Source organism: Leptospira chreensis (assembly GCF_016919165.1).
Taxonomy (GTDB): Bacteria; Spirochaetota; Leptospiria; order Leptospirales; family Leptospiraceae; genus Leptospira_A; species Leptospira_A chreensis.
This window is the reverse complement of sequence record NZ_JAFFPS010000077.1, coordinates 1-57,671: the sequence shown is the minus strand read 5'-3', so window position 1 is coordinate 57,671 and position 57,671 is coordinate 1. Positions and strand designations below refer to the sequence as shown.

The 57,671-nt window shown below is 40.5% G+C and carries 56 protein-coding genes and 1 tRNA gene (1 of these 57 running past the window's edge); 35 read left to right on the top strand and 22 right to left on the bottom strand.

The genetic code is table 11. The features are described from left to right. Positions 1-510 carry the 5' portion of a hypothetical protein gene (locus JWG41_RS20720; protein ID WP_205271536.1) on the bottom strand. It extends 96 nt beyond the left edge of the window, so 510 of the gene's 606 nt are visible here — the first part of the coding sequence; its start codon is at positions 508-510; the stop codon falls past the left edge of the window. Then, positions 510-2,054, bottom strand: coding sequence for a tetratricopeptide repeat protein (locus tag JWG41_RS20715; protein ID WP_205271535.1), 1,545 nt, complete (start codon positions 2,052-2,054; stop codon positions 510-512). Before JWG41_RS20715 ends, JWG41_RS20720 begins: the two co-directional genes overlap by 1 nt. Between JWG41_RS20715 and JWG41_RS20710 the strand changes: the two genes are divergently transcribed. From JWG41_RS20710 to JWG41_RS20685, 6 genes are all read left to right on the top strand, one after another. After that, positions 2,048-2,656, top strand: coding sequence for an ABC transporter permease (locus JWG41_RS20710; protein WP_205271534.1), 609 nt, complete (start codon positions 2,048-2,050; stop codon positions 2,654-2,656). The genes JWG41_RS20715 and JWG41_RS20710 overlap by 7 nt on opposite strands. After that, on the top strand, positions 2,656-3,327 hold the full coding sequence (locus tag JWG41_RS20705) for an ABC transporter ATP-binding protein (RefSeq protein ID WP_205271533.1): 672 nt from the start codon (positions 2,656-2,658) through the stop codon (positions 3,325-3,327). The genes JWG41_RS20710 and JWG41_RS20705 overlap by 1 nt, the downstream gene beginning before the upstream one ends. 3 nt (positions 3,328-3,330) lie before the next feature. Continuing rightward, entirely contained in the window at positions 3,331-4,227 is an 897-nt protein-coding gene (locus JWG41_RS20700) for an ROK family protein (RefSeq protein WP_205271532.1), read from the top strand. Between the two features lies 1 nt (position 4,228). Then, positions 4,229-4,573, top strand: a complete 345-nt coding sequence (locus JWG41_RS20695) for a histidine triad nucleotide-binding protein (RefSeq protein WP_205271531.1) — start codon at positions 4,229-4,231, stop codon at positions 4,571-4,573. 10 nt (positions 4,574-4,583) lie between these two features. Next, entirely contained in the window at positions 4,584-5,540 is a 957-nt protein-coding gene (locus tag JWG41_RS20690; protein WP_205271530.1) for a lysylphosphatidylglycerol synthase transmembrane domain-containing protein, read from the top strand. A gap of 87 nt (positions 5,541-5,627) precedes the next feature. Next, complete coding sequence (locus JWG41_RS20685) at positions 5,628-6,089, top strand: VOC family protein (RefSeq protein WP_004788496.1); 462 nt, start codon at positions 5,628-5,630, stop codon at positions 6,087-6,089. A 142-nt stretch (positions 6,090-6,231) separates the two neighbouring features. Here JWG41_RS20685 and JWG41_RS20680 read toward each other — a convergent pair whose 3' ends face one another. Continuing rightward, positions 6,232-7,674, bottom strand: a complete 1,443-nt coding sequence (locus tag JWG41_RS20680; protein ID WP_205271529.1) for an adenylate/guanylate cyclase domain-containing protein — start codon at positions 7,672-7,674, stop codon at positions 6,232-6,234. A gap of 84 nt (positions 7,675-7,758) precedes the next feature. On the opposite strand from JWG41_RS20680, the gene JWG41_RS20675 reads away from it, so the two are divergent. Then, on the top strand, positions 7,759-8,079 hold the full coding sequence (locus JWG41_RS20675) for a YkvA family protein (protein ID WP_205271528.1): 321 nt from the start codon (positions 7,759-7,761) through the stop codon (positions 8,077-8,079). On the opposite strand, the gene JWG41_RS20670 is transcribed toward JWG41_RS20675, so the two are convergent. Together JWG41_RS20670 and JWG41_RS20665 are read right to left on the bottom strand one after the other, a co-directional pair. Further along, on the bottom strand, positions 8,076-11,237 hold the full coding sequence (locus JWG41_RS20670; protein WP_205271527.1) for an efflux RND transporter permease subunit: 3,162 nt from the start codon (positions 11,235-11,237) through the stop codon (positions 8,076-8,078). The genes JWG41_RS20675 and JWG41_RS20670 overlap by 4 nt on opposite strands. 114 nt (positions 11,238-11,351) lie before the next feature. After that, on the bottom strand, positions 11,352-13,391 hold the full coding sequence (locus JWG41_RS20665; RefSeq protein ID WP_205271526.1) for a methyl-accepting chemotaxis protein: 2,040 nt from the start codon (positions 13,389-13,391) through the stop codon (positions 11,352-11,354). Positions 13,392-13,528: 137 nt separating this feature from the next. Here JWG41_RS20665 and JWG41_RS20660 point away from each other — a divergent pair, with 137 nt between their 5' ends. Further along, positions 13,529-15,088: a hypothetical protein gene (locus JWG41_RS20660; protein ID WP_232374139.1), complete on the top strand. Its 1,560-nt coding sequence runs from the start codon at positions 13,529-13,531 to the stop codon at positions 15,086-15,088. Between the two features lie 6 nt (positions 15,089-15,094). On the opposite strand, the gene JWG41_RS20655 is transcribed toward JWG41_RS20660, so the two are convergent. Both JWG41_RS20655 and JWG41_RS20650 read right to left on the bottom strand, forming a co-directional pair. Beyond that, a complete protein-coding gene (locus tag JWG41_RS20655; RefSeq protein ID WP_205271524.1) occupies positions 15,095-17,812 on the bottom strand; it encodes a PAS domain S-box protein in 2,718 nt (905 codons plus the stop codon). A gap of 140 nt (positions 17,813-17,952) precedes the next feature. Beyond that, positions 17,953-19,542 (bottom strand): sensor histidine kinase, encoded by a 1,590-nt coding sequence (locus tag JWG41_RS20650; RefSeq protein WP_205271523.1) that lies wholly within the window; start codon positions 19,540-19,542, stop codon positions 17,953-17,955. A gap of 109 nt (positions 19,543-19,651) precedes the next feature. Between JWG41_RS20650 and argC the strand changes: the two genes are divergently transcribed. Together argC and JWG41_RS20640 are read left to right on the top strand one after the other, a co-directional pair. Then, positions 19,652-20,674, top strand: coding sequence for an N-acetyl-gamma-glutamyl-phosphate reductase (argC, locus tag JWG41_RS20645; RefSeq protein ID WP_205271522.1), 1,023 nt, complete (start codon positions 19,652-19,654; stop codon positions 20,672-20,674). Next, positions 20,661-21,284, top strand: coding sequence for a phosphorylase (locus JWG41_RS20640; protein ID WP_205271521.1), 624 nt, complete (start codon positions 20,661-20,663; stop codon positions 21,282-21,284). Before argC ends, JWG41_RS20640 begins: the two co-directional genes overlap by 14 nt. Before the next feature lie 17 nt (positions 21,285-21,301). On the opposite strand, the gene JWG41_RS20635 is transcribed toward JWG41_RS20640, so the two are convergent. Beyond that, positions 21,302-21,916: a glutathione S-transferase family protein gene (locus JWG41_RS20635; RefSeq protein WP_205271520.1), complete on the bottom strand. Its 615-nt coding sequence runs from the start codon at positions 21,914-21,916 to the stop codon at positions 21,302-21,304. Between the two features lie 53 nt (positions 21,917-21,969). After that, complete coding sequence (locus JWG41_RS20630) at positions 21,970-23,130, bottom strand: deoxyguanosinetriphosphate triphosphohydrolase (protein WP_205271519.1); 1,161 nt, start codon at positions 23,128-23,130, stop codon at positions 21,970-21,972. Positions 23,131-23,179: 49 nt separating this feature from the next. Here JWG41_RS20630 and JWG41_RS20625 point away from each other — a divergent pair, with 49 nt between their 5' ends. From JWG41_RS20625 to JWG41_RS20600, 6 genes are all read left to right on the top strand, one after another. Continuing rightward, the gene (locus JWG41_RS20625) at positions 23,180-23,800 is read left to right on the top strand and encodes a DedA family protein (RefSeq protein WP_205271518.1); all 621 of its coding nucleotides are present in this window, start codon (positions 23,180-23,182) and stop codon (positions 23,798-23,800) included. Beyond that, the gene (locus JWG41_RS20620) at positions 23,797-24,279 is read left to right on the top strand and encodes an LIC11661 family lipoprotein (protein ID WP_205271517.1); all 483 of its coding nucleotides are present in this window, start codon (positions 23,797-23,799) and stop codon (positions 24,277-24,279) included. Before JWG41_RS20625 ends, JWG41_RS20620 begins: the two co-directional genes overlap by 4 nt. Before the next feature lie 169 nt (positions 24,280-24,448). Further along, positions 24,449-25,351: a TRAP transporter TatT component family protein gene (locus tag JWG41_RS20615; RefSeq protein WP_205271516.1), complete on the top strand. Its 903-nt coding sequence runs from the start codon at positions 24,449-24,451 to the stop codon at positions 25,349-25,351. Between the two features lie 19 nt (positions 25,352-25,370). Beyond that, positions 25,371-26,378, top strand: coding sequence for a TRAP transporter substrate-binding protein DctP (gene dctP, locus JWG41_RS20610; protein WP_205271515.1), 1,008 nt, complete (start codon positions 25,371-25,373; stop codon positions 26,376-26,378). A gap of 21 nt (positions 26,379-26,399) precedes the next feature. Continuing rightward, positions 26,400-27,095, top strand: coding sequence for a TRAP transporter small permease (locus tag JWG41_RS20605; RefSeq protein ID WP_205271514.1), 696 nt, complete (start codon positions 26,400-26,402; stop codon positions 27,093-27,095). Beyond that, a complete protein-coding gene (locus tag JWG41_RS20600) occupies positions 27,095-28,399 on the top strand; it encodes a TRAP transporter large permease (protein WP_205271513.1) in 1,305 nt (434 codons plus the stop codon). The genes JWG41_RS20605 and JWG41_RS20600 overlap by 1 nt, the downstream gene beginning before the upstream one ends. A 111-nt stretch (positions 28,400-28,510) precedes the next feature. On the opposite strand, the gene JWG41_RS20595 is transcribed toward JWG41_RS20600, so the two are convergent. Genes JWG41_RS20595 through fliS form a run of 3 tightly spaced genes read right to left on the bottom strand, consistent with a single transcriptional unit; the run spans position 28,511 to position 29,892 of the window. Next, entirely contained in the window at positions 28,511-29,035 is a 525-nt protein-coding gene (locus tag JWG41_RS20595) for a J domain-containing protein (protein ID WP_205271512.1), read from the bottom strand. Next, a complete protein-coding gene (locus JWG41_RS20590; RefSeq protein WP_205271511.1) occupies positions 29,014-29,427 on the bottom strand; it encodes a flagellar protein FlgN in 414 nt (137 codons plus the stop codon). Before JWG41_RS20590 ends, JWG41_RS20595 begins: the two co-directional genes overlap by 22 nt. Positions 29,428-29,445: 18 nt before the next feature. Then, on the bottom strand, positions 29,446-29,892 hold the full coding sequence (gene fliS, locus JWG41_RS20585; RefSeq protein WP_205271510.1) for a flagellar export chaperone FliS: 447 nt from the start codon (positions 29,890-29,892) through the stop codon (positions 29,446-29,448). Between the two features lie 77 nt (positions 29,893-29,969). On the opposite strand from fliS, the gene purN reads away from it, so the two are divergent. From purN to fsa, 5 genes are read left to right on the top strand one after another with little or no spacing between them, the layout of a single operon-like run. After that, on the top strand, positions 29,970-30,584 hold the full coding sequence (gene purN, locus JWG41_RS20580) for a phosphoribosylglycinamide formyltransferase (protein WP_205271509.1): 615 nt from the start codon (positions 29,970-29,972) through the stop codon (positions 30,582-30,584). Then, entirely contained in the window at positions 30,581-32,122 is a 1,542-nt protein-coding gene (gene purH / locus JWG41_RS20575; RefSeq protein WP_205271508.1) for a bifunctional phosphoribosylaminoimidazolecarboxamide formyltransferase/IMP cyclohydrolase, read from the top strand. Before purN ends, purH begins: the two co-directional genes overlap by 4 nt. Next, positions 32,122-32,838: a hypothetical protein gene (locus tag JWG41_RS20570; RefSeq protein ID WP_205271507.1), complete on the top strand. Its 717-nt coding sequence runs from the start codon at positions 32,122-32,124 to the stop codon at positions 32,836-32,838. Before purH ends, JWG41_RS20570 begins: the two co-directional genes overlap by 1 nt. Positions 32,839-32,881: 43 nt before the next feature. Next, positions 32,882-33,553, top strand: a complete 672-nt coding sequence (locus JWG41_RS20565) for a hypothetical protein (RefSeq protein ID WP_205271506.1) — start codon at positions 32,882-32,884, stop codon at positions 33,551-33,553. A 51-nt stretch (positions 33,554-33,604) separates the two neighbouring features. Further along, positions 33,605-34,249, top strand: coding sequence for a fructose-6-phosphate aldolase (fsa, locus tag JWG41_RS20560; protein WP_205271505.1), 645 nt, complete (start codon positions 33,605-33,607; stop codon positions 34,247-34,249). A 4-nt stretch (positions 34,250-34,253) separates the two neighbouring features. Here the strand turns inward: fsa and JWG41_RS20555 are convergent, their stop codons facing one another. The 3 genes from JWG41_RS20555 to JWG41_RS20545 are packed head-to-tail and all read right to left on the bottom strand — an operon-like array spanning position 34,254 to position 36,593. Next, the gene (locus tag JWG41_RS20555) at positions 34,254-34,745 is read right to left on the bottom strand and encodes an HPP family protein (RefSeq protein WP_456298546.1); all 492 of its coding nucleotides are present in this window, start codon (positions 34,743-34,745) and stop codon (positions 34,254-34,256) included. A gap of 22 nt (positions 34,746-34,767) precedes the next feature. Continuing rightward, positions 34,768-35,793, bottom strand: a complete 1,026-nt coding sequence (locus JWG41_RS20550) for a DUF1574 domain-containing protein (protein ID WP_205271503.1) — start codon at positions 35,791-35,793, stop codon at positions 34,768-34,770. A 56-nt stretch (positions 35,794-35,849) separates the two neighbouring features. After that, entirely contained in the window at positions 35,850-36,593 is a 744-nt protein-coding gene (locus tag JWG41_RS20545) for a pseudouridine synthase (RefSeq protein ID WP_205271502.1), read from the bottom strand. A 49-nt stretch (positions 36,594-36,642) separates the two neighbouring features. Here JWG41_RS20545 and lipA point away from each other — a divergent pair, with 49 nt between their 5' ends. Together lipA and JWG41_RS20535 are read left to right on the top strand one after the other, a co-directional pair. Next, positions 36,643-37,551, top strand: coding sequence for a lipoyl synthase (gene lipA, locus JWG41_RS20540; RefSeq protein WP_205271501.1), 909 nt, complete (start codon positions 36,643-36,645; stop codon positions 37,549-37,551). A 15-nt stretch (positions 37,552-37,566) separates the two neighbouring features. Continuing rightward, complete coding sequence (locus JWG41_RS20535) at positions 37,567-37,863, top strand: hypothetical protein (RefSeq protein ID WP_205271500.1); 297 nt, start codon at positions 37,567-37,569, stop codon at positions 37,861-37,863. Positions 37,864-38,035: 172 nt separating this feature from the next. Here the strand turns inward: JWG41_RS20535 and JWG41_RS20530 are convergent, their stop codons facing one another. Then, positions 38,036-39,217, bottom strand: coding sequence for a lipoprotein LipL45 (locus tag JWG41_RS20530; RefSeq protein WP_205271499.1), 1,182 nt, complete (start codon positions 39,215-39,217; stop codon positions 38,036-38,038). A gap of 256 nt (positions 39,218-39,473) precedes the next feature. On the opposite strand from JWG41_RS20530, the gene JWG41_RS20525 reads away from it, so the two are divergent. Both JWG41_RS20525 and JWG41_RS20520 read left to right on the top strand, forming a co-directional pair. Further along, positions 39,474-40,796: a radical SAM protein gene (locus tag JWG41_RS20525; protein WP_205271498.1), complete on the top strand. Its 1,323-nt coding sequence runs from the start codon at positions 39,474-39,476 to the stop codon at positions 40,794-40,796. 37 nt (positions 40,797-40,833) lie between these two features. Further along, complete coding sequence (locus JWG41_RS20520; RefSeq protein WP_205271497.1) at positions 40,834-42,909, top strand: PP2C family protein-serine/threonine phosphatase; 2,076 nt, start codon at positions 40,834-40,836, stop codon at positions 42,907-42,909. A gap of 21 nt (positions 42,910-42,930) precedes the next feature. Here JWG41_RS20520 and JWG41_RS20515 read toward each other — a convergent pair whose 3' ends face one another. Genes JWG41_RS20515 through JWG41_RS20505 form a run of 3 tightly spaced genes read right to left on the bottom strand, consistent with a single transcriptional unit; the run spans position 42,931 to position 44,813 of the window. Continuing rightward, positions 42,931-43,359: a hypothetical protein gene (locus JWG41_RS20515; protein WP_205271496.1), complete on the bottom strand. Its 429-nt coding sequence runs from the start codon at positions 43,357-43,359 to the stop codon at positions 42,931-42,933. A gap of 49 nt (positions 43,360-43,408) precedes the next feature. Then, entirely contained in the window at positions 43,409-43,564 is a 156-nt protein-coding gene (locus JWG41_RS20510; RefSeq protein WP_002973927.1) for a hypothetical protein, read from the bottom strand. A gap of 55 nt (positions 43,565-43,619) precedes the next feature. Beyond that, positions 43,620-44,813, bottom strand: a complete 1,194-nt coding sequence (locus JWG41_RS20505) for an aminotransferase-like domain-containing protein (RefSeq protein ID WP_205271495.1) — start codon at positions 44,811-44,813, stop codon at positions 43,620-43,622. 75 nt (positions 44,814-44,888) lie between these two features. Here JWG41_RS20505 and JWG41_RS20500 point away from each other — a divergent pair, with 75 nt between their 5' ends. Together JWG41_RS20500 and JWG41_RS20495 are read left to right on the top strand one after the other, a co-directional pair. Then, positions 44,889-46,295, top strand: coding sequence for an aminotransferase-like domain-containing protein (locus JWG41_RS20500; RefSeq protein ID WP_205271494.1), 1,407 nt, complete (start codon positions 44,889-44,891; stop codon positions 46,293-46,295). Between the two features lie 53 nt (positions 46,296-46,348). Then, positions 46,349-46,606 (top strand): hypothetical protein, encoded by a 258-nt coding sequence (locus JWG41_RS20495; RefSeq protein WP_039937811.1) that lies wholly within the window; start codon positions 46,349-46,351, stop codon positions 46,604-46,606. A gap of 7 nt (positions 46,607-46,613) precedes the next feature. Here the strand turns inward: JWG41_RS20495 and JWG41_RS20490 are convergent. After that, positions 46,614-46,686, bottom strand: a tRNA-Phe gene (locus JWG41_RS20490). A gap of 70 nt (positions 46,687-46,756) precedes the next feature. Here JWG41_RS20490 and JWG41_RS20485 point away from each other — a divergent pair. The 5 genes from JWG41_RS20485 to JWG41_RS20465 all read left to right on the top strand — a co-directional run bounded on the left by JWG41_RS20485 (position 46,757) and on the right by JWG41_RS20465 (position 51,435). Next, complete coding sequence (locus tag JWG41_RS20485; protein ID WP_205271493.1) at positions 46,757-47,695, top strand: alpha/beta fold hydrolase; 939 nt, start codon at positions 46,757-46,759, stop codon at positions 47,693-47,695. An 83-nt stretch (positions 47,696-47,778) separates the two neighbouring features. Continuing rightward, entirely contained in the window at positions 47,779-48,399 is a 621-nt protein-coding gene (coaE, locus tag JWG41_RS20480; protein ID WP_205271492.1) for a dephospho-CoA kinase, read from the top strand. Beyond that, entirely contained in the window at positions 48,396-49,187 is a 792-nt protein-coding gene (locus tag JWG41_RS20475) for an SPOR domain-containing protein (RefSeq protein ID WP_205271491.1), read from the top strand. Before coaE ends, JWG41_RS20475 begins: the two co-directional genes overlap by 4 nt. 87 nt (positions 49,188-49,274) lie before the next feature. Continuing rightward, entirely contained in the window at positions 49,275-49,985 is a 711-nt protein-coding gene (locus JWG41_RS20470; RefSeq protein ID WP_205271490.1) for a VanW family protein, read from the top strand. Continuing rightward, a complete protein-coding gene (locus tag JWG41_RS20465; protein ID WP_205271489.1) occupies positions 49,942-51,435 on the top strand; it encodes a hypothetical protein in 1,494 nt (497 codons plus the stop codon). The genes JWG41_RS20470 and JWG41_RS20465 overlap by 44 nt, the downstream gene beginning before the upstream one ends. On the opposite strand, the gene JWG41_RS20460 is transcribed toward JWG41_RS20465, so the two are convergent. After that, positions 51,410-52,168, bottom strand: a complete 759-nt coding sequence (locus JWG41_RS20460; protein WP_205271542.1) for an SH3 domain-containing protein — start codon at positions 52,166-52,168, stop codon at positions 51,410-51,412. The genes JWG41_RS20465 and JWG41_RS20460 overlap by 26 nt on opposite strands. Positions 52,169-52,279: 111 nt before the next feature. Beyond that, complete coding sequence (locus JWG41_RS20455; RefSeq protein WP_205271488.1) at positions 52,280-52,681, bottom strand: YidB family protein; 402 nt, start codon at positions 52,679-52,681, stop codon at positions 52,280-52,282. A gap of 254 nt (positions 52,682-52,935) precedes the next feature. Between JWG41_RS20455 and JWG41_RS20450 the strand changes: the two genes are divergently transcribed. The 3 genes from JWG41_RS20450 (at position 52,936) to JWG41_RS20440 (ending at position 57,539) form a co-directional block, all read left to right on the top strand. Next, a complete protein-coding gene (locus JWG41_RS20450; RefSeq protein WP_205271487.1) occupies positions 52,936-53,502 on the top strand; it encodes a dihydrofolate reductase family protein in 567 nt (188 codons plus the stop codon). 254 nt (positions 53,503-53,756) lie between these two features. After that, positions 53,757-55,655: an FG-GAP-like repeat-containing protein gene (locus JWG41_RS20445; protein ID WP_205271486.1), complete on the top strand. Its 1,899-nt coding sequence runs from the start codon at positions 53,757-53,759 to the stop codon at positions 55,653-55,655. Positions 55,656-56,609: 954 nt separating this feature from the next. Continuing rightward, complete coding sequence (locus tag JWG41_RS20440) at positions 56,610-57,539, top strand: hypothetical protein (protein WP_205271485.1); 930 nt, start codon at positions 56,610-56,612, stop codon at positions 57,537-57,539. The last annotated feature ends 132 nt before the right edge of the window (positions 57,540-57,671 follow it).

The window sequence follows — 57,671 nt, the reverse complement described above, 5'->3', positions numbered from 1 at the left end:
CCGCACTTCCACTTCTTCACTCGAGCCCGCATAAAAATCCACCCAGACTTGTTTTGCTGAAAGGAAAACATCGCGAACGGTTAGGTTCCCCACACTTCCCTTCTTCTCATCTAATTTCTTAGAATCAAAGTAGTAAACTTGGAAGTATCCATTGGGATCGCCTAAGTCTTTTTTGACTTCTGCATAAGTCCAATACCCTTTGGCATCCACATACAAACCCTTTTCCGGATGGATGAGGCTTGGCAGGTGAGAAAAGGAACGCGCGCAAAGATCCGCTAGTAATACTTTTAATTCCGCAAGCAGATAGGTTTCATCGAATTTAGAAAGAGAAGTTCCATACACAACTCCCTTTGTCAAAGGAATGGGACAACCAACATCTTTAACATTGGCATCAGAAGGAGAGTTAGATTCACCAGATGGTGATTTTTCATTCGTGAGTTGGCAAGCGAAACTAAAACCAGATAAAAAACAAATTATAAAAAAACTAAAGAATTTATAAAGAGAGTACATCACATCGTTTTGTTGAGAAGGTCCTCAAACAAATCCCCACTGTACATCTCCAAAGCTCCGTTACTCGCCGCGATGATTTTTTTTCCCGCTTCGGTAACATCAAAGTTACCAATCACATAACCCCTAGTCGCACCTAACTCTTCCATTTGATTTGTCATCTCTCGTAAGAATACATCGGAGACTTTGGCATCCTTCCATTTACGAACTCGGAATAATGCTCGTTTGTTGACATCTTCTTTGGAGGAAGCCAGTAAATTCACACCATCGGCTTCTGGATTGGACATTTCTTTGGTCACCCGGTAACCCATACTCATCACCATACGAGTGGCTTGGTTTTTGAAATTGGTCCCAGGAAGGCTGATAAACTTTTCAAATTTATCGAGTCCGAGCATATCCAGTTTGGAAGTTAGTTTTTTTCCCCCATCATCCACCATACCTTTGATATTGAATGGTTTGGAAGAACGCATCCCACTCAGTTCAAAGTATCTAGAGTTGGGAAATAAATTCACAGAAAGTAAATTTAGTTCGCGAGTGAGATCATATTCATGGGTTAAAGATTCCACAGTTCCCGTTTGGCGTTCCAATCGGTATTTTAAATTGGCAAGAGCCACAACATCAGGATCATCGAGTCTCTCTGCTTCCGCTTCAATCAAATATTCAGAAGCATCATCGAGCCTACCCATATACACGGTGATCATTGCAAAGTGAATGCTACATTCAATGATTTCGCTTTGCCATGCGTTGAGTCTTGCCATCTCCAAACACAACCTTCCATACTTCAATGCTTCTGGAAAATTTTGCATGAGGATTGCTTCTGTCATTAAAAACTGAAAGAGAGTGAACCGAACAAACTCGTCTTCGATCTGTTCGCTGATAGCCACAGCGGTTTTCACAGCATCTTTGTGTTTGTTTTCACGAGAGAGAGAAAGGGCGTATAAAAAACCAGAGACAGGAGACTTTTCTAATTTGTATGCCTTTTCAAAATAATCTCTTTCCTTTCCTCCACCCGTCACACCGGAGATCACCCCACGAGCGATAAAGTAAGAAGAGAGGTTGATTTTTTCTTCTGGGACTCTCGAGAAGAAGTGTTCGGCAATTTTGAATTCTTTTTGTCCGAGGGCCATAAATCCCAACCGGAGGCAGGCGATCGGATTGGAACGATCCGCCTGGAGGGTGTCCAAATAGTGAAAGAAGGCCTCTTCAAAAAAATCTTTGTTATAATAAATATCTGCAATTCGGTTCGAAACCGTTACGGAATCGATTTCTTTTGTGTACCGATTGTTCTTTTTAATGATTTCGAGGTGTTTGGCTTCGTTTAGGGGGTCATTCTCCATGGCGTAGATCTTGGCCATGACATAGTGCCCATAGGGGTTTTGGTGGTCTTCTTCGAGTTTTTCACGCACCAAAGCCCGAGCATCCAGGAAGTTCCCTAAAGTGGCGAGGCTTAGCGCCTTAGCATAACTATCCCGTCTCTGCCCGACAATGAAGGTCAAGAGAAACCCGAGCATAATGACTGCTGCTCCCACAAAGATAAAAAATGCCAAATTCGATTACTTCCTATTTTCCTATTTTAGTTGGTAAAAAAGAGTCTTACGTCAATTCTGTCCTGGAAGTGATACAACTCACCTACATTTCGTTTGCTCTTCGCCTTCTCTTCCGGGATCGACTCTATTCGGTGGCCTATGGCCTCGTCGGAGCCCTGGTTTTTACATTCTTCTTACTCGCGATCAGAATTCACTTCCATTTGTATTCGGGAGTGTCCCTTACTAGTATCGTTTCCTTTGACCAATCTCCGCAGATTCTTTTTTATTCAACAAGCTTTGCGCTCATGGCTCTCTTTTTCTTCCATTGCCTACACGGGCTTGGTGACATTGGTGTGATGATGGCCATTGGGGGAAACCGACTCGGTTGTATTTGGCTACATTCCTTGTCCTTATTTTTCCTATTTCTTCCCAGTTTCCTACTGGCTATCATTATCAACTTAGGAAACCTAAATCCACCGGCAGACTTTGGTTTTCTCCAAGAACTCAAATCCATTTTTTCTTGTTTGGTTCTCTTTATTGCCCTCGGACTTTCGGTATCGGTTCCCACCATTGGAATCAGTTCTTACATTGATCCTTACAAATCAATCCGGAGACAAAAATAATGTTACTCCGAGTACACAACCTCACCAAACGATTTGGAAAAGACGAAGCAGTGAGTTCGGTCAGCTTCGATGTGAACCAAGGGGACTATGTTGCCATCATTGGTCCTTCCGGATCAGGCAAAACCACTTTACTTTCGATGCTCACAGGAATGCTTTCTCCGTCTGAAGGGGACATCCTTTATGACCAAACCAAACTTTCCCAAATTTCCAAACAAGAACTTGCGGAAATTCGAGCCCGGGACTTAGGCCTGGTATTTCAGTTTTCCGAACTTGTGGGAAACCTGACCATCAAAGAAAATATCCTTCTTCCGGCCCTATTCACTCGTAAGTTCTCGAATGATGACTACATTCGGAAATGCGATTATTTGATCGAACATTTAAAGTTAGGTGACATACAAAATTCACTTCCGAGAACTTTATCTGGGGGCCAAATCCAAAAGGCCGCTATCGCAAGATCCCTTATCAACGATCCGGCCATCCTTTTTGCGGACGAACCGTCCGGAGACCTAGATCCCGAAAATAGTTATCTGGTCCAACTCCTTCTCAATGAGTATAACAAACGAAACCATTCCATTATTCTTGTCACACACGATATGAAACTTGCCTTCGATGCCCAAACCGTTTATGAAATGAAAAACGGGAAATTCGACCAAGTCATCAAGGGAGAATGAGTTTTGCGTAAGGCAATTGGCGTGGATATCGGTGGAGGAAGCATTCGTGCGAGCCTTTTCGATGAAACTGGGAAAGAACTCGAATCCTTTGTTTCCCCCACCCCGGAACACCTAGACAACCAAAGTTTTCTTAAGATCCTACAAGATACCATTCGTCCCCTCGCCAAATCTGGGATCGGAATTGGTGTGGGCTCGCCTGGTCCCTTGGACAATGAACGCGGGGTGATGATCTCGAGCGCCAATCTCCAAGGGTTAAAAAACCTTCCGATCAAAAAGTCACTCGTTGACGAATTCTCTCTTCCCGTTTGGTATGAGAATGATGCCAACTGCGCTGCCTTAGGCGAAGCCTATTTTGGAACTTATAAAGATACGGAATCACAACTCACCATCACCTTAGGAACTGGTGTGGGTGGCGGATTTGTAAACCAGGGCATTTTGTATTCAGGATACCTCGGCAATGCCATTGAAATTGGTCACACCACGTCTGTGATTGGGGGAGCCCTTTGCGGATGCGGAGTTCGGGGATGTGTAGAAAGTTACTTTTCCACTCGCGGCTTTCTTGGTCGTTACGAGGAAAAATCAAACCGAAGGCTAAGCCATGCGGAAGAATTTTTCCAATTGGTGCGAGAAAAGGATGCGGTTGCCATGGAAATTTTAGAATTTGGAACCTTGGCATTGGCCCATGCGGTTCGTGGTGCGGTTCATTTACTCAATCCGGAAGCTGTAGTCTTTGTCGGTGGGATCACAAAATCCTATGACCTCTTTGGTAAAACCCTGGAAACGGAAATCCGATCCACCATATTCCCCGTGTTAAACGAAAGATTAAAAATTGGTTCGGGGGCCAGTCTCTCTGGCGCCTTAGGTGCTGCATCCCTTGTATTTTCTAAGGAGAAAGTATAAAATGGAAAATTGTCTTTTCTGTAAAATTGCGAGTGGAGAAATCCAAAGTAAAAAAGCATATGAATCCAAAAACATATTAGCGTTTCATGATATTACTCCCCAAGCCCCCTTTCATGTCCTCATCATTCCCAAAGTCCATATTTCTAGTATGAACCAAATTGGAGATCTGGACCCTGAGATCTTAAAAGAGATTTTGCAAACCATTCCCCAAATTGCGGAACAAAATGGAATCGCAGAAAAAGGATACCGGGTTGTAAACAACTGTGGAAATTTTGGCGGACAAACGGTAAACCACATCCACTTTCATCTGCTAGGTGGTCGCCATATGCAGTGGCCACCAGGTTAAAAAGGACAATATGAGAAAATTAATATTTGGAATTTTTGTTTCAGGAATTGCGATTTATTTCCTTTCCAAAAACTTTGATCTTGCTGAATTCGAACGATTGGAAGGGAAAATCAATTGGTGGATTTTCCCCTTACTCTTTTTATCTAACCTCTGGGCTTTTGTTCCCTTTTCCATTCGTTGGTATTATCTTTTAGAAAAAAAAATAAGTTTTTCTAAAGCATTCACAACTTCCATTATCGGTGTGGGCCTCAATATGGTTCTCCCGGCAAGAGGAGGCGATTTGGTGCGTCTTATCATGAACAAACGGGATACAGAACTCCCACTCACCCATCTTTTCAGTCGGATCTTTTTAGAAAAGGTAATGGATTTGGGTTCTGTTGTCATCATTGGTGCAACCGCCCTATTTTATATGGGACTAGGGCAATCCAAAAATTTAAACCTTCTCCTCATCTCCACTCTTGTGATTTTCGGAATGATAGTGGGACTCGTTCTTGTTCGTTATTTTTTAGAACCCTTACGCGGACTTGCCAAAAAACTATTTGGAATCATCGGCAAACATAGTTTATATGAAGATAAGTTAGACCACCATTTAGTAGAGTTTTCTTCCTTTTTAAAAGGTGATAAATTACTGAGGCCCGTTCTCTATTCCATTCCTACCTGGATCCTCGGTTATGCGGTTTCGTATTACTTGGCAGGCAAACTCATTGGTATGCCCATTCAATTTCCAGAAGCCCTACTCTTTATGTTTCTCGGTGGGATGGGTGTTGCGATTCCTTCCGCACCTTCTGGGATTGGTGTGTTTCATGCAGCCATCATCTCTGGATTTATTATCGTAGGTCGAGATCCCGGCGAAGGTCTTGTGTATGCCACGGTTGTCCACCTAACACAGTTTATCATCACAACAAGCCTTGCTCTTGTTGCTTATTTGTATTGGAGATGGACCCACGAAAACCCAAAACCCGAATGAAAAACAATTTTCGTCTGAGGTCCTTTGGAAAAATGTGGTGAAGGTAACATTATATTTTTGTAAAAATAAAATACAGGAGAGTGATTCATGTCACGCCCATTTAAAGTTTTAGGAATCCAACAAGTTGCAATCGGTGGTGAGTCCAAAGAAAAGTTATCCAAGTTTTGGGTAGATGTTATGGGCCTCACAAAAGTTTCAGATTATAAAAGTGAAAAAGAAAACGTAGATGAGGACATTTTGTCCATGGGCAATGGCCCTTTCAAAGTTGAAATTGACCTTATGCAACCCATTGATCCCAACAAAAGCCCCAAAGTTCACGATCCCAAACTCAACCACATTGGGCTTTGGATTGATAAACTAGAAGAATGTGTGGACTACCTAACCAAACAAGGAGTTCGTTTCACACCAGGTGGGATCAGAAAGGGTGCTGCAGGCTATAACGTTTGTTTCATCCATCCCAAAGGCAATGAAGAGTTTCCTCTTTGTAGCGAAGGTGTACTTGTGGAACTCGTACAAGCTCCCGAAGATGTGATCAAAGCCCTAGGGTAGATTGCATAACAATAGTTCAATGGGCGTTCCCAATGAGTAGGTAAATCCGAATCCTTTAATCAAAGGGTCGGGCTACTCTGGGGTGCGCTTTTCGCTCCCGTCCTTCGGACCTTACGCCCGCCGTATCCCTAACGCAAAAAACTTAAGGAGTTACGGCAAAACTGCCATCCCAGTTTTTTTCGGGAGGATTTTTTAGAAATTCTTTGCACCGATCCCTATAAAATTCACTCAGAGGATCTTTTTTGATACGGTCAAATGCAAACATAGCTTTCTCAAACTCTCTCTGTTTGTAAAATGCAAGTGCATTTTCAAAATCCTGTTTCCATTGAAGTTTTAAACTCTTTTCTTCTTCATTTAAGAAACACATCACCTCATAGATTTTGATACTACTGGTTTTTCCTTTAACAATGACTGTGTCAACTTCCCTTGCCAAAATTTGATTTGTTGAAATTTCTGTATGTAATTCATCGTACGTCGCACTAGAAATTAAAATAGGGCATTTATAAATTTTTGTTAAACTTTCGATTCGTGAAGAGAGATTGACATTATCACCGATGACAGTATAGTCGATTCGCTTTTCAGATCCTATATTCCCTGCAACCACCTCACCTGTATGAATCCCAATACCAATTTCAATGGGTTCATTTAACTCAGAATGGCTTAGATTGAAAGACTTCATGGCCTCTTGCATGAAGATTGCTGTTTTTACAGCACGTATGGCATCATCATCATTTTGAATGGGAGCTCCAAACACTGTCATGATCGCATCTCCAATAAATTTATCAATGGTTCCTTTGAAACGAAAGATGATCTCAGTCATCACGGATAAATAGGCATTCAAAATGGAAACCACTGAATTTGCATCTAATCGTTCCGAAATTGTTGTAAAGGAACGAATGTCAGAAAAAAGGATGGTTACCTTTCTTACCACTCCACCTGGCTCAATGTTTACATTTTTTTTATACAACTCATCCACCAGTTGGGGAGGAAGGTATCTTTCCATCATTCTTTTTGTATTCGCTTCCTCCATCATCTTTCGGCTAGCAGCGGTAATGGAATATCCAATGAGCAAGAGCAACACTAGATTCAAAAGCATGGGAATAATATTTTCTGCATCCCCATTGTTATAATAAGTAGTTACCCCAATAAACAAAGAAACGGAAAGAACAGAGGAATAAATGACACCCGATTTAGAGTAACGCAATAGATTTAATAAAAAAGGAAATATAGAAGCAACGAGGGCAACCCAATAAATCAATTGGCCACCTTTGGGAATCGTCGGTTCAAAAACCAACATAACGGCAATAATAGAGTAATCAAATGTAATCGCCAAAAACTTGATGGAATCGTGATAGAATTTATTGATTAGTAAAATAACAAAGATTCCAGAAACCAAAAACACAAAACAATCCATTAGGACAGTGCGTAATTCTGGTCTAATTTCAGTATACTCGATCAATCCAAGGTAAGCAAAAGTATCAATGAACAAATGGAATGAAAAAATTCCTAACCTGACAATCGCGACCGTCCTTTCATTTTTAAAAGCACGTTCCCGCAAAATATTGTCAATGACTGAGTTTTTCATAGTTTATTTTTTGCTGCTGTTTAGTTCCCACTCAAGCAAAAAAATGATAGATTTGGATTAGGAAAATCATCTAAACTAGAATGTATGGAAGAGAACCAAAAACTTAAATTTATCAAAACCAATTTTTGGAAAAAGGTCAAAGAAACAGGTAAAAAAATTCCCTTCTTAAAAGATGTGGTGGCGATGTATTACTGTTTAATGGATGAAAACACATCCCTATCGGCCAAAACATCAATCGCTTTGGCTTTAGTTTATTTCATTTCCCCGATCGATGCTATCCCCGACGTGATTTTAGCTTTGGGTTTTACAGATGATGCGGGTGTGATTGCCACAACCCTACTCATCATCAAATCCCAATTAAAACCAGAACACTACACAAAAGCCAATGAATCCCTTTCGACCTAACCCTTTCGCAAAAGTTTAGAAAAGGAAATCTTGGAAAACATATGTTTGAAATCCTCTTTAATCCTGTATAAAACGGGAACAAAGATAAGAGTCACACCGGTAGCAAAAAACAATCCCCAACCAAAAGCGAGTGATAGCGGTTGCACAAACGGATCCAATGTCGGAATCCCATATGCACTCGGCACAAGGCCAATCACCGTACTGATGGTAGTTAGAAAGATCGGTCGCAAACGAATGGCACCACCGTTGATGATGGCTTCTTCAATCGACATCCCTTGCATTCGTAATTCCTCAATAAAAGTAATGAGAATGAGAGTGTTTGCCACAATGGAACCACTGAGAGCCACAATGGCAAGAGTACTCATAAAACTAAGAGGCATTCCATGGGTCATGAGGGCAAAAAGAACTCCCACAATTCCGAAGGGAATGGATCCAATGATGACAGTGGTGGTTCCTACCGAGTTAAAAAACACGATAAAAATTCCAAAGATCACAGCAACGGCAAGTAACATAGAGATTCCTAAGTCACGAAACGACTTACCCGCATCCTCTTGTTCTCCACCAAAGATCACCGAATACGCGTTTGCTGCATATTTATCGACGTTCACTAGATTTTTCAATTGTCGGTTCACAAAAAGAGATGTTGTTTTATCTGTGTCGACAGAGGCTTCCAGACGCACGACACGTTGCAAATCTTGGCGGTTGATCATCGAGTAGTCCCTATCTTTTTCAAAATAAGCAACTTGGTTTAAAGGGATCAACCTTCTATTTTTATTTTCTACTTTTACTAAATTCAAACTAGATACAGAATGTCTTTCTGCTTCAGGAAAACGAACGAGGATATTGATTTTATCTTCGCCTTTGCTGATCGTCGAAGCTACCTCACCGTTAAAGGCAGTCCGCACCGAACGGGCAATGTCTCTGGCACTCACATCCGTTCTACCAGCAATTTCATCTTTGACAAAGAATCGGTATTCTTCCTTACCAAGCTCCAAATCAATACGAATGTCAGAAACTCCATCCATTTTTTTTAGTTCTTTGATATAAAGGTCAGCAATCTCTTGGATCACATCAAAGTCAGCACCACGGATTTCTAAACTCACAGGTTTTCCTACAGGTGGCCCTTTAATCCTTGCATTCACATCATAAATCATTTCTTTGGGAAAATTTCCTGAGGCTTTGTTTTCCGCAATGTACTCACGAATTTTTTTCACAAGAACTCTTGCATCTTCCCATTCTTTTCTGTCCGCTGCTGTCACTAGCTTCATCGTTAGGTGAGACCGGTGAACCTCTTGTCCTGGTTTCGGATCGGTAATCGGATTTTCATGAATCCCGATCCGACTGCGTAAATGGATAAAGTCTTTCCCTGCCATTTTAGTCACAACAGGTTCCATTTTTTCAATGATCTCTAAATTCTTTTGAAGAGTGGTTCCAATCGGCATCCAAACTTTGATTTCGATATCTTCTTCACTTCCTGAAGGAAACATCACAAAAGGTAAAAATCTACCCGCAAGGAATAAGGTGAAGAAAAAGATAAATGTAAAAATCGAAAGAACAAAAATCCTATGTTTTAGAGCGAAAGTCATGGTTCGTTTGTAACCAGAAATAACGTATCCGAATGCCCCTTCTTTCTCTTCGATGGATTCGTTCTTTTTAATTTTCCCTTGGAAGGTTTTTGGTAAAAACTTGTTCAACCAGTTTGGTAAAAACACAAGAGCAAACAAAAGAGAACTCGCAAGAGTAATGAGCACCACTGCCGGAATTCCCAAAATGAATTTTCCAATCACCCCACTCATAAACAAAAGAGGGAAAAATGCTGCGGAAATCACAAGAAAGGATACAAGGAGGGGAACCAAAACATCTTTAAATGTTTGTAAGATGGCATCCCTTCTCTCCATCCCTTCCTGCATCAACCGGTAGGTATTCTCAGCCACAACGATGGAGTTATCCACCATCATACCAAGAACCATAACCATTCCAAAAATTGTAATGGTGTTGATGGTAAATCCAAACTGTTTCAAAAAGATAAAGGAGATAAGAAAGATAAATATGATGGCAACGCTAATCATAATACTCAGTCTCATACCCAAAATAAAGATAAGAGAAAGTAATACTAAAACGAGGCCCGTTTCAAAATTCAAAATTAAGTCACCGAGTTGGCGACGAACATCCTTACTTTTATCATCATAGATTTTGGTTTTCACTTCCGGGAAGTTTCCTTCCATGGAAGTTACTAAAGTTTTCACCGTATCTGCTGTGGTGATGATATCGGCTTGGTCGGTTTTCCAAACTCTTAAGATGATACTGTTTTCACCATTTAACTTTTCGTAGGTTTTTTCTTCTTCAAAACCATCCACCACTTTTGCGATGTCTTTTAACACGGTCGCAAAACCAAACTCATTTCCAAGAATAGGAACAAGAAGCATATCCTTTGCTTCTTCAAAATCTCCACGAGTCCGTAAAAGATATTCTGTTCCATTCACCTTCAACCTTCCCGAAGGAATGTTGATATTTCTAGAACCAAGGGCGTTGAGGACGGAATTGAGTCCCACTTCCTTTGTATTTAAGGCATGAGGATTGACTTCCACAAGAAACTCACGGTTTCGATAACCAATCTTTTCAATCTCTGCAATTTCTTTGATTTGGAAAAACCGATCTTCAAATGCTTTCGCTGTATCACGTAACTTACGATAGTCGGAAATCGCATCTTTAGAATCTTCTTTTAAGGAAAGTGCAAGACTGATCACCTCTTGTTTTTCCGTGGTAATTTCTCTTACCTTTGGTTTTTGTGCATTGTCAGGAAGGCGAACCGAATCCACAGCATCTTTGATATCATCCAAAACTTTTTTTGTATTTTTGGTTCCTTCCACAATGAAGACCATAATTACACTGACGTTTTCTAAATTATAACTTCGGATTTTATCAATTTTTGCGACCGCTCTGAGTTTCTTTTCAATCGGTATGGCAACCAAACGTTCAATCTCTTCGGGAGTGGCACCAGGTAATGGTGCTTCAATGACAATTTTATCGAGGGCCACGTTTGGGAAAGCTTCCCTATGCATAGAAAGCAAACGGGAAAGTCCAATCAAAACGAATAGGACTAAAATGAACTGAATGATAAGTGTTTTATCGGTTATAAATTTGGCAATGTTCTGCATCCGCTACTTCCCAAAAAGTGAATCTAAAGACAAAAAAGTTGACTAACTGGTCAGTTTTTATTCCGACATAGGGAAGACAACAGATTTTGCCCGGGAAAAGCGGATTTCTAAGTGTTATAGTTTGAACTGATAGGCAATTTCCTTCATATCCTCTGCGGCCTGGGTCAATTCCTGGGAACTATCGGCTGTTTGGACAGAGGCATCACTGATTTGGTTGGTTCCTGAGTTAATTTCCCCTAGAGCTAAGGCATTTTGATTCATGGCGTCCGAAACGGAAAGGATGGCCTGGTGGACTTCTGTGATGCTAGAGCTAATCTCCCGAGAAAGAGTGAAGGTTCGTTTGGCGAGTTTGTTGATTTCCTCGGATTGGGCCCGGTACTGTCTACCGGAGGATGCCACTTCTTCGTAGTCAGGAATGACTTTTTCTGTAATCATACCGAGGAGTTCTTTGACTGAGTCTACCATTTCCATCATTGCTTTTTCGAGTTTTTTATTTAGCTCCACAATCTTCTTTACTGTATCTTGGGACTTTCCAGCCAAATTGGACACTTCTGTTGCCACAACAGCAAACCCACGACCATGTTCCCCTGCCCTTGCCGCTTCGATCGCTGCATTTAACGAGAGCAAATTGGTCTGATCTCCAATTTCAGAAATCATACTGGCAAGTTCGCGGATTTCTTTAATGGCTTCTGCATCCTTCACTGCATTTTGGATTTTTGTATTGATGGTTTCAAATAAAGATCTGGCTTCGCTCAGTGATTTCCCTGCGAAGGTTTCCAACTGACCTGCTTTTAACTCAATGTTTTCTGCACCCTTAGAAACAAGTTCCATTTCATCACCGAGTAAACTCAATGTTTCCATCATCGAATTTGATTGGGAGGATATCTCTTCTGCTGATGCCGAAACATTTTCCGCACTGGCTGACAACTCTTGTACAGAGGATGCAATTTCTTCCATAGTGGCAGAAGAATCAGATGCCAAAGAAGAAAGATGACCACTTTTTACTGTCAGTGACTCAGACAAAGATTGGATTTTTTTTACGATCGAAATTAGATTCTTTCGCATCTTTTCCAAACTATTGGCCATCCCACCAATTTCGTCTTTTCTCTCCAATTGGTTTTTGGGAACTTCCACCGTCAGTTCGTTATGCGAAATCCGAGTCATGAGAACTGATGCTTCCCTTAAAGCATTGGTTACTTTTGTAAGGATATAACCCATACCAAAAGAAACAAAAACAACAGAGAATACAATACTCAAAATGGTAAAAAAGGAAATGGAGTCAAGGGACTTGGTCATAGCCGCAACAGGAACTCTGTAGATCACACGCCAAGGTACAGAATGTAACTTGTACACACCATAAAGGCAATCATTACCTAAATGGTTCTTACCTCGGAAAATAAAAACATCTTCCTTGGACTCGGCTATTTTTCCGGCAATCCCTTCTGGAAAGGCAATTTTTATATCTTTATTTAACAAATTAATATCGGCTGCGAGTTTGATTTCTCCACCACCGTCAATAAGCCAACTTTCTCCGCTGAATTGGTCCATTTGTGTGAACTGTTTGGAGGCATTGGACACATCAATCCCGATAGAGCTAATGAAAACGGGTTTCCCATTTTCAATCGCAACCCCATTCAAAAAAATGGCATAGGACTTATATTCAGCCGTATAATCCATGTTAATGACCATTTCTTTACCGGAAGCGACTAGATCAAAAAACCAAGAGTCGTCAGGATCATTGGCACGTAAGGTATCAATTTTATCTGCTTTTTGATTGAAGTAGTTTTTTGTGAGTGGGTTGATCACGCCTAAGTACGTAATGTAACTTAGTTTTTCCTTGTAGGCAGTGAGACTTTTGAACAAATTGTCCGACCTTTCCCCCTTCGGTTCTCCTGACTTTGCCCAAATTTTACTATTCTCGTCTGAAACAATTAAGGTGGCGGTTTCTTTCGCACGCTCCAAGATAGAATCAATGGATGAGGACTTGGATTCTAAAATTTTTAGAATATCAAAACTTTCTAATTTGGAAATGATCGTACTTCTACCAACGTAATAACTTAAGAAACCAGTCAAACTGGCCGAGAGCGCGACAGATAATACGGTAAGCAGTAATAATTTTGTACGTAATGAATCTGGTTCCCATTTCAATTTCATTGAAGTTCTTTCCTTATTAAAACAAAAATCCGAATCTTGTTTGCAAATCTGCTACAAGAGTATAGAGTGTCATAACATTTATGACCCCTACACCTCAAGGAAAAAAGCGTATCTCCTGGAAAGTTTATACTCTCTTCATGATGAGTCTCTTCCTCCTGCCTGTCCTTGGTTTGGTGGCGGCGCCCAAAAAGAAACCTCTCCCAAGGTCTACTGAAATCCCTAAGGAAATACAAACTCCCGACGCGAAACCAACGGAGGGAGAACCAAAAGAATCAACTCCCCCTAGCGCCCTGGAATACAAAATCACAGGTATGTTTAAAACAGACTTTGCTTATGCGAACAACTCCGTTCTTTCCTTCGGATTTGATAACTTAGTGGCTCCCACAATGGCCAAACGCCAAGTGCAAGCCCGCGACTCAGAATCACGTTCAGGAATTTATCCTACGAGTTCCTTACTCGGAGCAGAAATTTCTTACGGAGCCAAACTCAAAGGAGTTTTTGAAGCCGACTTTGTGGACGTATCCAAAAGTTCAGCTGGTCCAGAAACCAAACCCCGAGTCCGCCAAATCTATTTTAAGTACACTCCGAACCCTTCGTTTGAAATCTTTTTAGGTAGAACTTGGGATATGTTTGCCGGTGTTTTTCCCCACTCCTTTAACTCCAGTGCCTTTATGTCGGCAACAGGAAACGTAGGATGGCAAAGAGAACAATTGGGGGCTTGGTATAAATTAGGAAAGTTTAAATTCGGAACTGCGATCGGAACCACTGGGTTTCACAATGACCCCCAAGTCAAAATCAATGTAGAACGAAATTCCATGCCAACGATTGCCGTTAGAATCGATTGGTTTCCCACAACAAATCTAATGTTCACTACATCCGCCCTTGGTGCCAAACTAAAAGTAAGCGATCCTTATACGGATGGTACTCGGGATGGAAGTTATTTACATTATGATCCCAGTCGCCAGGATCCGAATGCCACCCCCATATCGGGACTTTTACAAAAAGAATCCAACCAAAGAACGAACCTTGCCGCTGGTGGTGTTTCCTTTGGATTCACTTGGAAATGGGGACCCCTCGAATCCAAAGGAGAAATCACTTACGGAGCCAATTTAAATTCAGTAACGGCTTCTGGAATTTCTCCATTCCAATCCACAACTTATGGAAATGAAATCACTGACAGCCAATGGGGTTTTTTATCGGGAGGATATTTCACCGATGCCAAAGCCAGCACAAGAACCAAATACAATTCCCCGAGAGAGGTCACCGGTTTCTTAAGTTTCAACTACGAAGTCACCAAACAATTTGGAATCGGAATTCATGGGGGTGTCTCCCGAGTGATCAATCCCGAAGTACTTGTGGGAGCCGACTACAACCAACTCACCATAAGTCGGTCCGATAGTTTCCAATGGACATCTAACCCCCGTGTGATGGGAGCCCTGCGAGAAAACCATGATTATGGATTTAGAATGTATTATGATCCTGACGAAAGGGTTCGTTTTTTCATCCAAACCGATTTGTTCCGAACCTTTTATAAAGATGTAGACCGGTATTCCGGACAATCTGCACAGATTGCCAGTTACGATCCTGTGACTGGTGCCGGCGAACTTCGAGATCCGGGAAATAAATATGTGCGGGCTTCCGCTTTGGGTGAGGCCTATTCGGTTCGGCTCGGTGGCCTATTCCGATTTGATCCTTAAAGGTTTTTAAGGTTCCAACCATTTAAGAAGTGTTTGTTTTAAATTCTCTTTTTGGACTGGTTTACTGATATAATCATTCATTCCAATTTCGAGGCATTTTTCTTTTTCTCCTGCAATGATCCCGGCCGTCACCGCAATGATGGGTAGGGTTTTTCCATGGGGAAGTTTTCGGATTTCTTTTGTGGCATCATAACCATTCATAATCGGCATTTGAATGTCCATAAGGATGAGAGAAGGTGTTTCTTCTTGGAATACCAAAATGGCCTCTTCCCCATTTTGAGCTTCCAAAATCTTCACTTCCGGGAGGATTCGTTTGATAAAGTTCTTCATAAGCCCAAGGTTTACTGGATTGTCTTCCACCACTAAAATTTTGGAAGTCTCACCCAGAGAAGAACGACTCTGGTCTCCCTCCTTCAATCCTTTAGCCTCCGACTCCACCGGTTTTAATTCAGGGTCAAATTCAGGAATCCTCAGTTGGATATCAAAATAGAATTCACTTCCCTCATTCAATTTACTTTTTAATTGTAAATCGGATTTCATAAGTGCGAGAAGTTGTTTACAAATGGCAAGACCAAGTCCTGTTCCACCAAACTTCCGTGTGGTGGAAAAATCTTCCTGAGTAAAGGAATCAAATATTTTTTCCTGGCTATCTTTTGCGATTCCAATCCCTGTATCCTTAACAGTAATCCTGACCTTTACTTGTTTTGGATCCTCTAGTTCCAGTCGTTTTACGTTACATTCTACATAACCAGACTCAGTAAATTTGATCGAGTTCCCAAGTAAGTTCAAAATCACTTGGCGTAACCGATTGGAATCAAACATAAGAAGTGTAGGGATGTTTTCATCAATATGAAATTGAATGTCGAGGCCTTTGATGATGGCTTGGATATTCATAATTTTGATAGCTTCCAATACCAATTTTTTAAGATTGTATGGTTCTTCCGCCAATTGTAACTTCCCCGCTTCTGCTTTAGAAAAATCTAATATATCATTTACAATGTTAAGAAGTGCATGAGCTGACTGTTTGACAATTTGTGCGTATTCACTATAGGAAGAATTTTCCAATGTTTCCGCCAGTAAGTCCGAATAACCAATGATACCGTTTAAGGGAGTACGAATTTCATGACTCATATTCGCTAAAAATTCCGACTTGGCACTGTATGCTTTTTCTGCAAATTCTTTGGCGATTTTAAGTTCCAACCTGGTCTCATAGGCATCTGAAATATCACGAGTGAACATAAGTATCCCACCAATCCCACCACCCAGTTGGTTCCAAGGACGAATTTCCCATTGGAGCACTTGGTCTTTGTTCCAACCCGGGGGTCTCCATACATCCTCATCTCGTTTTAAAACTTCACCACGTAACCCTCGTGCATGGATGTCTTTCCATTCAGGACCAATATTTGGAAATATTTCATAATGGCCTTTTCCAATGATTTCTTCCTTGGTAAATGGAATTTTATAATCTTCAATCCAACGTTGGCTAAGAGCCACATACCGCATCTCTTGGTCTAACATGGCAACGGCGGCCGGGGCATGTTCCACAAAAGACCACAAAATCGAAGTTTGTGCGGCAAGGGCCATTTCCCATTTTTTACGTTCATTGATATCTTGGATGATTCCGTAGATTTTTACAACTTTACCATCTTCATACTCAGCACGTCCAATGGTTCGAACCCAAGTTTGGTTTCCTTTGGCAGTGACCATTTCCAGTTCTAAATCGTATTCCTTTCCTTCTTTTAAAAGTAAAGCGACGGCACTGGAGATCCTACGTTTACTTTCTTCCGAATGGTAAAATTCAATTCCCCCTTCCACACTAGGAATAAAATCATCTTCTACTTCATGGATTCTTTTGGTGACATTGGTCCAACTGGCTTTGTTGGTTTTGAGATCCAAATCCCAACCACCAATTTTTGCAAGCCCTGCCACTTGGTCGAGGAGTCGGGATATGTTTTGTAACTCCAGCTCTGCTTGTAAAGATTCAGAGATATCTAAGATTTGAGAGAGGTAATAGACAGGGTTTCCTAAATGGTCTCGAATGATGGACTTGTTTAACAAAGCCCAAATCAATCGTTTGTCTTTTGTGATATAACGTTTTTTTATTTGAAAACTTTGGATCGAACCTCGATTGAGTTTTTCCAAAAAAGAAAGTTCTAATTTTAAATCTTCTGGATGGGTAATATCCGATATGGATTTCGTTTTTAATTCGCTCGCTGAAAATCCAAGCCACTGGCAAAAGATAGGATTGACCTCAATCACTTCTCCATGAGGATTTTCAATCTCCATTCCAATACTAGAACTACGAAAGGATGAGGAAAATAAATCACGAGAAAGTTCTGTCGATTGTAGAATATGGGGATTTGTATTGTTTGGAGATTCCATAGTGGTATCCAAAACAATCAGAATGAAGTTTTTACCAGACTCTGTAAAATCCTTCAAATGCATCCGAAAGGGAAATCCTGCGCTATTACTCGGATCAAAACAAATACGACCAAGAATGGACCCTGAGCTACCAAGATCCGTATCCAAACGAATCCCTGAGTTAGTAAGAATGCATTCTGCCGGAAAGGATTGGTCTTCAACCATTCCCATCGACTTGGACGCAACGGGACTTGGGTATACGATTCCTATCGATGTATCCCATACCAAAAATCCATGTAGGCCTGTGGACAATATAAGATCACATAACTCTCGTTTGCCTGAAATCAATGAAATTGGATTCATTCCGATATTATAGACCTTTCATTCACTGCCTAAATTCGACGAAAGAAAAGAAACAAAATTGATTAGAGTCAATGAAAACTAATCAAATTTAAATTCGAGACATCTCTTTGTTAAAAGAACGTAATTTTGTTTTCCTTAATTCATTTGGCAAGCGGTAAATAAACTGAGAAAACTGTATTTCCTGGAACACTTTGAAATTCAAGTCTTCCTTTTTGTTTTTCCACAATATCCTTTGATATAGGTAACCCAAGTCCACTTCCTTCTCCTTTGTCTCTCGTTGTAAAAAAGGGCATAAAAATACTCTCTTTTTGATCATCGGGAATTCCTTTCCCATTATCTGTGACTGAGACTTGGATTTCCTCCTCGCTGAACTTTGTTACTTTTACATGGACGATCCCCTTCCCCGGTTTGGCTGCTTGGATAGCATTTAAAATCAAATGAGTCCAAACTAGTTTCATGGCAGATTCGGATACTTTCGATTCTAAAGAATCATCAATTTCTGTTTTGAGGATTAGGCCTTCTGAAAAGAACTGGTTGTATAATAATAACACATCACGAATGTTTTCTCCCACCCGTACCTTTTCATTCAGTCGGTCTAAATACGGCTCTGATATTTGTTGGAAGGTCGAGATGATTTTTTCAGTGCGATTGATTCCATTGGAGATTAATAAATTTGCTTTTTCCATGGTTTTATATTTCAACCAAAGAAAAACAAATTCCCACTCCGCGTTGAGTTCTAATGCCAATCCTTCAAAACTTTTATGATCGATTCCTAAATCGATACACCTTTCGGCTAAAAAATCCAATTCCTCTTTGGGTAAAAAATGAAACAATGTATAGATAACATCATAGTCATCGCGTTTTTGTTTTCTATTACGCTCGATAAAAAGAAATTCAGTTTCTTTTTCTTTCCAAAGGGGCTCCTTACGCTTTAAAAAAGTAAACTCTTCCGAAAACAAATATTCGTTCATGGCTTTTATCCCTGCCAGAGGATTGTTTATTTCATGGGCCACATTGGATGCAAGAGTTCCTAAAGTAACCAATCGATCATTCTTAAGTAAAGTTGTTTCTCTTAAATTAATTTCTTCAGCTAACCGTTGGTTGTTGTTTTCTAATATATCTAAAAGAAATGATACAAGCCTCACTAAACAGTATGTGATAGCCATCAACAAAATGATTTTTAATATTTCTATGGTGAGGACAATTTTTCCCGGTGTTTGAGCTTCCAACCTGTATTGTGTGAACACGGCAGTTCCTTTCGCGATTGCAATCCCAAGCCCACCTATATAACTCAAAATGACTAAAATTCCCATTAGTGTGGAAAACCGACGGTTCAAATAAAAAGCAATGTAGAGTTGGTAGAAAAAAAAGATGGTAAAAAAAACAGAATTTTGGATGGGAATGGCCGCAAATTCTTTTGGATAACTATGGATGGCTAAATAAAATCCAGCGACAATGGCCAAAAAATCAAAAGACAAAAAGAAGGTAAACAACCCATTGCCAGAATCAAAACTTTCTTTTTTTTTCACATAAAGATACCCAAAGAGGGAAGTCAGTAAAAAATAAAAAGATAAAACTCCTGCTACCAAAAAGGTGGGTTTTCCAAAATTCAGCATCGTTGCTATGAACGCAATCCACCCAATGACCATCCGAATGGAGATCAATATCCTGAGTCCCTGTGACTTCATCTGGACAGTAAATTCTTTGAGTAGTGTTACGGAGGTGATCATAGAACAGTCCAATCATTACAAAGAAAGATTTTAGAAAATCAACTCAATTCTATATTAGAGCCGTTTGACAGCTTGCCCCAATCCGCAAATCTTGACCTTGGTTCCTACTATGAAACAAACAAAAATAGCAATCATTGGTGCAGGTGGTCTCACCGGCAAAGAACTCACAAAACTCATCGCCCACCATCCGGGTTTTGAGTTAGTTCATGTCACATCCAACCAAGTAGATGGAAAACATATCCGTGAAGTTTTTCCTGATCTAAGCCATCTACCGGATTTAAAGTTTCAAAAACACGAGGCTCCGGTTCCCAAAGATGCCGGCATTGTTCTTGCCACTCCGAATGAAGTCTCCCTCGAGAAAGCCCCGCAATTTTTAAAAGAAGGTCGCAAGGTCATTGATCTTTCAGGAACCTTTAGGCTTCACAACCAAACCAAATTTGAAAAGGCGTATCAATTTCCTCATACAGAATTTGGACTGATGAACCAAGTGGTCTTTGGTCTACCGGAACTCTTTCGCGAAAAACTAAAAAATGCTAACTTTGTTTCGAATCCAGGTTGTTATGCGACCTCTGCCATTCTCCCCATTGCCCTTCTTGGAAATTTGAGAAAAGAAATCCAAGGCCCAGTGATTGTTGATGCCAAATCAGGTGTGAGTGGTGCCGGAGGTAGGACCGAAGAAATCAAATTTGCTTATACGCATGTATATGAAAATTTTAGAGCTTACAAAATCCTTACCCACCAACATGAACCGGAAATGGAAGAATATGGATTTGTAGGTTCGGAGGAAAAGGAAATTCATTTCACTCCCCACTTACTTCCCATCTACAGAGGAATCCTTGCCACAATTTACTTAAACTTTCCCAAAGGCATTGATCCAAAAATTGTAGAAGAAAAATTTCAAGTCGCAGCATCCAAAGAACCTTTCCTTCGTTTGTATTCCTCTCCAGAAGAAGTAGAAATCAGAAAAGTACAAAATACAAACTTCTTGGATCTGGGATTTCGTATCAAAGGAAACACTCTCGTCATCGTTTCTGCACTCGACAATCTAGTGAAAGGGGCGGCAGGACAGGCCTTACAGAATTTGAATTTGATGTATGGATATCCTGAAACGGAAGGACTTGTTACCCTTTAATCCCGACCAAACACTCGTTACTGGAGCATTCGAAGGAGAAATAAATATCCTTCGTGCTTCGGGAAAGTTTCCACACGTAGAAGTGATGGGGATTGGAAATTTAGAAGCTGCTGTCAATTTATCCGATTATCTTTTCCGAAACAAAGAGATAAGGCATATTGTTTTTTTTGGATCTTGTGGTGCTTACGAATGGACAGGAATCCCCATAAAGTCGGTTGTATCACCAAACCTAGTCTATACGAAAGAACTAGCCCACTCATTAAAAATTGCCAAACAAATTCCTGAAGCACAAGAGTTTTATGGAATGATTGCAGACAACCGGTTTCGGACCGTACGTTGTAATGCCCCCACAACGATCACACTGGCGGAACTCAAAACCCCACCGGACGCATCCTTTCTGAGATTAGAAGTTGAAAATTTGGAACTCTTTGGAATCACAAAAGTCGCAGCAAAGTTTTCTCTTTCGGTCACTGCCTATTTAGCCGTAACCAATATCGTAGGACCCAATGGATCGACCGACTGGGCTAAGAATTGGAAAGAGCTTTCCCATTCTTTACAAAACCAATTTTTGGAAAAGCTTGTGAATTTTCCTTCTGAACTAATTTCGTAAAAACTCCAAAATAAAAGTTAATTTGAATCGGCAAGCACTCGAGAAACGACCGGTTCTTCTAACACTCGTTTCACCCAATCACCGACCTTCGTAGGGACTTTAACTTCCATAAGTTCGATTTGTCTGATAAAGGGGGCATATAAAATTTCTAAAAAACCAAACCTGTTTTCATGTAGGTAATCATTGGATTCCAGAATCCCTTCCAAAATATCAAAATGCCTTCCGATCCGTTTTAAGGAATCTTTCATTCGATTTGTATCCCATTTTTCTTCGGGGACAAATTTCTTGGCAAAGTAGACGATACTTCCCGGAAAACAAAACTCTGATTCACAACGTTGGATGGCCTGGTTGAGAAGGGCTCCCTTTTGGATCTCCTTTGAGAAAAAGGGAGAATCGAAGGAATGTTTCTCTTCCAAATAACGGATGATAGCCTGGGACTCCGCAAGAAAAAAACCATCATCCACAAGCACAGGAACTTTCCCATAAGGGTTGATTTGGATAAAAGGTTTCTTTCGATTTTCTAATTTTTCTAAAGCAATGGTGAGAGTTTCATAAGGAAGATTTCTATATTGCAAATAAATATGAACCCGTTTGCTAAAAGGGGAACGGGGATTGGAATACAATTGGTACATTTAAGACTTCTCCCAAGTTTTTGAAATCATAATCGTTTTTATTTTTCTTTCAATTAATAAGGAAACCAAAGTATCCCTTCTCGTTTTAATTTTTCAATGGCATACCGGTCTGTCATTCCAGCGATATAATCACAAATCACTCGCATCCTTCCCTCTTCTTCTTCTCTATTCCGATACGACTCCGGGATGGATTCCGGATGGGATTCAAAATGTTTGAAGAGTAAAAAAATCGTTTCTTTTCCTCTTTCACTCATCCTGGATACTTCCGGATGGCGGTAGAGTTTTCCAAACAAATAGGATTTGAGTTCATGAAATTCGACCTGGAATTCCTCAGAAAATTGTACCAGTTTCGTTTGGTTCTGGAAGGCAAGAGAGACATCCTCTCTAGTCTGAATGGAATGTTTTTGTAAACGGTTTTCGATACTATCAATCAAATCAGAAACCATTAAATTAAGCAAAATCCGACCCGCCGAACGAGAAACAGAATCTTTATCCGAGGGATTTGTTTTAGGAAGAAAATCTTCCAATCGTTTCCAAACTTTTAATTCTTTCACATCGGAAAGCCGTAACAATCCACTTTCTAATCCATCTTCCAAATCATGGGCGCTATAAGTAATTTCATCCGAACTATCCACCACCATCGCTTCTAACGAAGGACCACTATCTCGCCGAACATCGAATAGGTCTGATTTTTCGTAATCCCCGCCATGTTTCATGATCCCAAGTAAGGTTTCCCCACAGAGATTGAGACCTGGAAACTCAGGATATCTACGTTCTAATTTCTGAACCACACGTAACGATTGTTTGTTGTGCTCAAACCCACCCTTCCCTCGCATGAGTTCTGCTAGTGCCTCTTGACCGGCATGACCAAAGGGAGAGTGGCCTAGATCATGTGCGAGAGCTATCGTTTCACTTAAGTCTTCATTGAGTCCAAGGACTTTGGAGATGGTTTTGGAAATCCCGGCTACCTCTAAGGTATGTGTGAGTCGATTGCGAAAATGATCTCCTTCCGAATAAACAAAAACTTGGGTTTTGTATTCCAATCGTTTGAATGCGTGGGAATGAATGATACGATCGCGGTCTCTTTGAAAGGGAAGGCGGTAAGGATGTTCCAGTTCACTGTACTCGCGGTCCCCCGGATTTCTACTCCTGACAGCATAGGGAGCAAGGATTTTTTCTTCATCGTCTAGGAGCTCATTTCTCCCTTTCTTCATAAATCACTTTCCTTTTTGAACGAAACCATAAAATCAGTATAAATCCCTCATGGACTTTCTACAAACTCTAGTTTCCATTTTTATGCAATACGGTTATTTTGCCGTTTTTGGAATTCTGATCCTTTGTGGATTTGGTCTTCCGGTTCCTGAAGACATTTCCCTGACTGCAGGTGGCGTCATTTCAGGCCTTGGTTATGCCAATGTCCATATCATGTTCCTTGTGGGGATGGCCGGTGTTCTCATCGGAGACAGCTTTGTATTTTGGCTCGGAAGTTATTACGGGGAAAAAGCACTCACACTTCCCGTTCTCCGCACTGTCCTCCATCCCGAGAGGTTTGACAAGGTTCGCGAACAATTCAAGAAATACGGTCGCTGGGTTGTTTTCTTTGGTCGATTTATGCCAGGACTGCGGATGCCCATATTCTTTACCGCGGGCACTTCCAAACAAATCAGTTTCATTCGTTTTGTATTTACCGATGGATTTGCTGCCCTAATTTCTGTTCCCATTTGGGTGTATTTAGGGTATTACGGGGCCCATAATTTTGACCAACTTATGGGTTGGGTTCGGAATGGACAAACCATCATTCTAGTTCTCGTTGGCCTCGCCATATTGGTGGCTGCCTTCTATTGGTGGCGGAGGAAAAACAGAGAAGCTCGAGGGCAAAAATGAACACAGTTTCTTTTTTATTCCGCGCCTTTTCTCTGGTGATCCTGAGTTTTTTAGGTCTCGGCTGCACCAATTACTCGACTACGGCTGCCGTCCAGGCACCCCCCACCTTAATTTCCATTACCAATAACGGAAATTCCAACTTTACCATCAAAGTTAGGGCCCAAAACCCAGAATTCATCTTCCAGGGATACCGGCTTTACTCCGGTGCCACAGAAACTTTGGCCCAGAACCCGACAGATCTCAATGTGGGAGCTCAATGTGTTTTGGCCTCATCCACGATTGTCCAACCCATCGAATACACCTTTGAAATCGATCCTTCTGAGAATCCGAATACCAGCGGGGTATCTTGCCGAATTTTTACCACCCTCACACCGGGAACCTACATTGCTATGCGTACCCTAGGCCTCTCGGTCAATCTACAGAATAGCACGAGTTCGTTTAAGGTTTCCATTTCCTCAAATACTCTTATTGTCCCTTAAAATAAAACTTTCTTGCATTTAAGTCAAATGCGTGTATTTTTTTCCGGAATCATGGGAAATCTTTGTGCTTTTTTTAGAATTTATCTAAATTTTAGCAACAAAGCCTTCCCAAGAGGATACAAATAGAAAGGGATTCAGGTCCCAAATATCTTTTGGAGGATGATACAAAATGTACCAAACGAAACATTGGTCAAAAATCGCAATGGCAGCACTCGTACTCGTTTCTGTTGTTGCTTGCGGAAAATCAAGACAAGTGAAAATCTCTGACTTAAATGTAGAGAGAGCAACAGCTCCAGCAAAACTTCCTGCTGACATAGAAAAACTATGGAAGAACAGACAAAACGAACAAGACCTAAGACAAGCACTTGTTGGTTTAGAAAAATTTGCACTTGAGAATCCTCAATATGCAGATGTGAAAGTTCTACTCTGCCGTGGAAATTATCTTTTGAGTGATGGACACCTTTGGTTGAAACTCAATGGTGAATCTGAAAATGACGACAAAGTAAAAGAAGAATCCATTCAATTTTACGATGCTGCCGTGACTTGGTGTGAAGCCGCGCTTGCTCTCAACGCAAAGTTCAGAGACAAAGTAGTCAAAGAAAAACTAGAGATTGAAAAATCTTTGGATGTTCTTGGTCCTCAAGACATTGATGCTCTCTATTGGAGATATGCATCTCTTGCAAAATGGTCTCGTTTAGTTGGATTCACTACTCTCCTTTCTAACCGTTCCAAATTCTCTGCTATGATCAACCGAGTGAAAGAAATCGAAAAATCAACCGGTAAAGAATATTTTTACGCAGCAACACTTCGATATGACGCAGCAAGTAACGCTCTTTCTCCTACAGGAGACAAAAAATTAGCGGATAAATACTTCGAAGAAGCGATTGCAAAACATCCAAACTATTTTGCCGTTCGAGTTTTATATGCCGAAAGTCGCCTCAAAGGAAACGAAGACAAATTCAAAAAACAATTAGATTTCGTTTTGAAAGGCAAACCAGCATCCCTTCCTGAAATCGAAGCGGATCAAATCGTAGAACAACGAAAAGCCAAAAAATTACTCGACGAACTTTAGTCATTACTAGGAGAACTAGATGTTTTTAAGACAATTAAAGTATTTAGTTTGCGTAAGTATTTCCCTCACGATCAGTGGGGGTTTACTTGCTCAAACAACAGTTAAACTGGCAACAGTTGCACCGGAGGGATCTCCGTGGGCCAACGAACTTGCTAAAATCAAAAAGAAAATTGAATCAGAATCACAAGGCCAAATTAAATTTAAAATTTATCCCGGTGGGCAAATGGGTGGAGAGAACGAAATTCTCCAACAAGTCATCCGTGGAAAACTACAAGGTGCAGGTCTCACAGCAGGAGCTCTCGCCAATACAGTTAAAGAACTTAACGTATTAGAGATTCCTTATTTATTCAACTCTTATGCACAAGCGGACTGTGTCCTTGATGACCACTTACAAGAAGATTTTCGTAAACTTTTCGAAGCAAAAGGCCTAATCTTTGTTACTTGGGCAGAAAATGGATATCGTTCTATCGGAACAAAATCCACTCCTATCAAAACTCCAGACGACCTAAAAGGAATCAAAATCAGAATCCAAGAATCTCCAGTTCATATTGCTTATTGGAAACAATTGGGTGTGAGTGGAATTCCTATTGCGATTCCAGAAGTTCTTCCCTCCCTCCAAACGGGTGTGGTAGAAGGTTTTGACAACACTCCTCTTTTCACTTTAGCAGCAGAATGGCAAACAGCTATCAAATATTTCACATTGACTCGCCATATCTACCAACCAGCGGCAATTCTTTATTCGAAAAAGTTTTGGGATACTCTAAACGACGAACAAAAGAAAACGCTTATGGGTGAAGGAAACAAACTCGCTCCAGGGGCTAGACAAGCCGTTCGTTCCATCGAAAAAAACATGATTGCTACTTTGAAAAAAGCAGACGTGATTGTTTACGAACCTTCTAACTCTGATTTAGCGGGATTCAAATCAGCGGCAGCCGCTGTTTCAGGACAAGTCATTGGTAAAATTGGTGGTCAATCCAAACAAATCTTCGACAAAATCCAAAAAGCCAAAGCAGCTTGCGGCGGATAAGTTAAGGAAGGATATAGATAAATGAAATTCGTCGAACGAATTCTAAACACCTTGAGTTTCGGCGAGAAATGGGCGGGGGGAATTTGTTTCCTTCTGCTCACTCTTCTCATGATTGCTGACGTTACCAAACGGGAAGTAGTCGATATTGTATTTAATTGGATTATGGAAGTCACAGAAGCTTATCCGAAAACCAGCGTTGCTGGTGTCGTCGGAGATTGGAGTGTCTACATTGCAGAATCCATCCACGGAGGAACCTCCGGATTTTTAGAGTGGCTCGGCCTTGGTGGAATCATTTGGGCACAAAAACTTTCCCTCTATTTTATGTTATGGGGAGGACTATTCGGTTCCGCACTTGCGAGTGCCAAAGGTTCCCATCTCCGTCCAGAAATTGCAGACAAAGTGTTACCAAAAGCATTGTTACCGTATATTAAAATTGCAGAACAGTGGGTCATCTCAGCTTTCTTTTTATTCCTAGCTTACCTCTCTGTCATTTATGTTCTAGAAAGTATTAGTTTAGATGAAGTGAATCCAGTAACGGAACTCCACTTATGGAAAGTCCAAATGATTTTTCCTTACGTCTTTCTCTCTATGGGTTTTAGACATTTGTGTTATGGAATTTTTCCGGCACTCATTCCTTCCGATATCAATGAAGCAACAGAAGCATTGGAACTTGCGGAAAAAGAACTTTCCGAATCTAACTCACGGGGGAATCACTAATGGGTTCTTGGGGAATACTCCTACTCTTACTTGGTCTAATTTTACTCAGACAACCGTTGATCGTACTTATGGGCGCGATCACTGTTTATTGTTATTACTTTTTACCAGATCCACCTCTTGAGTCCTTCCATGAACTCAACAGCATCATCGGGGATTTGTTCTTTGCTGGTGATAAGGAAATCCTACTCGCGATTCCCCTATTCATTATCGCAGGGAACCTAATGACTCACGGAAGTATAGCTAGGCGACTCATTCGAATTGCCCAAGCGATGACAGCACCCATTCCTGCGGGTCTTGCGATTGCAGGGGTATTTTCCTGCGGAATTTTTGCTGCGATCTCTGGATCCTCTCCGGTAACTCTCATTGCCATCGGCGGTCTGATGTATCCTTCCTTAACTAAGGCCGGTTACCCAACGCAGTTTTCCATGGGACTTCTTGCCTCAGGGGGAACTCTTGGGATCATCATCCCTCCGAGTATTCCTATGATTGTATATGCGATTATGGTGGGTGTTTCTGTTACGGATCTTTTCATCGCAGGGATCGGACCTGGAATCCTTCTCATGTCCCTTCTTATGATCTACTCTGTGTTACGTGCAGGAAAAGTGGGTCGTGGAAAATGGGATTGGCAAGAGATCCGTACCGCATGGAAGGAAGGTGTTCTTGCCTTAATGATGCCAGTGGTCATTCTCGGTGGAATTTACTCCGGTTTCTTTACAGCAACAGAATCTGCGGCAATTGCAGTATTTTATGCCATCCTCGTGGAAGTATTCATTCACAAGGAACTTAGTTTTCCAAAGATCCCAAAGATCATGGCAGAAAGCGCGGAGATGTTAGGAATTCTATTCCTGATACTCATCCTTGCTGTGAGTTTGAACAAGTTCATGATTGAAAACGAAATTCCTCAGAATTTAGTAGCGACCATGACTGGACTCATTTCAAGCCCAGTGACTTTCCTTATCGGTGTGAACGTTTTGTTACTCATCGTGGGAATGTTTATGGATATCATGAGTGCGATCCTCGTTCTAGCACCACTACTTGCTCCTATGGCTGTCAACTATGGAATCAATCCAGTCCACTTCGGAATCATTATGATTGTAAATTTGGAAATTGGATATTTGACACCACCAGTAGGTGTGAATCTATTTGTGGCTTCTGGTATCTTCAAACAACCGTTAGGAAAGGTCATCCAGTCAGTAGCTCCCATCGTGGGACTATTTCTGATTGGACTTATCCTCATCAGTTGGATTCCAGAGATCTCTCTTGGTCTTGTAGGCGGAGAAGCAGCGGCAACACCAACGCCGTAGTTTACACACCATCACGATTACCAGTAGTTCTTTTTGTCTAAAATTTCTAAGGACAAAAAGAATCTAGGTAGAGAAACAAAAAAGCCGGGGTTCTCCTCCGGCTTTTTTTATTTAACTCCACCAAACGCGAAGTCGTTCCAAAGAATCTTTAGCATCGTTTGCCCAAAGGCTTGTGGAATGTTTTTTTAAAATCTCCGCATAGACAGAAAGCACAGGTTCTAAATCTTTTCTCAATTGAACCAGTTCCTTGTTTAAGTTGTCCGAAAGTTCAATGGGATGGAGGTTTCGTTTTTCATAATAACGTAAAATTGCCTCAGTTTCTTTTTCCTTGGCCAATTTGTATTCATGAAATACGGGATCTTTGGATGGTTTGGGAGAGGGAACTTTTGTATCCGAAAAACCTTCCCCACTTCCAGAGGCAAAGATTTCGTCTTCGGGATGGATCAGGAGATAATCTTTTAAGGATTCGTAATGTTTGTTTAATTCCAAAAACATTACATCACTTGTAAATTCACCAGAATCAGGATGGTATTTTTTGGCGAGTTTGTGATAGGATTCTTTGAGCTCGGATTCTGTAAATCCAGGAGAGAGGCCTAAAAAATGGAGGGAATCATTTAACAGTAATTTTTTGTCCATGAGAGGCCGGAAGTCTGAATCAAATGAAACTTTAGTTTTCGTTTGATACTGAATTCCCAATATTCTTTTTTACTCTCATTCATTTCGAAAACAAGTAATTCTTGCACTTTTTGTTGGAGAATTCTTGCCGCGTCCAATCTTTCAAAAACCGTTTCCGAAATGGCAATTTCATCAGCAGAATAAACTTCGATTTCCTGTCTTTCCCAAAGTTCCCGGTCGACCTCTTCCAACTTCCGTACTAAACTTTCATTTTTAAATTCCAACTTCACTGCTGTATCCGCATTACGGTAAGACAGTAACTCATCTTCTCTTTTCAAATTGGCGATCAGAGAATCTAAGTATTGGATCTTTTTTTGTAAAAGTTGTTTGGTCGTTTGTTTGGATGAAATCATAAATTTGTGAGTAATTAACTATCCAGTGATCGAAATTCCGGTGGGTCGCACACCAGGGGCTGTGTTTGGATTCGGAGTGTCTTTTTTTTCTAACTCTTCCCAAGAGATTTTTAGCTCAATGAGGATTTTGATACACTCTTCGATGATTGTTTTGTCTTTTAGCATATTGGCTTCTAACAATCTTTTCTTCAAATAAACATATAAGGACAAAAGGTTATTTGCGACTTCTTTCCCCTCTTCCATATTGAGAGAAAGTAGAAGTTCGGTAATGATGTCTTGAGTTTTGATGATATTGTTGTTCACAACATCATACTTTCTGGGAGTCATATTGTCTTTTGCCACACCAAGGAATCGGATGGCCCCGTCAAAGAGCATCACGATCAATTTGATTTGGCTAACGGTAGATATCTCATTGGCTTTGTATTCATTGTAAGCAGAGGCACCGGTTTTTCTCGCAAGCGACATTTTTTTCTCCTGAGTATTCCCATCGACCAAAAAGGATACTTGCTTAATGACCCAAGTGAATATTCTTAGAATATCACATGGGAAAAATAAAACGTGTCGTTTTTTTGGCTTCGGGAAGAGGATCCAATTTTACCGCTTCCGTCGAGTACATTCGAAAAAAAAAGCTAAAGCTCGACCTGGTTGCCCTTGTGACAGACAATCCGGAGGCCAAAGCACTCGGTATCGCCAAATCCTTTGGAATTCCCACAAAAGCCATTCCTTACGCTACGTACTCCCAAAAAGCCGACTACCATAAGGATTTACTGGGGGAAGTGGAAAACCTAAATCCCGACCTCATTGTGGCCTGCGGTTATATGCGAATTCTAAAACCAGAATTTGTACGCCGGTTTCGAAATAGGATCATCAATGTCCATCCAAGCCTACTCCCGGCATTTCCCGGCCTCGATTCCCAAAAACAGGCCCTTGATTACGGAGTGAAGGTTGCAGGTTGTACGGTTCATTTTGTGGAGGAAGGTGTGGACACAGGTCCCATCATATTGCAAAAAGCGATTGCCATTGCTCCCGAGTGGACTGAAAAAGAACTATCCCTTGCAATCCTCGCGGAAGAACACAAAATCCTTCCGCTCGCTATACAACTGTTTTGTGAAGATAAATTAAAAATCAAAGAACGAAAGGTAGAAATCCTAAAATGATCGAAATCAAAAGAGCACTCGTATCCGTATCCGACAAAGCCGGAATTACGGAGATCTGTTCCTTCTTAGCGAAAAACGGTGTGGAAATCCTTTCCACCGGTGGAACCTATGATGCCCTCTCCAAAGCTGGAATCCCTGTAAAAAAAGTAGATGAGTTTACTGGTTTTCCAGAAATCCTCCACGGTCGAGTGAAAACCCTCCATCCAAAAATCCACGGTGGACTTCTCGGTGACACTACAAACCCCGACCATGTGAAACAAATGGAAAGTAATGGAATTGTTCCCATCACTCTTGTGATTGTGAATTTGTATCCGTTTGTCAAAACCGTGATGAAACCGGATGTCACACTAGAGGATACGATAGAAAACATCGATATCGGTGGACCATCTATGCTCCGTTCGGCGGCAAAAAATCATAAAAACGTAGTTGTAATCACTGATCCAAAAGATTATGAATCCTTCCAATCAGAGTTTACGGCAAACAAAGGAAAAGTTTCAAGAGAAACAGCATTTCAATATGCTGCCAAAGTTTTTTCAGAAACCGCATCTTATGATTCCGCGATATCCACATTTTTTAATAAAAAACTAGATATCAAATATCCTGATAAAATCACTTTAGCTTTTAATAAAAAACAAAAACTTCGTTACGGTGAAAACCCGCACCAAGACGCAGCCTTCTACGAACCGCTATTTATCAAATCGCAGTTTGAAGCCTTACAAGGAAAGGAACTCTCTTTCAACAATATGTTGGATTTTGATGCGGCCTTCCATGTCGCCAGTTTGTTACCGAAAAATGCCGTATCCATCGTAAAACATTTAAATCCTTGTGGGATTGCTTTTGGCGAAACAGTTTTAGAATCGTTTGAGTTAGCAAGAAAAACAGATCCTATTTCTGCTTTTGGTGGAATCATTGGAATCCATGGCCGAGTGGAAAAAGAATCTGCGGAAGAAATCACAAAGAACTTTGTAGAAGGTGTGATTGCGGAAAGTTTTTCAGACGAAGCATTGGAGATCTTTGGTAAAAAACCAAACATTCGTTTGATCCCCATCGCTCGCTTTGATGAAGCATTAGATGAATTGGATTTACGTTCTCTCCATCACGGACTTCTCATTCAAAATCGCGATTATGATTTGATTACCAAAGACAAATTGAAAATTGTTTCCAAAAAACGACCAACAGCTGACGACTTAGAAGGATTGATGTTTGCTTGGAATTGTGTCAAGTTTATCAAATCCAATGCCATCGTATATACTGACCAAAACTCCACTCTCGGAATTGGAGCGGGACAAATGTCTCGTGTGGACTCCGTCGAACTTGGAGCCATGAAAGCGCAAAAAGTAGGACTCTCGGTTGTGGGATCTTATGTCGGTAGTGATGCCTTCTTTCCATTCCGCGATGGGATTGATGCCATTGCCAAAGTGGGTGCGAAAGCAATCATCCAACCAGGCGGATCCATCCGAGATGAAGAAGTGATCCAAGCTGCTGATGAACATGGTCTGATCATGGTCTTTACTGGAATGAGGCATTTCCGTCACTAATGGAATTTTTTCTTTTCCTCCTATTTCTCGCTTTTTTTTGTTTGGTGACGGCCGTAATTACTTATTACGTGAAGATACTTTTTTTCTCTGCTAAAACCAATTACAGAAGAGAAGAACTAACAGACATTCGTGGGGATGTATTTCGCATTTGTCTGAATGTTTTAGAATCGGGAGGAAACTTGGTTTATGGGGTTGCATCCTTTTTGACTGCAGCCCTATTTGTTTGGCTTTGGTCCCTTCTGGGAACAGTCCTTGGGGATAAGGGACCGGGTCCAATGGAACATATCTTCCATATGCCAATTTTCTTTTTGGCTGTTTTCTTTTCTTTCCCCTACTTAAAAGAAGCTTACCGAGAAGAACGTTACCTGGCCCTAGCCAAACCCGTTCTTTCCGGCTTGGCTCTTGGAAATCTGTCTGCGGGTGCCGTCCACTACGGGCTTGACCGTGACCTATTCTTTTTGTTCTACTTACTTCTCTTTTTCTTACAAACTCCGGTCCTTGTTTTCCTTTGGAACCGAGAACCCATATTCGGTGTTAGTTTTGAGGAAAGCCCTGCTGCCTATTCTTATGAATCCGAGGAGGATTGGGGTGCACCTTCTGGTTCTACCGATTCCACTCAAGGCAATGGCTGGGAAGAAGAGGAAGATGGTCCCTTTACCGGGGAAACCGACGACTTCGGACTGGGAGATGATCCCTTCTCCGACGATTTTAAGTAAGAAACAGGTTCTCTTTTTTCCTCCTTCGGCCGATAAAAATCATATGAAGAAATATCTGATTTTCCTTCTTTTTTGCCTTCCAGGAATTCTCACTGCTCAAACAGAAATCCCCAATAGTTTGGATGGATTTGCAGAAGCTTCTTGGGGGATGACCTTTGAATCCATCCGTGAGAAATTTTTGTCTATGGCGACCAATCCGGAATCAAAGGAAAAGATTGAACTCTTAAATGAAAAAAAAGAAGAAAGCCTTCTCATCAAACGAAATGGAATCTTCTATCTTTACCGTTTTTATAAAACACCAGAACTACTCAAAGAAGTTCGCCCCAAACGAGAGGGAGTGGCGGAAACCGATCCTTCCATCGATGGACAGACAGAATTTCGTGAAAACGGAATCCTATTTTCTGTAGGGGTCACATTCAATTTGGTTCCAACGGAAAAAATCAAAGAGAAGATGGAAAAGAAATATGGCAAACCGAGAAAGGAATCCATCGGGGACGATAAGGTTTCCGGAGCCGCCATTTGGGAACTGGTAGAAAGAAGAGAGAACCCTCCCCGCGGTGGATTTGCCGTAGTTTGGAGAGAAGGTTACAAAAAAGCAGCCTACACACGTAGGATTGATTACTTTTCTGCCAATCTCAAAGAGGTGATCGCTAAGGATTATGTCGATTTCTTCAGCGTACAAGAAACAAAAACCTTGCGGGATTTAATCCCGTAGTTACCCTGTCTCGTGAGGCTTGGCAAACCAATGCCAAGCAGACGAGGCAAAATGAATTTATTTTTAGACACAGCCAACATTGACGAAATTAAAAAAGTCCATGAACTTGGTCTCCTAGATGGGATCACCACAAACCCATCCATCATCGCAAAATCCGGCCGTAAGTTCACGGAAGTCATCAAAGAAATTTGTAGTTTTGTAAAAGGTCCTGTGAGTGCAGAAGTTCTTGCAACAGATGCACCGACTATGATCAAAGAAGGTTTAGAACTTTCTAAAATTGCAGAAAACGTAGTGGTAAAAGTTCCTTTAATTCCAGAAGGAATCAAAGCAGTAAAAGCATTCACCGAACAAGGAATCCAAACCAACGTAACCCTTTGTTTCACTGCCAACCAAGCCCTACTCGCTGCTAAAGCAGGTGCCAGTTACATCTCTCCTTTTGTGGGTCGTTTGGATGATATTGGTTATGATGGATTGGAACTCATCTCTGAGATCCGAGACATTTATGACAACTACGGAATCGAAACACAAATCCTTGCGGCATCGGTTCGTCACCCCATCCACTTCAAAGAGGTAGCTCTTCGTGGTGCCGATTGTGTTACCCTTCCTTATTCTGTATTTGAAATGCTTTTCAAACACCCACTCACTGACAGTGGACTTGCAAAGTTTGTAGAAGATTCTAAAAAACTAAACTGGTAAAAAACTAAAACCACACCACCGGATACTTTCGGTGGTGGACCAAATTATTCACAACAAGAGCATTCACAAGTAGTATCAAAACTCCGATTAGAACCGGAAATAAAATAAAGTCCACTCCCACTCCCCCGAGCACACCAATCATTGCTGTAGCACCACCTGGTGGATGTAAGGTGTGAGTCCAATACATCACAAAAATCGAAAGCCCTACTGCAAACCCGATCGTGAAAAAATTGGTTCCAAGAGTTGCCACAAGGATCACCGCAATGGTGGCGGAAATCAGATGTCCCCCAATTAAATTTCTAGGCTGAGACAAAGGAGCATCCGGGACTGCAAACAAAAGCACTGCTGTTGCACCGAACGAACCAATAAGAAGCGAATGGCCTGACAAATTCGTAACAGCAAGGATGGACCAAATGGAAACTGTACTACTAATCAAACTCCAGATGGCAAACCTGAGGGAACGTTTGTTACGTTTTACCGAAAGTGGTGCTTTGATTTTACTCGGTAAACTTTTGAATCTACTTTTCAGCGTAGTTCACCCAAATCTCTTTCATCTGATCGATAAAACAAAAAGCAGATTGGTGGGATGCATCATTAAATAAATCACAAGTTCCTGCTTTGTTCCAATTCAAAGGATAAGCACCATAAGAAGTGGCAAGTGTCTCCATAGGATTCCACCAAACTTCTTTTATATGAAACTTTTCATAATACTGATAATAATCACCGTAAACCTTGGGCCAAAGCACCAAGGTTTTGATTTGATTCTTCTTTGTGAGTTCTAAAAATGCTTCCACATACGGTTTCTGAGATGTGCCGAGTGAATAAGAACTCATATACAAACTTCCAATCCGAAGTGTATCTTTTTTGATTTTTTCAGTGGGGTTCGACTGCACCCCATACATCAAATATTCACCCTTTGTATAATTGATCAGTTGGAACTCTTGGTTATAACGAGATTTGTATTCTCTTAGTTTCCCTTGTTTGAGCCTAGAACTAAAAAGAGAGAGGTTTAATTCTACGGAACGAATGGTAAAAATTTTATCTAAAAAGTAAGACCACTTTTCTTTCAGAGGAATGTCTTTCCATACAATGTCCAAACAATCTTTGTCACAACCCAATCGTAAAAATGGAGACAAAATAAATCCTTTATTGTCATCAAAGGCTTCTGGACTGAGAGCAAGAATGACAAACTCCGGTTTGACACCTGACTCCAATATTTTTTTTAATTGGATATAGGAATTCATAGGAATTCCTTGTGGGCTACTGAAATTATAAAGGGTCCAATTTTTGTGGTAAGGTTCTGGAATTCCCAATTCAGAAAAAGGATAGGAACGAGAGTCTCCAAAAACAAGAGCTAGTTTTTTCTCACCAATTTCTTTGTCAGTTAACAGTCGCTTCGCGAGGACTGTTCTTTGAAAATAAAATACAGAATTGCCGGCTTGGAGGAATTCCTCATGAAAGACAGGCAAAAGGAAAATTTTATCTACCAAAAAGACAAAAAAGAAAAGGACCACTGGATATAATAAAAACGGTTTTGATTTCAAAAACACAAATCCCCTAACCTCACCATTTTAAGAGCGGATTGGATTCTTCAACCAAATTAAGAAGCCGGTTTTCCAAGAACCTGCTCTTCTGTGATGACTTTGTATTTTCCTTCCTCAAGCACAAAGTCCCGTAGATCCAATTTTCCAATCCGAATCCGATAGAGATCAAGAACCACCATCTCCTTGGCCTTACACATTCGCCGGATTTGGCGTTTTTTTCCTTCTTTTAAGATGATACTGAGGTAACTCGTAAAGCCGGGAGGAGTTTTTTCGGGAACTACATTCGCTGGTTTGACAGCAAGGGCTCGAAGCGTTTCACCACCCTCTCTTACACCTAACATAAATTCATCGGCAATGGGTTTCCAAGCCACGGGTTGTTTCAAACTGATGATATATTCTTTATCAATTTTGTTTCGTGGGTGTGTGACTTTTTGGATAAAGTCCCCATCGATGGATAAAAGCAAAAGGCCCCGAGAATCCAAATCCAAACGGCCCGCATAATTGTATTTTTGGAAGGCTTCAGGGAGAAGTGAGAAGATTGTATTCTCATGAAACTTATCTTCGTGCGAGGTTAGGTAACCTGGTGGTTTGTTGAAGGCAATGATTTTCGGTCGTTTGAGAGACTCTTCTTCCATCTGCACCGATTTTCCATCAAAACTGATAGAATCGGTTTCTTCGACTTGAAAGGAAAGGTCTGTGATGGTACTGCCGTTGACTTTGATTCGGCCTGCGAGGACCAATTCTTCAACTTTCCGACGGGAACCGAGACCTAATTTGGCTAGAAATGCGTTGATCCTCATGATTTTCCATTTTACAAAGTGGCCTCATTTCAAAAAGTCTAAAGAAGGTATGAATCCGTTAAAAAAGAAGCCTCGCTCCAAGAATATTAGTCCCCGGGTGACTCATCCTGAGTGGATGAAGGTGCGAGTGAGTTTTCCTACAGACGGAGACGCCCTCTCCCAAGTGAGAGGAGAGGTGGAATCCAAAAAACTTCATACGGTTTGCGAATCTGCGAGCTGTCCGAACCTCAACCATTGTTGGAACCGGCGCACTGCCACCTATATGCTTTCTGGAGATATTTGTACGAGAAGGTGCCAATACTGTGATGTGGCTTTTGGAAAACCAAAGGCACTAGACCTAGAAGAACCGGATCGAGTGGCAAAGTCTGTGGCCGAGTTAGAACTGCGGCACGTGGTTCTCACTGCAGTGAATCGGGATGATTTGAAAGATGGTGGTGCGGGCCATTTTGCAGAAACCATTACCAAAATCAAATCCTACCATCCCTCTTGTTCCATCGAAGTTTTAATCCCCGATTTCAAAGCAAAAGACGAATCCTTACAAATCCTCTACGCATCCAAACCCAATATCATCAATCACAACATTGAAACTGTAGAACAACTCTTTCCTACGATTGCCCCGCAAAAGAACTACAAACGTTCCCTCGAAGTACTGAAACATATTTCCGAACATGGTTTCCTGACGAAAAGTGGACTGATTCTCGGACTTGGGGAAAACGAAGCAGATGTAAAACAATGTTTAGAAGATCTGTATTCCCATGGAGTGCGGATGCTGACGATTGGCCAATACCTGCAACCAGGTCCTACTCACTACCCCGTACAAGAATTTGTGAAACCTGAAGTTTTTGATTTTTGGAAGGAATACGCATACAAACTGGGGTTCAAAATCGTAGCTTCCGGTCCACTGGTTCGTTCTTCTTACCATGCCGATGAATATTTTTCCGACCAAACCTCTAATTAATCCGAAAGATTAGGTATGGACCAAGAACAATTGGAGGCATTCCAAGAGGAACTTGCCAAAACCTTCTTTCTCTCTATTTTAAAAGACTTAAGTGAAATTGGGGAATCCATAACTGATTTCGAAGTCAAAGTCCTCATCCAAAAGGCCTTGTCTCATTCTTCAGATTTACAAGTGGAATGGGGAGAAAGAGACAGGTTTGGAAATAGCACCTTACTCGTGAAATACGATTCCAACTTACTCCTCATTGAAGCAAGTCCACTCATAAGTGCTATCCGCATTCTCTGGAATGAATATAAATCCAAAGAAGGTTGATTATATTTTCAACTTACAAAATCTCAAATTACAAACACTCAAGCTGACTTTCCTTTTCGCTGTTTCTATTGGTTCAAAAAATACTACCTAATACCTAGAAAACTCGCAGTACATAAAAAAAGCCCGAAGGATATCTCCTCCAGGCTTCTTTTCTACTTAAGGGTTGGTTTATTTAGAATTTGGATTTTTGTTGAAGGTCGTAAATGACTTCTTCTACATTGTCCATATCAATTTTTTTGACCCCATTTTCAGTGTGAACAATCAACTGACCGTTTTCTTGGTTGATGATCGCTCCAATCACTGTTTTACCATCGACTAATACGATTTTTTCAATTCTTTCGTAGTAGTTAACGATGTCTTTTTTAGATTTGAATTCTTTCGGTTGGTTCGCTAAAGAATCTTCGAATTTTTTCTTCTCAGCTTCTTGTCGTTTCGCAACGTCTTGTTCAATCACTTGTCTCTTAGCATCAATTTCTTGTTTTTTCAACTCATCTAACTTTTCAGTTTGAGCTGATTCGCTAAGTTTTACAATTTCTTGTGCAGTTTGTTTGTCCACTGTCACGATGGTTTTGATTTCTTGTTCTTCGTTCTTAGTCAGTTTAGCACTTTCAACAACGAGTTTTTCTTTCTCAGAAGTTTTGAATGCTTTTGACAAATCCAAAGATTTGATGTCAGCAGACTTAGCAAGGTCAGCAGATTTTGCTGATTGAGTGGATGCTTGGTCTTTCTCTAAGATAACTTCTGCTTTCGCAAGAGACTCTTGCAATTTTTTCAAGTCAGCATTTCCAGAAATTTCTTCTGAGGAAAGTTTTTCGAGAGCTGGAACACGTGGAGCAAATGCAACCGCGCCATCTACTACTTTTACTTTCGCAGGTTTTCCATCAGCAGCTTCTACGATAAAAGACGTTCCTCGCACACCCGCAATCGCAGTCGGTGTTACGACAGTAAAGTTGTCTTCTTTCTTAGCTTTGTTGACTTTCGCAAATACCTTTCCGGAAACTAGAGCAATTTGAGTGTCTGTAGTTCCTGAATTGTCTTGAGAGAGTTTTGCAAAGTCAATCGCGGACTTAGGAGAGATACGAATGCTCGATCCATCCGCAAATTGGATGTCTACTTTTCCATTGTCGCCTGTGACTACATTATCCCCGGATTTCAGAAGGGCACCAAGATGTGCTTTTTCTTCTGTTTGGTCTGCGTGTTGGATTTTTGAATCTCCTACCGCAAATACGACTACCGCAGATAAATCTGCCGCTTTTTTAGGTGCTTCGGACACTTCTGCGTCTGGTTTCTTACAAACTGTAAGACCAGTAAAAAGAAGCGCTAGGCCCATTATGGTTAGTTTCGATGCTTTCATATCGTCCTGTCCCTTAGTGAAATTCAACTTTCGTTACTTTAATCAACAAACTGGTAGATCAATAATTCCCAGCTTTTTTGTATTTTTTTCTAGAATGAAAAAAATTTCATTAGTTCGGAAAAAAAATAATTTAGTGACCGGATTTGTAAACGAATTTTAAGTATTTTTGCCTAAAACTAGCGATTTTCAAAGGAAATGAAGGGTTTTTTTGGGAAAATCGCTTTGTCTAAGATGGAGGAAGAAAAAAACTCCCATTATGGCTGAAACCTCTACACTAAACCAAAGACCTGCCTCCTCCATCAAACTCCTGGAAGAAATGGAGAGGGCTTACAAAGACCTGCCGATGGAAGCCATTGTCAAACAAGACATCCTTAGACAAGGCATTCACTTCTTTCCCGAGTCTTTTCAAGTCAAAGATCCTTATAAATCCAAAGACTATTTCATCTTTTCCTTCGATCATATTCCCCTAGCCGACCTAAAAGACGGGGCAGATACCAAAGCTCCCGAGGAAATCAAAATCTCTGGGGGCCACTTTGGTCTTTTAAAAACAGTGATCTCCACAAGAAACAACCCCAATTCTCCTTATAAAATGAAACTAAGAGAAGGGATTCCTACTTTGTTTCTGGAAGAAACGGAGATTGGTAGTGCTGAGTATCCACCGATTCCTTCTTGGTACAGACACAAAACCAAGTCAGGAAAGTTACCGGGAGAAATCGCACCTGTCATTGAATGGGGTTATCTTTTATATCTAACTGTGTTTCGTAACTGCCAGTATTTTGGAAAAGACGAAGAATGTGCCTATTGCGATATCAATCACAACTACCGCCAACAAAAAGGGGCGGGTAGACCTTACACGGGAGTGAAGGATGTGGATGATATTCTAGAAGTATTATCTTGGGTGGATGCAGAAGACGAGATTGCGAAAGTATACACTCTCACTGGTGGATCGGTTCTTACCAATTTAAAGAAAAAGTCAGAAGTGGATTTTTACCTCCAATACCCAGAAGCGATTGAAGCACGATTTCCGAAACGTTGGACGGGAAAACTCGTGGCCCAAGCCTTCGAAAAGGAAGATTGCCAAAAGTTCAAAGATGCAGGAATCCAAATCTACCATCCTAACTATGAAGTTTGGGACAAGGCACTCTTTGAAAAGATTTGTCCTGGAAAGTCGAGTTGGATTGGTTATGAAAATTGGATTCGCCGTGTGGTGGATTCTGCAGAAGTATTTGGTCCGGAAAATGTAATCCCTAACTTTGTGGGTGGAGTAGAACTTTCGGAACCTTGGGGTTTTAAAACCGTAGCCGAAGCCATAAACTCCACAAAACAAGGGTTAGATTTCTTCATGTCCAAAGGAATTGTTCCTAGATTTACCGCATGGTGTCCAGAACCCTATACAACTCTTGGTCAACAAGCAGGCCCACCACTTGTATATTTCTGTGAACTCCTTCGGGCCTGGAAAGAAACCTTTGAACATTACGGATTGCCCACTCCTCCGGGTTATGGGGAGCCTGGTCCAGGAAAGGCAGTATTTTCTGTTTCTGCCTTTATGGATGTGATAGGATATTCTGGACGAAATTAGTCCTTTCCTGTACAAAGAAAAAAGCTAAAATCCGTTTATGCGAAAACTATTTCTAATAGCGGGAGTTTTCTCACTCCTGCTTTTGCACTTTTCTTGTATGAGTCCCGAACAGGAAGAACCATATCGGTTCCGCCAAGGGATCCTCGACATACGCGATCTCACTTTCAAAGAAAACACCATTGTCGACCTACATGGGGAATGGGAATTGTACTTTGGGGATTTCCACTATCCACCCTTTCACGGTGAAAAACAACTCACAGGATACTTGGCCATTCCCAATTCATGGCAAGACGAAGAATTTGGTGGAGAAGAACTACCAAGAACGGGACACGTCACCTTACGAGCGTTCATCTATGTAAGCAAACAAACCATAGGGCAAGAATTAAGGATTTATATTCCCGATATTGCCTCCTCTTATCGATTTTTTGCCAATGGGATTTTGATTGGTGGGCAAGGGAAACCCGGAATCAATCGATTTGACGATACCCCCAGAATCAAATCCAAATATTATACCCTCATTCCTGACAAGGAAGTGATCGAACTTGTATTTCATATTGCAAACTATGATAACAACTTTGGTGGGTTTTGGGCCATCCCGAGTTTAGGAAATAAAAATGCACTGGATCGAGAGAAGATGCTCTCCAATGCCCGCGAACTTTTTTTACTCGGAGCACTGGTTCTCATTGGTTTGTATCATTTTGGATTGTACTTTTATAAAAGAAAAGAAACATCCATCTTTTACTTTGCCCTCTTTTGTTTTCTACTGGGGATACGACTCGCTTTTACTGGAGAAAGGTATATCTTAGAGGTCTTTCCTGGTTTCCATTGGCCAACTGCTTTTCGTATTGAGTTTGCTTCTTACTACTTTGCTGTACCTACATTTTTATTATTCATCTATTCTCTTTTTCCACAAGATTCGAATCGAAACTATGTTCGTTATGCACTCATAGCAAGTACTGCCTTTGCCCTCACACTTTTTTTGCCGATTTCGATATTCACCATTTTACTCTATGGGTTTCAAGTATTAGCATTTTTAACCATTGGCTATGTCATCCATATCAACTTAAAAGCTGTGATCAACAAACGGCCCAATTCCAAATTGTTTTTTTTGGGGCTTCTTGTTTTGGCATTTTCCGTTGCCTTTGATATTTTAAGACATAGTGTGAACAACCGTGGGATTGGCCTCACTCCTTACGCCCTACTTTGTTTTATTTTTATCCAATCACTCATTCTCTCCAGTCGTGTTGCCAATGCATTTTTACGCGCCGAGGAATTAGCGGAAAGTTTAAAGATCAGTAACGAATCCCTACTCGCGGTGACAGAAAATTTGGAACAAATTGTTTCCGAAAGAACCTACCAATTGAATTCCTCTTTAAATCGAATCAAAAAAGATCTCTTACTTGCGAAAAAAATCCAACAAAAGATCCTTCCGCAAGATGGAATCAAATTCGAACATTTAAAAATCCATTTGTATTTCCAACCGCAAGAAGAAGTGGGTGGAGATTTCTACGATATCTTTGAGTTAGATGATGGGACCGTTCGTTTTTTTGTCGCGGATGCCACAGGGCATGGAATCCAAGCAGCCCTTTATACTATGGCAATCAAATCGGAATATGAGGCCATCAAACGTTTCATTACAAAAACGGATGATTTGATGAACCATCTCAACCAAAAGATTCAAAACAAATTCTCTGGTCTTAAAATTGTATTCTCTGGATTTTTATTGGATATCAATACCAATACAAAGACCATCTACTACTCGTCAGCGGGTCACCCGAACCAAATTTTTCAATCAGCCGATAAACAAACCATTTTGGATCGAACAGGAAATATCATTGGACTGAAAAAAGACCAACCCTATACACAAAAACAATTCCAGATGGCTATGGGAGATAGAATCCTTTTGTTTACCGATGGGATGTTGGAACAAAAAAATGAATCGAGAGAAGAGTTTGGAATGGAAAGAATCCAAAAGATTCTAAGTGATTATCAAGGAAAAGAATCCGAGAGAGTGCTTGCGGAACTCGTCATCCAATTGTTCCTTTTCCAAGGGAAAGAAGAACAAGAGGATGACCAAACGATGGTTCTTATTGAGTGGGAAAAACTGACTTAAAAGTTTTAACCCAATTTTTGTTTATTTTTTAAGAAAGAGATTGTCCACACCATTCTTTTCAAATTCAGCATCATACTTTTCTGCTTCTTTGGCGACTTTGGCTTCGTAATCTTCCGGAGCGAGAGCTTCCAAATCTTTTGCAGATACCTTTTGTTCTAAATCTCTTTGAGCAAGTTCCGTAGAGAGGTCTGTCCAGAAGATATCATCGTTATATGGTTCGATATAAGATTCGAATACTTCTTGGAAGTATTCTTCCGAAATGGTATAAAGACCGTTTTCGGAATCAATCGGGCCTTTTTCTCCACCGGCAGAAAGTTTTTTAAGAAGAGACTGGATGAATTCATCCACAGAAGGATCTGTTTCTTCGTGTGGGGAATTACTCACCCATTCGAACACGGCAAGCGCATTCAAAAGGTGTTTTGTTTCTTGGGGATTAAGATCTAGATTCATGATTACCTACTTTGTTTCCATGGAAGCAAGAATCCTTCGCATAGGCAAATCAAAGAATGACGGTGGATCGGTTTTCCTTATAGTTTTGATACATCTGGTCAACGAGGAGGCGAAAGCTTGGATCTTCTTTTAAAATTTCCAATTTTTCCTCTAGGCTCAAAATAGAAAACTTAGGATACAAAGCTTTGGTGACTGCAGGCTTCATACCTAATAAGTAAACAAACGAGTAGTATTGTCAACCAAAAAATACTAAACGTATGTCATGTATTTATGTCTCGATAGACTTTTGCGATTCGTTTCACACCCACTTCCATTTCCTCTTTCCCTAAAAAACTAAAGTTCATTCGAAACTGCGATGAGGATTTGTTTGCAGGAGAAAATTCACTCCCGGGAACCATGGCAACACCACTTGCAAGGCATTGTTTCATCAGTTCTTTCGGAGAAACTTTGGGATACTCCACCCAAAGAAACATCCCACCTTCTGGATCCGAGAACTTGGCTTCGGGAAGATATTCTTTCAAAAGAGAAACCAAAGTTTCTTTCTTTTCTGAATAGAAGATTTGGATGGAACGTAAGTGTTCGTTCCAATCCAGAACCTCCAAAAGTTTAGAGACGACTACTTGTGAGAATTGATTGGAATTCAAATCGTTTCCTTGTTTAATGGCAGTGAATAGAGATCGATAGACGTCTGGAACGACAGTCCAACCCAGTCGAAAGCCCGGAGATAAAATTTTAGAAAAACTTCCCAAAACAAAGGTTAAATCCCTTCTCTTACGAAAGGAACTCACCGATGGGTATACATTTCCTTCAAAGTCTAAATACCGATAGGCTTCATCTTCAATGAGGATGATTTCTTTTTCATCCAAAAGAGAGGCGATCTGTTTTCTTTTTTCCACAGACCAAGTATAAGTAGATGGATTTTGGTAAGAGGGATTCGCATAAAAAATATGGATTTTGTTTTGTGAGAGAATCTCTTCCAACCAAAAAAGATTCGGACCATCTGTCTCCATAGGGACAGTAAAAAACTGAGGGTGGTAAGGAGAAAATGCCTGTAATGCACCCAGGTAAACGGGGTCTTCCAACAATACATTGGTATCCGAATCCATAAACATCTTTCCTAAAATATCCAAACCTTGTTGGGACCCGTGAGTGATGGTGATCGAATCAGAAGAAATCCACGGAACATCCGTTAGCCCTTTTGTGATTTGGTTTCGCAGTGGGAGATAACCAGAAGAATCTCCATACTGGAGAGCTATATTCCTATTTTCCCTGACAACCGATTCCATCACGGAACTTAAAACATCCTTAGAAAGTAAATGCGGATTCGGGAGTCCTCCCGCAAAGGAAAGCAGATCCGAATTTTCTACCGTTAACTTCAAAATTTCACGAATGACAGAACTCCGAACAAAAGAAGTTCGTTTCGCTGAAAAAATAGTTGGCAGTTCCGGTTCCATAGTTCTAGAATATCAAAAAAACGAATAACTGTCCATATACAGTTGATCCAATCTATTCATATACAGTTTCAATTTATGACAAAATACAAACGATTAGCAGAAGATATAAAAACCGAAATCCAATCAGGATATTATTCAGAAAAGGAAAGAATTCCCTCTCTACGAGAAATTCAAAATTTAAAATCCTGCAGTCTCACCACAGCAAAAGAAGCCTACAGAATCTTAGAAGAGGAAGGGTATATTTTTGTAGTTCCAAAGTCAGGTTACTTTGTTCATCCAAACATAAGCTCAGTCATCTCTGGTCCACAAAACGAATTTTATCATGCAGTGGAAGCGGATGACAGAATCCAACAAATCATGCGAACGGTGATGGATCCAAAACTCATCTCCTTTGGTGCGGCCATTCCCTCAGACTTTTACCTTCCTCTCGGAGGGCTTGTTGGTTCTTTCAAAAAAGCCCTGAAACACAAAGAAATTTTTTCTTATGGAGACCTACAAGGAAACTTAGGACTACGCGAATGGATTAGCAAACGTACATCGATCCAAGGATACCGAGTGAATGGAGAAGAGATTCAGATCACAAGCGGTTGTACAGAAGCCATTACATTTTCTTTACTTTCTACAACAGAACCTGGTGATACGGTAATCGTCCCCTCACCCATTTATGTTGGATTGTTTCAAATTTTAGAAACACTGAAACTAAAAGTCGTAGAAATTCCCTACAGAAAGGACGAAGGAATTTCTTCCGATGAATACGAAAAATTAGTCAAACGCCACAAACCGAAAGTGTTTTTATTTTCAGCTAACTTTAACAATCCGAATGGAGTTTTGATGAGTGAATCTTCCAAACAAAGTTTGGCAAAAATATCCCATCGTTATGGAATTCATTTAGTAGAAGATGATATTTACGGAGATTTGTATTTTTCTGGAACTAGGCCCAAGGCTCTAGTCAGCTATTTTCCATACGATCAGAAAGGACCCAAATCTTTTTTATGTTCTTCCTTTTCCAAAACCATTGCTCCGGGAATTAGGCTCGGTTGGGTGAGCTCCAAAAATGGAATCCGGAATTTAAGTAAAAGAACCAGAGCCTATAAAATATCCGAAAACAACCCAACACAAGTAGCAGTTCATGAATTTTTAAAACTACAAACCTATGAAAGACATCTAAAATTCCTACGCACTGAATATAAAAAACTCACAGAGGAATATACTAAACTTTTGTCTTTTTATAGCGAGGGAATTCTTGAGATCCAAAAACCCGATGGAGGTTTTGTATTGTGGATCAAATCACCGTTAGATGGTGATAGACTACTTCAGGAATCCAAAAAGATTGGAATGGCCATTGCCCCCGGTTCTCTTTTCGGACTTTCCAAACATTGGGACAGCCACTTCCGACTGAATGTATCCGTTGGTTTTTCACCCAAAATTAAAGAGAAACTCATACAGTTTTCCAAGTTATTCTTAAGAAAAAGGAAAAGCTGAAATTTTACAGTTTTTAGTTGCAAGAAGAAGAAAGAGAAACAAGGTCTAAGAATATGTCAGAAAACACACGCAAGTATCTGGAAACATCTCAAATCATCCCTTCCAAAGGTATGTCTTACACTATGTATGAAATTGAAGGCCAAGATACGATTTTACGAATGCTCACCTTTATCCCAGACAACGACGAGATCCATATCTATCCCAAACCACCGGTAAAAAAACTATATAAACCGGAACTTTGTAAAAAGGTAGAAGAGAATGAATTTTTAGGTCTTTGGACTATGGGAGAAGAAAGGAAGGCGGGAAATTAGGCAACCGTGGCCCCGGACAGAATCGAACTGCCGACACGAGGATTTTCAGTCCTCTGCTCTACCGACTGAGCTACAGGGCCTTCGGTTACAACCAAAGTATTTTTCCACATCCCTCTGTCAACGAACCTTTATAATTTTTGTGAGGACACAATGAAGACCCTTAGGATTCCATTCACCACCGCCATCCTATCAACCCTGCTTTTTGTACATTGTGCATCCACACTTCACAAAACAGGAATTAGTTTAGAGAGATACAGGTCCGACTTAGAAACGAAATCGATTTTTGTCGATGGCCTGCAGTGGAAGTACACAGAAAAAAACGGTGATGGAGAAACTCTTCTCGTCTTACACGGATTTGGTGGAGATAAAGACCACTGGACACGGTTCTCAAGACATCTCCCCAAAGGAATCCGAGTCATCGCTCCCGACCTACCTGGTTTTGGAGAATCCGACAAACCAGAAGGAGCCAATTACACCCAAGAAGCCCAAGCAGATAGGCTGAATCTGTTCGCAGAAACTTTGGGTATAAAGAATTTTCATATAGCAGGAAATTCTATGGGTGGGGGGATCGCGGGGATCTTTGCCGCAAAGTACCCAGAAAAGGTAAAATCTCTCATTTTGTTTGATAATGCAGGGGTCAAAAGCCCCACCCCGAGCGAGATGCAAAAAATCGTGCTGTCAGGAAACGAAAACCCTCTCCTTCTCACAAGCCCCGAAGACTTTGATCGACTGATTGCTTTTACCTTTGTGAAGCCACCTTATCTTCCCGGTTTTCTAAAAACTTATTTTGCGAATAAAACCTTTGCCAACCGAGATTGGAATGCATCCATTCTAAAACAAATTCGGACCGAAGGTTATTTTCTAGAAGCAAAATTAGAAAAAATCAAGTCTCCCACCTTGGCCATTTGGGGAAAAGAAGACAAAGTCATCCATTATACAGTGATGGATGTTTTAAAAAAGAAGATAAAAACAAAACTGGAAACAGTCCTTTTAGAAAATATGGGACATGCTCCGATGATAGAGGATCCTCCATTGTCCGCCAAACTCGTACAAGACTGGATTTCCAACCTAGAACTCGCCAAAAAATAACGTCCAAATACTTTAGTATTTTTTTTCCAATTTAGGATAAAAAAATACTTGTACTTTCATGGGTTTTTTATGTTATAAACCCTGTGAGTGCAAAACATAAGAACAAAACATTGATAGGAATTACCGGATCCATTGGATCAGGAAAGTCCACTGTGCTTGCTATGTTTGGCGAGTTGGGAGCAGAAACCGTTAGCTCCGATATCATTGCCCGCAGTTTCACAGAACCAAACAGTCCTGTCATCAAGGAACTAGTAAGAATCTTCGGCGAATCCGTTTTAGATGCAAACGGAGCTCCATCCCGAGCCAAAATTGCAGAGTTTGCCTTCTCCGACAAATCAAAGCTAGATGCCTTAAACAATCTCCTCCACCCCTTGGTTCGCAAAACCTTTTTAGAATTTCTAAATTCTAGAAAGGATGGGAGCCTTATCGCCTGGGAAGTTCCCCTCCTCTTTGAAACTGACGCCCATACCCTTTGTGACTTTACGGTCACCGTCGCGGTAAACCCCGAAGTCGCTTTCGAACGAGTGATGGGACGGGGTGGAATGACCAAAGAGGATTTTCAAAGACGGAACCTGGCACAAATGGATTTAGAGAAAAAAAAGTCTCTCTCTGATTTTGTCGTAACGAACGATAATCAAAGGGAAGAGTTAAAAGAACAAATCGAAATCATCTATTCAGAAATCAAACAAAGGATTCAAAAATGAAAGAAAGAGTATTTTACGTAATCAACCTAGATAAACAAAGAATTGGAGTTTTATCCCTCTTTCTTTTTGCACTGTTCTTTTCTATTTTCTTCCTCGGAGTCTCTGTTGGAAAAGGGAAAGCCGAAGAAACCCAAACCCTCCATAAGAAGATGGAAGCAAGTCCGGTCACTCCAGAAGTAACGGAAGGATCAATCCCTTCACCAGCCAATGCCGCACCAAATGCGGCAGATGCGAGTGTGGGAACAAATGCAGCATCCTCTCTTGTGCAAGGAACCAAAACCAAAGAACAAACAAACCTTTCTCAAGAAATTCCTATGGCTGATGTGGGAAACCATCCCTACTTTGTAGAAACATCCACAGCCAAAGATGAAGAAGAAGAGAAAAAACAACAAGTAGTCGATTTGACAAAACGTTCTGAAAAACGAGTCACTACAAACAAAGGGGAAGAAAGATTTAGAAATTTGGCTCCCTCCTCCAAACATTCTAAATCACAGAAATCTACTTCTTCAGTGGCAACGCAAAAATCATCAGAAGGAAAACAATTTACCGTGCAATTGGCGGCCTTTACTAGCCGACAATCAGCAGAAACATTTTTGTCTCAACTTAAATCAGATAACCATGGTAAGCTTGCTGCAAAAACCTTCATTGTAGTAAAGAATGGATTCTTTGTGGTGCAGATGGGGAAATCGAAAGATAAATCTTCTCTTTCTAAAACCCTATCTAAAACTTCCATGCCTAAGGAAATTAAATCCAAAGCCATGGTCGTGAGTTACCAACCGCTTTCATAAAAAAAGATCGTCAAAAACCTTGGCCTTCGGCTTTCCTAAAGATATTTTAGGAGAGCCTTTTTCTACCTTGAGGATGAATCTCTAAAATTGTTATCCTTTCTAAAACTAAAAATCAAAACTGCCAAAAGATGGATTGGTGCCATCCTGGAAGGACAGTACTTTCGGTTTGGATTAGAACCAACACTCGATAGAGATTTTGATTGGAAACAGGAAACTTCACTCAGCTTACCTATTTTTGATTCCCCATTAAAAGAAGGAAAACTCCATAACCTTCGCATCGCCATTGCACATTTACAGAACCGAGTGTTATATCCCGGAAGGATCTTTTCTTTTTGGTATGAAATCGGAAATCCCACCATCCAGAAAGGATATAAGGAAGGACGTGTGATCCGTAAAGGACAAGTGGGAAAAGAAATTGCAGGTGGGCTTTGTCAATTATCAGGAATCATTTATTACCTTTCCCTGGAGCTTGGACTTACCATCCTAGAACGTTATCCCCACTCTCGCGATTTATATACTGAGGAAACAAGATTCACTCCCCTCGGAACCGATGCCTCTGTCGTGTATCCCTCAAAAGATTTACGAATCCTAAATTCATTTTCCTATCCACTGCTTTTCGAATGGGAACTCACTGATACAAAACTAACCTTTCGGATCCGAGCCATAGAGCCCTTGAAACGGCAAAAATTATATTTCCAACAAACAGACAAAAATGGATATTCGAATGTTCTAGTCTTTCGAGAATCAGAACCAAATGGAAATCCCGTCTTATGTTCTTCCGATGATTACTTATTGTAAAAGAAAGGGATTTGTCATCGGGGTCTTCTTAGTTGTCGTTTGTTTGCAACTGGTAGTGCAGTTTGGTTCAAACTTTGCCTATGGTGCGGATGGTTATTACTACGCCGCCCAAGTGAATTCTTATGTTACCAAAGGCAGGTTCTTTAGTCCTGATGTATCTCCTGTTTTGTATGGCCTCGTTTACTTTTCGAAACTAGGGACAAACATTGTTGTCACGAACAAGATCTTTGTTTCCTTACTTGTGGGGGTTTTATTCCTATCGGGTTACCGCTTAGCCCTTCATCTTTCTAAAAAAGAATCTACTTCTGTTTTACTCGGTCTCGTTTTAGTTTCCTCTTCTTTTATTCCCCATTTTAGTTTTAACTTTATTAAAAACTTAGGGGGCATTGTTTTTTTTATTCTATTTCTAACGGAACTTTGGATTTTGGAAGTTTCAGAAAAAAAAGACAAACTAACAAATTACATACGACTTGGCATTACTTTTGTTTTCGTATTTTTTTCTCATAAAATCACGGCAGGGATTTCTTTCTGTTTTCTATTGCCTTGGGTATGGAAACAAATCCCAATTTCCAAAATGTATAGAACCCTACTCCTTTTGGGACTACCGCTAACCCTTGTGGGACTGGCTTTTCTTTTTCCGAATCTCATCCACTGGAACGATTTACAGACCATTTTCTCGGAAGAATTGCAGTTCCAATTCCTTTCTCCGTTTTTTAAGTATTCCCAGATCCTTCCCAATTTTGTTTGGGAACAAATTCTATTTTTCCTTTCGCCTGCGATCTACTTTCTGAAAAGACAAACACTCTCCACTCAAGAAAAATCATTCTACGATAGACTTGTTGTTTTCTTTTTTCTTCTCTCACTCCCCATTTTTAGTTATACGGCTTTTAGTTTTCCCTTTCGGTTATTCTTACTGATATTTATCCCATCAAGCCTTCTGTTACTCCCAAGCCTTTCCGAAATCAAATCCCGATGGATGATCGCCATTCTCAGTATCTTACTTTCCGTATATCAATACTTCACAATGATTCAAGAGAAAGATTTCAATAACCAAGATTACAAACTCTATTCGATCCTACTTCCATTGTTTCAATTTCCAAAGAATAGTTTGATCATTGTACACCAAGGTTTTGATTATTTTATCTGTTATCACAAGGCAGGAGATGCCTTTCATTTTTTACCGGAAGAGAAACACAAAGATCGGCCCATCTACCGAATTGTGTACGGAGTGTCCGCTGCAGAATATAAAAAATACCTATCGAATGAGGTAAAGATCCAATACCTGCCTGGTTTCTATTCTGTATTGGAAGAAGGGAAATGGCAGGAGTTTTTGAACCAACTTCCTGCCGAATCTAAGAATCGTATTTTAGATTGGAGAAATCCGCATACGTACCGAACCAAAGGAATGATTCGTAACGAATCCTTTAAGGAGCCGAATAAGAAGATTTAGTATACGCATACTCAGTAGCACATGCGGATTCTTTTTCTTTTTTCTCTTTTAGTAACAAGAGTTTGTCGTTACAAACATAGAAATATAGATTTTCTTTTCCTTCCACAGGATAAGTGCTTAAGGCAACCAAATGGCTATCGGAATCAGAATATCCAAAATAGGCATTGTTATAGGCAGTTCGTTCTTCTTCTGTTTGTGGAAATTGGATGAAAATGGAAGGTCGTATGAGCCTAGACTTTGTATCCAATACTAAATGATCAGAATACACATCAAACACACCATCTAACTTTTCGCTGATCCCAGAATAACCAGAATACTCGCGATATACAAAACTTTCTCCATCAAATTCAATAGTATTAGAACAATCCAATCTGTCAGGAACTTTACAAAGTACAAAATTTCCTTGTACAGCGGCAATCATGGCGTCTCTTGATTCGACCTTAGTCACTAACAAATAACCACCAAACACCCAACCGGTGATTTCCTTGGACTGAACGCGGTACCAATAAGCGGAAATTCCATCAATTTCATTGTCTGCTTCCGATTTTTCTAAAACTTTCACTTCGTCACCGAGTTTTAGTTTTCCCACTTTTTCTCCATCTAATGTAGGGGTTTTTCTCGCATTGAGGACAGTAGCAGAAATAAAAGCATTTTTACCCACTTCGATAGAGGGAGGTTTTTTACACTGAAATAGAACGAGGGAGGATAGAATGACTAAGATCAGTTTCTTCATGGAAGAAAGATTGGTTTTGGGGAGAAAATTTGGCAAGGAAAATTGTATATCCCCGGCAAAAGAAATGCCACCTAATTTTATATAGGTGGATTCGAGATTCAAAGTGAATTTTTATTTTGTAAACAAGGATGCCAAAGAGGAAAGTTGGGAAGTGATATCACCACCTGGTTCTTTTCCATCTGGCGATAATTTATCGATCACCACAGGTAATAAATTTCCGATAAGACCTGCGGTCGCTTCGGAATCCAATCCCACTTTTTTAGCAAGTTCCTGGATGGAATCGCTTCCGAGAACTTTGATCACATCAGAAGCACCGATATTCACATTGTCTCCAGTTCCCACCCATGAGGATGCAGCGTCCACAAATCCCTTTTCTTTGAACTTTTGGACGATTCCAGAAACTCCACCATTGTCTTCTATGATCTTTTGGATCCCAGAAACAACTTGTGGGTTATTTTGTACCAACTCTACTGCCTGAGCTGCGACGGCTTTCAAACTTTCAAAAAAACTCATGACCAATATGATGACTTAGAAAGTTTCAAAAGGAAAGATATTTTTTGAATTCTATTTTTTATTTACCGAATTTTGAATCAAGATTGCCCTAAAAAATCCAAAATATTTCCCAAAAGAGAAGAGATCAAAATTCAGTGTTATGCGAAATTTTAATAGACTTCAGTTGATTTATTAAATACCATTCAAACCATTCCATGATGGAGTTCAAGAGCGACTCCTTATCGTGAGAAGGAAATCAATATAAGGAAACCAGGATGAAAAACCAAGGAACCCTTTCTGCATTTTTATTTTTATCACTCGATGGATTTTACAAAGGAGAAAACGAAGATATCTCCTGGCATTCTCATGGACCAGAGGAATCTAAATTCTCAGAAGAAAACCTAAACTCTGGAAACACATTGGTGTTTGGGAAACGAACCTTTCAGATGATGGAATCTTTTTGGACCACTGAAAATGCTTTTCAACTCTTTCCTCTGGTCGCCAAACAAATGAAAAATGCAGAGAAACTAGTCCTCACCCATTCGAAACTGGAGACTACTTGGGATCATACGAATCCCCTACCTGCAAATTGGGTCGAACAAATCATACAATTCAAAAAAGAAGGAAGGAGTATGACAATTTTAGGAAGTGGTGATGTAGTCCGCCAATCTTGTGATTTAGGCATTCTAGACCATTTCTCTTTGATGATCGACCCAATCGCCATAGGAAAAGGGGAATCTTTGTTTGGAGGATTGAAATCGACAAGCTCATTTGAACTCGAATCCACTAGAACTTTTGCCAGCGGTTCTGTATTACTCAATTACAGAAGGGCTCCAAAATAAATTTACGGAAGGTGAGATTCCCTTTCGAAAGTTTTGTTACAAATTGTACATTTATATTTTTACTCGGAGAAAATTCTTCTCTGTATAAATATTAAGCATTTTTGAGAAACCATTTCCTCTCTGGAAATTAAAAACCAACCAGCACGGTCCTGAGGAAACCTTTTCGTCCCCTGTTTTTATTTTTCTACCTGAATAATTCATTGCAGCATTACTCTCAGAACCTAACATCAACACAATGTTAGACTCTGGGCCCCATGGTATTTAGAACGTTCATTCAAAAACTGAATAGTAAACCTAGGTTTCTGACATTCGTCATTGCATTCAGCTTAGTAGGTTGCTGGGCCAATCCCTTCACCCACCCACCAATTGAATGTTTGATGAAGTTATCCAATTTTATTTGTCCTGACAATGATGTCCTAAGACGCTGGTCTCCCGCTTACTACTTACTCCTACTTCCTGAATCCACCGTCACTATTTCTAACTTAACCAACCACTCCATTGTCGAAACGGGATTTGTTGTGGGGACCGTTCCCCCTGGCCCGACCTTTGTGAATGTTGGTATCGATGATGCACAACCCACCCAAGTGCCAGTGATCGACGGAACTTGGCGCTACGCACTGCCAGCCAAAGCTATAACCAATACCTTTTGGACGTATGGAAGCCTTCATACCATCTATGCCCATTTGCCTTATGAAAAATCCAATACCATCCAAGTGCGGATGGGAACCAATCATGATACCGATGGAGATGGATATCCAGATTTGATTGTTTCGGCAAGTACAAGTGCTTTATCACAAGGGTATGCTTATGTTTATCGTATAAATTCTATAACCAAACAACTATCAACTACACCATATTCTATACTAACCGACGGCATTATTAATACATACTTCGGAAGTCGTATTGGATCGGGGGATTTCAATGGGGATGGATATGCAGATGTATTAATTGGAAGCCAAGCATATGCAGGAGTTATTGCTTTTGGTGGTAGGGTTTTAGCTTTCAACAGTCGAGGCCAGACAGGGATTCCTTCTCAAAATTTAAACACTGGTGGAGTGGCCGATGCAATTCTTACTGGGACGGCGAATGGAGGCCGATTAGGTAGTGTCATATCAACTGCTGATGTCAATCACGATGGTTATGATGATGCAATTCTTGCTTCTCCGTGGGTTGATAATCTATTTATTTTTCACAGCCAAGGTTCAAGTGGATTGATCACACAAAGTACAATTACAGCAAACTTTACCTACCAAGGTGTATTCGGTAACGACAATTTTGGAAATCACGCAGCCGTTGGAGACGTTAATGGTGATGGATTCCAAGACTTGATTGTCGGAGAACACCAGTATTCTTCGAATACTGGAAGATTATTTGTATTTGTATCCAACCAAGGAACTTTACCGAGCCAACCACAACAATTTGTTTACCCACCCACAGATCCAGCACCAGGTTGCGGTGCTGGAGGCGGTTGTCGGTTTGGTTCCAGTTTTGTATTAGATTATTTTAATTCCGACAATTGTATAGATCTTGCCGTCGGCGCTTTTTCTTTTAATTCCAACCAAGGAATTGCCCATGTATATCATTCTACTTGCGATTCGACAAACCCCTATGGAACTGTGCCAAACGTCACTCTTCTCGGGCCTCCCACTCCTAGTTGTAACGGAAACCTTTGCAATTTCGGAGGAACTTTGGCATCTGGCGACACTAACGGAGACGGTCGACCTGATCTTTTAATTGGAGCCACGGGAGCCAGTGCGGGAATTGGCGACGTTTATTTAGTGTTAAACGATCCAATTACTGGTTTTCGGAATATGAATTTAAGTGCCGGTGGATCTGCCGATAGTCTTTTTTCGGGAGCGAATGCGGTTTCCAACTTTTCTATGGGACTCAGGTTCCAAGACACAAATGCAGATGGCCTCCAAGATATTGTCATCTCGGAACCTACAACTACCAATCGAGTCTATACATTTCACAGTGTGCGTGGTGGTGTGCCCGCGAATCAGAACTTAAACGGAAGTGGAGTGACAAGCCAAACACTGGCGCCGCCTGCAGGAACTTCCTTAGGGAATACAATTGCCCAATGGAAAACCAAAGCAGAGAGTTATCTGTGGGCTTTGGTTTCCGAAACGAAAAAGTATTTTGGTATGATTTAACGGGATATAGGTTTTATTGATTTACCTGGGCGCCTCGCCATCATTAGGTGAATTGAAATTCAATTGCTTGGCCGAAATATTGATCCTCCCCTCACATTTTTTTCTCTGTGCATCCAATGCAAGGCAGGATACAAGAAATAGATTTTGTTTTTGCAAAGAATCATCACATAAATTCCCCGCCGTGCAACTTTCGCCTGGACCCCGAAGTAAAAGAACTGATTTTCTACATTGATTGGCAATTGGATTTTCGTTTAAACATTCTTCTTTTCCAGACCCGCAATGGTATATAAAAAGGATTAATGTTACCGAACAAAGTAGTTTTTTCATTTAAATCATCCTCCTTCCCTTTCAAAGTTTGTCCGTGAATGATAAAATTGTATTTCAAACATACAAATGAAAAGCAACTTTAATTAATTTTGTTAGGTGACCAAAAGAAAGATAAATTCCAAAAAAGGAAAATAATAGTAGACCCTAGCCGAACCAGTCCAACTGAATGAGATAAGAAGAACTGCTGTTATGCCAAAGACTCAAAAAAACTATGAAAATAATAATATTTCTGTTAGTTGGCTTAATCGCATGCAGGCTTCCCATCAACAATCCTAATACTGAACTTACCATATCAAAAAAAGATACCGAGGAAAAAACAAAAATTTATACTTCAATCAAAACCTTTAGTTGCCAATTTGATCCCCTAAGATCTGGCCTCTTTTCAGAATTAGGGAACGATGAAGATTCAAACCCGGACCCTAATAACAAAACAATCTATTATGAATAAAGAGCCGTCAGTGCCTGTTTACAAAGTATCCTAATGATCCCTTGTCCTACTTACCCAATCAACACAACCCAGGCCATTACGGAAATGGTGGCCCATATCACCGCAAACCGATTGCAAAACTGCACTTTCAGAGTAGCGCGATTCTTTGAATTTGAAAAACCACTATACGGTAATTTTTAATGTCTCAGTATAATCGAATATTTATCTATTCAAGTTTATTAAGTATTTTATGGATCTTAAATGATTCCGTTTTAAAGATTTTTTATCCTGGATTGATTACAGGAAAAATTTCTGATGTAATAGGCATTTTATTAACACCCCTTATCCTAACTGGCATTATTTCCTTATTTCAAAAAAGAGCGAACCTTTACAGATTACTTTCGGTTTCTTTATTTTTCACTATTTCATTGTTTTTATTCATCAACCTATCGCAATCAATCAACGATTCCTTTTACAAATTCATCGGTTCGAATGAAACAATGAATCTGGCCGATAAATCCGATTTACTTTTATTACCATTATCCATTTTGACTATCTATCGATTCAAACAATCAATATCATTTTTTAGAATTTCATTTCCTCGCAAGATTTGTATTCTGATTCTCCCCACTCTTGCTCTCATCAACACTTCCTATCCGCAAGGGAGGTCCGATGCTAAGTCGATTCTATTACTTTTATCCTCAGCTAATGACAAGATCATCCAACTGGATCCCAAAGAAACTCAGATCACAGCTAATATCTATACCTTTAAATTCCAATTCATTGGAATGAATAACGAAAGTAGTCCAAGGACTGCCGAAATTCCAAATCAAAACCCAACTTGTTCAAATCCCGCTAACCCAACCAAGGAATTAGGAAATACAAATAATTCGTATATGGAATCAGGTAAATTTCAGAATTACAAAATCGACATTTCTAAAAGTCAAAATTTTGAAACGATAGAAAAAACTATGAACTGTAATGGAACCGAATGCACCATCGACCTACAAACACTCAGTTCTGGAAAATATTTTTGGAAAGTTCGACTTAGGTATTTATATAGAAGTGAGTGCCAATTGTATTTGGAAAACATTCTAGTCAACCAAGAGGCCCAATCCTTCTACTTTTGAGAATGTAATCCCAACTTGTTTCCTTCACTATCAATGAAGAATGCATAGTAACCCATTTCTGGACTAATTTGTGTTTTGGGAAGAATGACTTTGCCACCGTTTTTTTCTACTCGATCCAAAGCCGCCTGCAGA

Excerpts from the sequence above, each read along its gene's own strand:
- JWG41_RS20710 (WP_205271534.1), top strand. The coding sequence starts at position 2,048 with ATGCCAAATTCGATTACTTCCTATTTTCCTATTTTAGTTGGTAAAAAA.
- JWG41_RS20705 (WP_205271533.1), top strand. The coding sequence starts at position 2,656 with ATGTTACTCCGAGTACACAACCTCACCAAACGATTTGGAAAAGACGAA.
- JWG41_RS20695 (WP_205271531.1), top strand. The coding sequence starts at position 4,229 with ATGGAAAATTGTCTTTTCTGTAAAATTGCGAGTGGAGAAATCCAAAGT.
- JWG41_RS20690 (WP_205271530.1), top strand. The coding sequence starts at position 4,584 with ATGAGAAAATTAATATTTGGAATTTTTGTTTCAGGAATTGCGATTTAT.
- JWG41_RS20685 (WP_004788496.1), top strand. The coding sequence starts at position 5,628 with ATGTCACGCCCATTTAAAGTTTTAGGAATCCAACAAGTTGCAATCGGT.
- JWG41_RS20680 (WP_205271529.1), bottom strand. The coding sequence starts at position 7,674 with ATGAAAAACTCAGTCATTGACAATATTTTGCGGGAACGTGCTTTTAAA.
- JWG41_RS20675 (WP_205271528.1), top strand. The coding sequence starts at position 7,759 with ATGGAAGAGAACCAAAAACTTAAATTTATCAAAACCAATTTTTGGAAA.
- JWG41_RS20670 (WP_205271527.1), bottom strand. The coding sequence starts at position 11,237 with ATGCAGAACATTGCCAAATTTATAACCGATAAAACACTTATCATTCAG.
- JWG41_RS20665 (WP_205271526.1), bottom strand. The coding sequence starts at position 13,391 with ATGAAATTGAAATGGGAACCAGATTCATTACGTACAAAATTATTACTG.
- JWG41_RS20660 (WP_232374139.1), top strand. The coding sequence starts at position 13,529 with ATGATGAGTCTCTTCCTCCTGCCTGTCCTTGGTTTGGTGGCGGCGCCC.
- JWG41_RS20655 (WP_205271524.1), bottom strand. The coding sequence starts at position 17,812 with ATGAATCCAATTTCATTGATTTCAGGCAAACGAGAGTTATGTGATCTT.
- JWG41_RS20650 (WP_205271523.1), bottom strand. The coding sequence starts at position 19,542 with ATGATCACCTCCGTAACACTACTCAAAGAATTTACTGTCCAGATGAAG.
- argC (WP_205271522.1), top strand. The coding sequence starts at position 19,652 with ATGAAACAAACAAAAATAGCAATCATTGGTGCAGGTGGTCTCACCGGC.
- JWG41_RS20635 (WP_205271520.1), bottom strand. The coding sequence starts at position 21,916 with ATGTACCAATTGTATTCCAATCCCCGTTCCCCTTTTAGCAAACGGGTT.
- JWG41_RS20630 (WP_205271519.1), bottom strand. The coding sequence starts at position 23,130 with ATGAAGAAAGGGAGAAATGAGCTCCTAGACGATGAAGAAAAAATCCTT.
- JWG41_RS20625 (WP_205271518.1), top strand. The coding sequence starts at position 23,180 with ATGGACTTTCTACAAACTCTAGTTTCCATTTTTATGCAATACGGTTAT.
- JWG41_RS20620 (WP_205271517.1), top strand. The coding sequence starts at position 23,797 with ATGAACACAGTTTCTTTTTTATTCCGCGCCTTTTCTCTGGTGATCCTG.
- JWG41_RS20615 (WP_205271516.1), top strand. The coding sequence starts at position 24,449 with ATGTACCAAACGAAACATTGGTCAAAAATCGCAATGGCAGCACTCGTA.
- dctP (WP_205271515.1), top strand. The coding sequence starts at position 25,371 with ATGTTTTTAAGACAATTAAAGTATTTAGTTTGCGTAAGTATTTCCCTC.
- JWG41_RS20605 (WP_205271514.1), top strand. The coding sequence starts at position 26,400 with ATGAAATTCGTCGAACGAATTCTAAACACCTTGAGTTTCGGCGAGAAA.
- JWG41_RS20600 (WP_205271513.1), top strand. The coding sequence starts at position 27,095 with ATGGGTTCTTGGGGAATACTCCTACTCTTACTTGGTCTAATTTTACTC.
- JWG41_RS20595 (WP_205271512.1), bottom strand. The coding sequence starts at position 29,035 with ATGGACAAAAAATTACTGTTAAATGATTCCCTCCATTTTTTAGGCCTC.
- JWG41_RS20590 (WP_205271511.1), bottom strand. The coding sequence starts at position 29,427 with ATGATTTCATCCAAACAAACGACCAAACAACTTTTACAAAAAAAGATC.
- fliS (WP_205271510.1), bottom strand. The coding sequence starts at position 29,892 with ATGTCGCTTGCGAGAAAAACCGGTGCCTCTGCTTACAATGAATACAAA.
- purN (WP_205271509.1), top strand. The coding sequence starts at position 29,970 with ATGGGAAAAATAAAACGTGTCGTTTTTTTGGCTTCGGGAAGAGGATCC.
- purH (WP_205271508.1), top strand. The coding sequence starts at position 30,581 with ATGATCGAAATCAAAAGAGCACTCGTATCCGTATCCGACAAAGCCGGA.
- JWG41_RS20570 (WP_205271507.1), top strand. The coding sequence starts at position 32,122 with ATGGAATTTTTTCTTTTCCTCCTATTTCTCGCTTTTTTTTGTTTGGTG.
- JWG41_RS20565 (WP_205271506.1), top strand. The coding sequence starts at position 32,882 with ATGAAGAAATATCTGATTTTCCTTCTTTTTTGCCTTCCAGGAATTCTC.
- fsa (WP_205271505.1), top strand. The coding sequence starts at position 33,605 with ATGAATTTATTTTTAGACACAGCCAACATTGACGAAATTAAAAAAGTC.
- JWG41_RS20545 (WP_205271502.1), bottom strand. The coding sequence starts at position 36,593 with ATGAGGATCAACGCATTTCTAGCCAAATTAGGTCTCGGTTCCCGTCGG.
- lipA (WP_205271501.1), top strand. The coding sequence starts at position 36,643 with ATGAATCCGTTAAAAAAGAAGCCTCGCTCCAAGAATATTAGTCCCCGG.
- JWG41_RS20535 (WP_205271500.1), top strand. The coding sequence starts at position 37,567 with ATGGACCAAGAACAATTGGAGGCATTCCAAGAGGAACTTGCCAAAACC.
- JWG41_RS20530 (WP_205271499.1), bottom strand. The coding sequence starts at position 39,217 with ATGAAAGCATCGAAACTAACCATAATGGGCCTAGCGCTTCTTTTTACT.
- JWG41_RS20525 (WP_205271498.1), top strand. The coding sequence starts at position 39,474 with ATGGCTGAAACCTCTACACTAAACCAAAGACCTGCCTCCTCCATCAAA.
- JWG41_RS20520 (WP_205271497.1), top strand. The coding sequence starts at position 40,834 with ATGCGAAAACTATTTCTAATAGCGGGAGTTTTCTCACTCCTGCTTTTG.
- JWG41_RS20515 (WP_205271496.1), bottom strand. The coding sequence starts at position 43,359 with ATGAATCTAGATCTTAATCCCCAAGAAACAAAACACCTTTTGAATGCG.
- JWG41_RS20510 (WP_002973927.1), bottom strand. The coding sequence starts at position 43,564 with ATGAAGCCTGCAGTCACCAAAGCTTTGTATCCTAAGTTTTCTATTTTG.
- JWG41_RS20505 (WP_205271495.1), bottom strand. The coding sequence starts at position 44,813 with ATGGAACCGGAACTGCCAACTATTTTTTCAGCGAAACGAACTTCTTTT.
- JWG41_RS20500 (WP_205271494.1), top strand. The coding sequence starts at position 44,889 with ATGACAAAATACAAACGATTAGCAGAAGATATAAAAACCGAAATCCAA.
- JWG41_RS20495 (WP_039937811.1), top strand. The coding sequence starts at position 46,349 with ATGTCAGAAAACACACGCAAGTATCTGGAAACATCTCAAATCATCCCT.
- JWG41_RS20485 (WP_205271493.1), top strand. The coding sequence starts at position 46,757 with ATGAAGACCCTTAGGATTCCATTCACCACCGCCATCCTATCAACCCTG.
- JWG41_RS20475 (WP_205271491.1), top strand. The coding sequence starts at position 48,396 with ATGAAAGAAAGAGTATTTTACGTAATCAACCTAGATAAACAAAGAATT.
- JWG41_RS20465 (WP_205271489.1), top strand. The coding sequence starts at position 49,942 with ATGGAAATCCCGTCTTATGTTCTTCCGATGATTACTTATTGTAAAAGA.
- JWG41_RS20460 (WP_205271542.1), bottom strand. The coding sequence starts at position 52,168 with ATGAAGAAACTGATCTTAGTCATTCTATCCTCCCTCGTTCTATTTCAG.
- JWG41_RS20455 (WP_205271488.1), bottom strand. The coding sequence starts at position 52,681 with ATGAGTTTTTTTGAAAGTTTGAAAGCCGTCGCAGCTCAGGCAGTAGAG.
- JWG41_RS20450 (WP_205271487.1), top strand. The coding sequence starts at position 52,936 with ATGAAAAACCAAGGAACCCTTTCTGCATTTTTATTTTTATCACTCGAT.
- JWG41_RS20445 (WP_205271486.1), top strand. The coding sequence starts at position 53,757 with ATGGTATTTAGAACGTTCATTCAAAAACTGAATAGTAAACCTAGGTTT.
- JWG41_RS20440 (WP_205271485.1), top strand. The coding sequence starts at position 56,610 with ATGTCTCAGTATAATCGAATATTTATCTATTCAAGTTTATTAAGTATT.